Here is a 53,892-nt window from a genome sequence, read left to right on the forward strand (position 1 = left end):
TCCGTATAGTTTTCGGCGTACAGGACCGGATTCGCGCAGGACAGGAGCACGGTGAGCGACCTAGAGCATGTCGGTGACGAGGAGAGCGAGGAGAGCTCGGGCCGGTCCGCGTCTCCGTCCCGTCAGGGCATCCAGTCGGTCGAGATCGCGATGACGGTGCTGCTGGCCCTGGAGCAGAGCGCGGGGCCGGCGAGCCTGACGCAGATCGCGGCGCTCAGCGGCATGCAGCCGAGCAAGGTGCACCGATACCTGGTCAGCCTGGGCCGGGTCGGGCTGGTCGCCCAGTCGCCGAGCTCGGGCCTGTACGACCTGGGCCCCGCGATGCGGCGGCTCGGTGCGGAGGCCCTGCGCAGGATGGACGAGGTCGGACTGGCCTCGGAACAGCTGCCGGGCCTGCGTGACCGGACCAAGCACGCGGTCAACCTGGCCGTGTGGGGCGACCACGGACCCGTGATCGTCCGCTGGGACTACGGCTCCTACGCGCTGCCCATCACCGTACGGGTGGGCGCGACGCTCCCGATGCTGGCCTCCTCGGTCGGCCGCGTCTACCTCACCCACCTGCCCAAGACGCTGACCGACCCGGTCATCCGCGCCCAGGACGCGACGGCCGACCGGCGTTTCACCGACGAGGAGATCGAGCGCATCAAGGCCGACGTGCGCCGCGACGGCGTCGCCATCACCTCCGGCGGCGTGATCCCGGGAGTGACCTCGGTGGCCGCCCCCGTGTTCACCACCGGGCAGTCGCTCCCCCTGGCGGTCGCGATCGCCCTGCCGGCGCGGGTCGCGACAGAGGCGGTCCTCAGTACGGTGTCCACCGAGCTGCTCAAGACCACCAAGGCGATCTCCGCCGAACTGGGGCACCAGCCCGGCCCCGGGCGGGAGGCCCGGTCGCTCGCCTCCGCCGACCGCGCACCGGCGAAGACCGGCCGGCCCGCGAGAAACCGGCCCTGAGCCGTTCCCGGCGGGCATGATGATCGCGGCCGCATCACGGGCCGGGGCAACGAGATGCCCAAGCCGGCAAAGGAATACCCCGGGCCGGTACCATCGCCGCTTTCGGGGCAGGTACGCAAGAGTGAACGAAGCAGCGATGAGCGGCAACGGCGTCGGCGTGCATGTCATCGAGACCTCGTCGCTGGGTGACCGCAGTTATCTGGCCACCGACGGGCAGGCGGCGGTCGTGGTCGATCCGCAGCGCGACGTCGACCGCGTGCTGGCCCTGGCCGGCCGCCTCGGCGTCCGGATCATCCACGTCGTCGAAACGCACCTGCACAACGACTACGTGTCCGGCGGTCTGGAGCTGTCGCGGCTCACGGGAGCCGGCTACGGGATCGCGGCCGCCGACCAGGTGTCGTTCGCGCACACCCCGCTCGCCGACGGCGACACCGTCGAGGTCTCCCCGGCCCTGCGGTTGCGCGCCGTGGCCACGCCCGGGCACACGTACCACCACCTCTCCTACATCCTGGAGAGCCGGTCCACCATGGAGGGGGTCTTCACGGGCGGATCGCTGCTGATCGGCACGACCGGCCGCACCGACCTCCTCGGCTCCCAGCACACCGCGTCCCTGGCCCGCGAGCAGCACGCCTCCGTGCGCAGGCTCGCCGACCTGCTGCCCGGTGGCGCGGCCGTCTGGCCCACGCACGGCTTCGGCAGCTTCTGCTCGGCGACCCAGTCCTCGGGCGACGCCTCCACCCTCGACCGGGAACGCCGGATCAACCCGGCGCTGCGGCTCGCGGAGGACGACTTCGTCACCGAGACCCTGGCCGGCCTGGACGTCCATCCCGCCTACTACGCCCACATGGGGGCCGTCAACCTCGCCGGTCCGGACCCCGTCGATCTGCGCCGTCCCGCTCCGGCCGGCGCCCGCGACCTGCGGGCGCGCCTGGAGGCCGGCGAGTGGGTGGTCGACCTGCGCCACCGTACCGCGTACGCGACCTGCCACCTGGCCGGGACGATCGGGCTCGGCCTGGACGGGTCGATGGCCACGTGGCTGGGCTGGCTCATCGACTGGGGCGCGCCGGTCACGTTGCTCGGCGAGACGCCGGAGCAGGTCGCCGCCGCCCAGCGCGAGCTGGTGCGCATCGGCATCGACCGCGTCGCCGCGGCCGCGACGGGCCGCCCGGAGGACCTGGCCGCCGACCCGGCGCAGCTCCGCACCCTGCCCACCGCGACCTTCGCGGACCTGGCCGCGACGCCGGAGGCGGAGGTGATCCTTGACGTACGCCTGGCCGGCGAATGGCGGGCCGGCCACATCGACGGCGCCACCCACCTGCCGCTCCCCGACCTCGAGCGGCGTCTGGACGAGATCGGGGAGGGCACGATCTGGGTGCACTGCGGCAGCGGCTACCGCGCCACCGCCGCCGCCTCGCTCCTGGCCAGGAGGGGACGCGCCGTCGTGGTGATCGACGACGCGTTCGGCGAGGCAGCCGCCGCGGGCCTGCCCGTCGTCACCTGACCCCGGTCACGGCTGAGGCGACGAAGAGGGGATCGGTTCCCCACGGAGGGTGCAAATATGGGCACAAAGCGCATTTACGGCAGCTTTAGGCGTCTTGCGGCACTCTTATCCCATTGCACACCTATCGGGAGGAAGACAGATGACCCCTGGGCCGGACGGATTCAACACCATGGAGACACTGGCGAACGAGCCCCCCAGGCGCCGCTTCCCCCGTTCCATGCTGCTCGTCGCCACCACCGCGCTCGTCGTGGTGACAGGCGCCGGCGTCGCCGCCGCGTCGGCGTTGTCGCCCTCGCCGTCCCCCACCCCCACCGCCGGCGACACCACGTCGCCGTCGGCGAGCCCGTCCGGTACGCCGTCCGACAAGACGCCGGGGTTCGGCCGGGGCCGGGGCCACGGGATGGGCCTCGGCGGCCCCGCCCTCCACGGCGAGTTCGTCGTGCCCGACGGTGACGGCAAGTACGTGACCGTCGCCACCCAGTACGGCGACGTGACAGCCGTCGACCAGGACTCGATCACGGTCAAGAGCGAGGACGGCTACACCAAGGAGTACGCCGTCAACGGCGACACCCGGATCAACCGCGGCGACGAGGGCATCGCCGCGGTGAAGACCGGGCAGAAGGTCAGGGTCATGGCGAAGGTGGACGGCGGCACGGCCACCGCCGTCGCGATCCACGACACGACCTTGCGCGAGGGGCGGGGCTGGCGCGGCGGCAAGGGCGACCGCTGGCACCACGGCCGGGGGCCCGGCCAGCCGCCGGCCTCCTCCCCCGCCCCGTCCTCCTCTCCGACGACCTCCTGACCCCTTGAGGGACACCCGCGCATGAACGGCCCTGGCCCCCGTTCCAGGAGGAACGGGAGCCAGGACACGACGTACTCAAGAAGTCCGTACGGGCAGGCCGGTCAGCCCGTGCATGAGCAGGCCCGGACGCCAGGCGAGCCGCTCTTCGGGGACGGCGAGCCGGAGGCCTGGGAAACGCTGGAGCAGGTGGCCGAAGGCCACCGCGCCTTCGACCCTGGCCAGCGGGGCGCCGAGGCAGTAGTGGACGCCGTGGCCGAACGCGACGTGCTGGCCCGGAGCGCGGGTGACGTCGAAGCGGCCGGGATCGGCGAACTGCGCCGCGTCCCGGTTCGCGGACAGGAAGGACACGAGCACGAGCTGGCCCTCCGGGATCTCCACGCCGCCGAGGGTGACGGGCTCCTTGGTGAACCTGAGCGTGGACGTGCTGATCGGCCCGTCGAAGCGGAGAACCTCCTCGATCGCGGCCGGCAGCAACCCCGGCTCCTCGCGGAGCTTGGCGAACTGCTCGGGATGGCGCAACAGCGCGAGCATGCCGTTGCAGATCAGGTGCACGGTCGTCTCGTGGCCGGCGACCGTGAGCAGGAACGCGGTGTCGACGAGCTCTCTCCGGCTCAGCGCGCCTTCCTCGTCCTGGGCCTGCACCATGGCGCTGAGCAGGTCATCGGCCGGCTCGGCCCGCCTGGCATCGCAGAGCTCGGCGAGGTAGGCGGTGAAATCGGTGGCGGCCCGCACGACCTCCTGGGGGTCCAGCGCGGCGCCCTCGATGGTGGTGTTGGACCAGGTGATGAGTTGCGGCCAGTCGTGCTCCGGGATGCCGAGCAGCTCTCCGATCACCATGGCGGGCAGGGGCGCGGCGTAGTCGTGCAGCAGGTCGAACTCCGCGCCCACCTTGCCGAGGAGGCTGGAGCTGAGGTGCTCGATGCGGGGGCGTAACGCCTGCACGCGGCCGGCGGTGAACACCTTGCCGACCAGCCGGCGTAACCGCGCGTGGTCGGGCGGGTCGACGAAGAGCATGTTGTGCGGCACCACGGCTTCGTAGCCGCTGCTGTCGCCGCCTTCGAGCTCGTTCGCCTTGATGAGGTGCGGGTTGTTCGTGAAGTCCTTGCTGAGGCGCGGGTCGACGCAGGCCGCCTTGACGTCCTCGTAGCGGCTCACCACCCAGACCCGCACACCTTGCGGGGTGGCGGTGCGGTAGACGGGCCGTTCTGCGCGGAGTCGCGCGAAGACGGGATGCGGGTCACGCACGTAGTTGTGATCGAACAACGTCTCGATCATCATCGCCCCTTTCGCGTACCGAATGGCAGGACTGAATTCCCCGGCGTAGGGTCAACGACCGTGGACATCCGGACCTTCGTCTTCGCCGGACGGCCCGATCTGCACCGGCAGGCCGACACGATCTTCAGCGCCGATTGGCCCGAGTTCATCTTCCACGACCCGGTGGCCGATCGGCACATGGCGCGGGTGCGGGAGTTCTTCCAGAACCTGAGCCTGCTGCTCGTCGACGGGGACGACCAGATCGTGGCCGGGGGCTGGGGCGTCCCGGTGCGGTGGGACGGCGCCATCGGCACGTTGCCCGGCGGGTACGACGACGCGTTGCGGCAGGCGGTCGAGCTGCACGAGGAAGGCGGCCGAGCCGACACCCTGGTCATCGCCGCGGCCCAGGTCCGCCGGGACCGGCAGGGACAGGGGCTGGCCGCGCAGATGCTGCGGCGGCTCGCGGACTCGGGTGAGCACGCCGGGCTGACGCGGGTGATAGCGCCGGTCCGCCCGGCGCTGAAAGCGCGTTACCCGTTGACGCCGATGGGGCGATTCATGACCTGGACCCGGCCGGACGGCGCCCCGCTGGACCCATGGCTGCGCACCCACCACCGGCTGGGTGCCCGGATGTTGTGCCCTGCGGAGCGCTCCATGGTCATGACGGGTTCCGTCGCGGACTGGGAGAGGTGGGCCGGTATGGACTTTCCCGACTCCGGCTCTTATGTCGTGCCTGGAGCCCTCGCCCCGATGGTGCTCGATCGAGACCGTGACCTGGGGGAGCTGGTGGAGCCGAACGTCTGGGTCCAGCACCGCTGAGAGGCCTGCGCGGCGCCAGAACGTCCTGGCGATCTGACGCGCGCGTTCGTCGGCCTGCTTGCCTTCGTTGTCGTAGGAGCCGGTGAGGGTGGGGTGGTGGCGGATCTCCCGGATGTCGGTGATGCCGGTCCAGCGCAACCCCCGGGCGAGCCGCCCCCGAACACGGTCATCTTGGCGGCCGCGGCCGCGGGGCCGAATTCGGGGAGCGTCCCGTCCCACAGGTCGAAGTGATCGACGGTCGCGCCCGGATGGGCGGCGAGGTACTCGTCGGCGAACGTCTGCGCGATGCCCAGCGATGCCGTGGCCGCCGGCCTCCGCCGCTACCGCCCGTGGCCGAGCCCGGCGGCGTCGGGCACGCCGCTGAGGCGGATCGTGATCGGCTCCCCGCCGGGCGGCCGCAGGGTGATCTCGTCACCGTTCACCCGCACCTCCGGCGAGGGTGGCTCCTGCGCGGCTCCCGTGAGGAGGACCAGGCTGACGTAGACGGCGGTGCCGCCCGGATGGGCGTCGCAGATCAGGTACGGCGTGGCGGAGTGCGGGCCGAAGGCGTTCGCGCCGTGCGCGGTCGCCACGCCCGCCGCGGTGTAGCCGTGCAGCCCGCGCGTCAGGCTGGTCAGGCCGTCCGCGCGCCGTGCCAGCGCCCAGGTGTCCTCGGACCGGGTCGCGGGCGGTTCGGTCCCGGCCAGGGCGTGGCCGCCGTCGCGTACCTGGTGCCCGGCGGGTGCCGTGACCCGGTGGATCCGGATCTCCGCCGCGCCGTCGATCACGGAGGCGGTCACGACGCGGACGAGCCCGTCCTGGTAGGCCGAGGCGGCGAAACGTTCCCCCACGGCGAGCGGCTCGATGTGGCGCCGCCGGGAGACGGTTCCCTGCGGTGAGACGACGGCGAGTTCCCCGTCGATCGTCCCGTCGCCGATGTCGGGGCCGGTGTGGCTGGTGTAGGCGAGCCGGAGGTAGTGCGGGTCCGGCGGCCCCGCGGGATCTTGGACGCGGTCGCGGTCGCTGCCGTGGTTGACGAGCCGGACGACGCCGTCCTCGCGGGTGGCGTGCAGCAGCCAGCCGGGGGCGGGCATCGCCACCACCTGGTCGGCGAGGTCGATCGGCGCGGCCTCCTCCGGGTCCGTCCAGGCCGGGTGCTCCGGTGGCAGCAGCAGGCCGAGGAAGGCCTTGCTGGCCCAGTAGGGGGAGCCGGGGCCGGAGTAGTCCTGTTTGCCGGGCGGGAAGACGTCGTACCAGCCGCAGGTGAGCAGGCCCCGGCTGTCGGGAACGCCGCGACCGGCGAAGTGGCGCAGCACGCCGCTCGCGATCCGCCTGGTCCTCCCCGGCGGCAGGGGTGAGGCGCCGGTCAGCGCGCCCAGCCACAGCGGCGCGACCGTCGCGAACCGGTAGATCAGCGACCGTCCTTGGTGCACCGGCCCGCCGTCGGCGGCGAAGAAATGCTGGTACTGCTCCAGGAACCGGCGCAGGCGCTCGGCGTAGAGCTGTTGGCGGGCGGTGTCGCCGGACATTCTCGCCCAGAGCGACGGATACAGGTGCATCGCCCAGCCGGCGTAGTAGTCGAAGTTCTTGCCCTTGCCGTCGGAGTACCAGCCGTCGCCGACGTACCAGTCCTCGATCCGCTCCAGCCCGCCGGTGATCTCGCCCGGGTCGTGCGGCCCGCCGACCTCGGCCAGGAACTGCTCCACGACCACCTGGAAGAGCACCCAGTTGTTGTCCGGCGTGCGCCTCCCGACGAATCCGGCCAGCCACGCCACCACCTGTTCCTGCTGCGCCGATGACAGCCGGTCGTACAGCCAGGGGCGGGTCTCGTGCAGCGCGAGCGCCACGGAGGCGGCTTCCACCAGCGGCTGGGACATGTCGGCCAGGGCCGGCCAGGCGTACGGGTGCGCGGGGTCGGTGCCGGCGACGAGCCCTCCGGCGTAGCGTTCCAGCAGCGCGGGCGGCACGGCGCCGCCCGCCCCGGCGATGCGGAAGGCCGCGAGCAGGAACGTGCGGGCGAACCCTTCCAGCCCGTCGCTCACGGGTCCTGACCGGCTCGCCGCGCCGGGCAGGCGGAACTGGGCGAAGTCGTCCGTGGCGTACGGGACCACGGAGTCCAGCAGGTGGTCCGCCAGGCCCTCCCAGTGAGCGCGGGTCCAGCCGGTGTGACGGGACAGGCGGGGGTCGGGGGGTGGGAGGCGCAGGGGGGACGGCATGAAGCGGATATTACCCACCCTCTCTCGCCCTCCCCGGGGACAGGGGGGCGGAGTGGGGGCGGGGATCAGGGGCGCGTCCGGGCGCGGGTGCGGGGCTTCGGGAGCAGGAGTGGGTCCACGCCTTCGACGACGGTGTTGGAGACGGCGCCGATGCCTTCGACGGTCAGCTCGACCACGTCTCCTGGCCGCAGCGGCGGCGGGTCCTGCTCGCCGCGCAAGCCCCACAACTCGGCCAGGCAGCCGCCGTTGCCGCAGGTGCCTGAGCCGAGCACGTCGCCGGGGCGGACCCAGGCGCCGCGTGAGGCGTAGGCGACCAGGTCCTCGAACGGCCAGCCCATGTTGGACAGCAGGTCGCGGCCGATCTCCTTGGCGTTGACGGTGGCGGTGAGCGCCAGGCGCAGGAAGCCGTCGGCGTCCCGGTACGGCTCCAGCTCGTCGGCGGTGACCAGCCACGGGCCCAGCGTGGTCGCGGTGTCCTTGCCCTTGGCCGGGCCCAGGCCGACCTGCATCTCGCGGCTCTGGAGGTCGCGGGCCGACCAGTCGTTCATGATCAGGTAGCCCGCGATGTGCTCCTTCGCGGCCTCGGGCGTGAGGTCCCGCCCGGCCCGGCCGATCACGGCGGCGACTTCCAGCTCGAAGTCGAACGCCCGGCAGCCGGGCGGCACGGGCACGTCGTCGTGCGGGCCGATGACGGCGTAGGGGTTGGTGAAGTAGAAGGCGGGGGCGTCGTACCAGGCGTCGGGTACGCCGGCGCGGCCGTCCACACTTCTGCGCACGCCCTCGACGTGCTCCTCGAACGCGACGAAGTCCCGCACGGTCGGCGGCTGGAACGGCGCCGAGAGCCGGACGTCCTCCAGGGGAATGGGGTCGCCCGCCAGTGCGGCGGCCTGGTCGAGCCGGCCGTCCCTGAGCAGGTCGAGCAGGCCGATCCCGTCCGGGAGCGGGGCCACGGAGGCGGAGGCCACGACGCCGCAGCGGGTGCGGCCCTCGTGGGTGAAGGTGGCGATGCGCATCAGACCGGCCCCGTCAAACCGGCGGGGCGACGAACACGCCGCGGTCGACGTCGTTGAACGACTCCTTGGCGACCAGCTCGTTCATGGGGTTGGCGGTGCCCCATTGGTCGGTGACTTCGGGCTGGGAGAAGTCGTGGACGTGCGGGTGCCAGGAGTCCTCGTCCAGCTCTTCCAGCTCGGTGGTGTACTCGACGGTGTTGCCGTGCGGGTCGAGGAAGTAGGAGAAGGTGTTGTCGCCGGCCAGGTGGCGTCCCGGTCCCCAGATCATGCGGACCCCGGCGCGCAGCAGCCGGCCGGTGCCGTACATGTACTCGTCGAGGCCGCGCAGCTCGAAGCTGATGTGGTGCAGGGAGGCGTGCGGGCCGCGGGCGATGGCCATGCTGTGGTGCTGGGGGTTGCAGCGCATGAAGTGCATGACCTGGCCCATGCGGGGGTGGGCGAGGGTGTCGGACAGGGCGAAGCCGAGGTGGGTCTCGTACCAGGTGCGGGTGACGTCGATGTCGGGGGCGTTGAGCACGACGTGCGACAGGCGTACCGGCACTGATTCCTTCGGCTCCAGCCTGCGATGCCGCCTCACTTCGACGTCGGCGGAGACCTCGACGGTACGCCCGTCGACGTCGAAGAAGCGGAAGCCGTAGCCGCCGCCGGGGGTGTCGAGCTTGCCGGGCTCGGAGATCAGCCGGACCTCTGCGGCGCGCAGCCGCTCGGCCAGGGCGTCCACGTCGGCGGGGGTGGCGGCGCCGAAGGAGACCAGGTCGAGCCGCTTCTCGCCGGCCCGGCGCAGGCGGATGACGTACTGCTCGGGCGAGCCCTCGGCGGCCAGGAAGCTGATGCCGGTGTCGGTGGCGACCTCGGTCAGGCCCCAGGCGCCGGAGTAGAAGTCGCGCTGCTTGTCGTAGTCGGGCACGGCCAGGTCGACGTGCCGCAGGTGGGTGATCAGTCTCATCGGTCGTCCTTCACATCGAACAGGTGCATGGCGTTGCGGCCGCGTACGGCGTCGAATTCGGCCGGGAGGGGCAGTGCGGCGCGCAGCCGCTCCAGGGGGTCGTCGACGCCCATGTCGAAGGGGTGGTCGGAGCCGAGCACGACCTGGGAGATCCCGGCGGCGTCGATCAGGGCACGCAGGATCGCGGGCTCGTGGACGAGGGAGTCGAACCAGATGCGCCGCAGATAGCCGCTGGGCGGCCCGGCGCAGCCACGCGCTTCGGGCCGGACGTGCCAGCCGTGGTCGGCGCGGCCCAGGTAGTACGGCAGATAGCCGCCTCCGTGCGCGGCCAGCAGCCTCAGATCGGGGTGCCGGTCCAGCACGCCGGAGAAGATCAGGTGGGACAGGGCGACGGCGTTCTCCGTCGGCTGGCCGACGATGTTGGACAGGTACCAGCGGTCGAGCCTCTCGTCCAGAGTGCAGCCGAACGGGTGCAGGAACACCACCGCGCGCGTCTCGGCCGCCCGCGCCCAGAACGGCTCGTAGTCCGGGTCGGACAGCTCGCGGCCAGGTGCGTGGGAGGAGATCTCCACGCCCTTCAGTCCCAGGTCGAGCGCGTGTTCGAGGGCGCGGACCAGCAGCGACGGGTGCTGGAGCGGGGCCAGGCCCAGGCCGTGAAGCCTGCCGGGGGCCTGGGCGCAGTGCGCGGCCACCCCCTCGGCGGCCAGCTCGCAGACCTCGGCGGCGAGTGAGGGTTCGGCCCAGTAGTGGTAGTGGGAGGGTGACGGGCTGACGATCTGCATGTCCACGCCGGCGGCGTCCATGTCGTCCAGCCGCGCTCGCACGTCGGTCAGCCGGGGCAAGCGCGCCTGGATCATGCGTCCGCCGGCCTTCAGGGAGGCGGGGCCGTTGCGGCGGGCGTCCAGTTCCCGGTGCTCGGCGTGGCCGGGCCGGCCCGCCACGGCCCGCTCGATCTCGGGCAGCAACACGTGCGCGTGCACGTCGATAGTGATCATGGGCGCTCGGTCACCATCGCGGCGATGCGGCCCATCAGGCCGGGAACGTCGGCGTCCGGGGTTTGGTCGAGCTGCCAGCGGGCCAGTTGCAGCGACGCCTCGACGACGGCCTTGACGCGTCCGTGGCGGCGGTCCATGAAGGCGTCGAACAACGTCTGGTCCAGCCGGTCGGCGGTGAGCAGCAGCTCGGCCAGGACGGCGGCGTCCTCCAGGCACTGCGCCGCGCCCTGGGCGAGGGTGGGCGGGCAGGCGTGCGCGGCGTCGCCGATCAGGACGGTGCGGCCGCGGTTCCACGGGCGGTCCACGAGCAGGGATTCGAACCAGGTGTAGTTGATGTGGTCCGGGTCGGTGATGGCCGCGCTGATCCCGTTCCAGACGCCGCCGTAGCCCTCGGTGAGGGCCCGCATGTGCGCGACCTTGTCCCCGGCCGCGTCACGTGGCCGGGCTTTCTCGACCAGGTACGCGTACATGGTGTCCGGGCCGGTCGGGCAGTAGCCGGCGATGAAGCACGGGCCGCCGTAGATCAGGTCGGTGCGCTCCACCTCCTTGGGGCGGCGGGTGTGGATGCGCCAGATGCCCATGCCGGTCGGCTCCGGGGCGAGGTCGATGCCGAGCAGGCCGCGCGTCGCCGAGCGGATGCCGTCGGCTCCGACGACCAGGTCGTAGCCGGCCTCGGTGCCGTCGGACAGCCGCACGCGCACGCCGTCGCCGGTGTCGGTGAGCGCGTCGGCCGTCAGCCCGAACCTGATTCGCGCCCCGGCCCGGCGTACGGCGCCGGCGAGGATGGCGGCCAGCTCGGGGCGGTTCATGCCGATGGTCGCGGGCAGGCCGGGGCCGCCGGTGCGGGCGTCGGGGATCTCCGCGATCAGCCTCCCGCCGGGGGCGCGCAACCCCAGGGAGTCGAACGCGAAGCCGGCGGCGCTGACCCGGTCCCACACGCCGAGGTCGCGCAGCACCCGCAGCGCGTTGCCCTGGAGCGTGATGCCGGAGCCGAGCGTGGTGAGCTCCGGCTTGATCTCCGCGAGGTCCACGGCGACGCCGGCGCGGGCGAGCAGGATCGCCAGGGCCGACCCGGCGGTGCCGCCGCCGATGATGAGGACGTTGCTTACTGCCGGCATGAGGGTCTCACTTGATGGCCAGGGGGTTGACAGGGGATCCGACCGCGCCGGTGATGGGCAGCGGGGCGGCGGCCAGGAAGAACTCGTAGACGCCGTCGGCGGCGCAGTCCCCGGCGAGGGCGTCCAGGTCCCACATCTCGCCGATGAGCAGGCCGAGGTGCGGGATGGCGACCTGGTGCAGCGGCTGGAAGGCGCCCTCGAACTCGTTCGGCCGCACCTCGAAGCCCCAGGTGTCGGTGGCGATGGCGGCGATCTCGGTGCGGTGCAGCCAGCCCGCGCTCCAGAACGACAGGCCGGGCGCCGCTCCGCCCGCGTAGTCGCCCCAGCCTTCGCGCTTGGCCCTGGCGAGCCGGCCGGTGCGTACGCAGACGATGTCGCCGCGCCCGACCGCGACGCCGTGTGCCTCGGCCGTGGCCACCAGGTGTTCCTCGGTGATGGCGAAGCCGTCGGGCAGCTCCCCGTACACCGCGGCCACGTCCAGGAGCACGCCCCGGCCCGCCACCGGGGCGGCCAGGTGCTCGATGCCGGTGACCTGGTCCCCTTCGCTGGTGACGACCCGGTCGGCGGGGCGGCCGTTCCAGGCTCTGCCGTGGTCGAAGATGTGGCCCAGGCCGTCCCACTGGGTGGAGCACTGCAACGGCATGGCGATCATGTCGTCCGCGCCGCCGAATCCGTGCGGGAACCCCTGGTCGCCGTGAACCGCGTCCAGCCCGGTGTCGAGCATGGTGTGCACCGGGTTGGTCCGCCTGCGCCAGCCGTTCTGCGGGCCGTTCATGTCGAACCGCTGCGCCAGCGAGAAGCTCGCCCCGCGGCGGGCCAGCGCCGCGCCTTCGCGCCGCTTGGCCTCGTCGAGGAAGTTGACGGTGCCCAGCACGTCGTCCTCGCCCCAGCGGCCCCAGTTGGAGTACGTCGCGGCCGCCTCGGCGATGGCCTGCTCAGCGTTCATCGACGCACCTGTTCCGCTGGACGCCCAGCCCGGTGATCGTGCCCTCCATCACGTCGCCCGGCCGCAGCAGCCGGCCCCAGTGCAGGCCGTTCCCGGCCGGGCTGCCGGTCAGCACCAGGTCGCCGGGCAGCAGCCCGACGGTCTGCGAGACGTAGGACACCAGCCGCGCCACGTCGAAGATCATGTCCTTGGTGGACTCGTCCTGCATCGCCTCGCCGTTGAGCCGCAGCGTCACCCGCAGATCCGACGGGTCGGGGACGAAGGCGGACGGCACCAGGTACGGCCCCAGCGGGGTGAACGCCGGGGCGTTCTTGGCCCGCAGCCAGTCGGTCCCGATCTCCGGCATGTCGCGGCGGAACACCAGCTCGCGGGCGGTGATGTCGTTGGCGATGGTGTAGGCCGCCACGTGTTCCAGCGCCTGCTCCGGGTGCACCCGGAAGGCCGGGCGGCCGATCACCGCCGCCAGCTCCAGCTCCCAGTCCGGCTTCCCGCACCAGGACGGGATCACCACGTCGTCATGGGGCCCCGTCACGGAGGAGGGCAGGCCGATGAACACGTACGGCTGGTCCTCCGCCGCACGCCGGTCCATCATCGCGGCCGTCTCGGCCCGTACCTGCTCGGCCGGCCTGCCGTCCGCGGGCTCGTGCGCCACCGCCAGGTCGATGACGTGGGTGCGGTAGTTGGCGCCTGACTGGAAGATCTGCCGGGGCTCGACCGGGGCGTGCACCCGCAGTGCGGACAGCGGCAGCCACTCCCCCGCCGTCGCCGCGGCGGCGTCGTGCAGCAGGGGCAGGACCTCGTCCCAGCGCTCCAGCAACTCTCGGGTGGTCGAGGCGTGGCCACGCAGGTCGAGGACCTGATCTTGGGCGATCAGGCCGGGGAAGGCCGGGCCGGCGCCGGCGGAGAAGGTGCCGAGCGCGAAGGGCCCGGCGAGAGACGGGGGTGTTTCCACGAGGTTTCCTCCGGGTGTGGTGCCCTTAACCCTTGCTCACCTGCGAGAATCTGGGAAATCGATTCTTTGGATGCGCACCATTCACCGCGTCGATATAAGGGGCTGCTGTGAACCTCGCCGGCACCCACGACGCCGCCCACATCCGGCCCCGCGAGACCGCCGCCCGGGTGGCCGCCCAGCTGGGCGATGATCAGCAGGAGTCCTCCCCCGCGACTCGCCGATGAAGCACCCGTTCCGAGCCCTTTGACAGGCCTTCCTTTATCGATAAAGTAGCCGCCGTTGCCATTGATCGAAAGGGTTTCCTCCATGAACAACGACGTCTTGTCCGCCGTGATCAACGTGGATGTCAAAGGCCCCACGATCAGCAGGCACCTGTACGGCCATTTCGCCGAGCACCTGGGCCGATGCATCTACGGCGGCTTCTACGTGGGCGAGGACAGCGACATCCCGAACGCCGGCGGCATCCGCCTTGACGTCGTCGAAGCGCTGCGCGCCTTGAACATCCCCAACCTGCGCTGGCCCGGCGGCTGCTTCGCCGACGAATACCACTGGATGGACGGCATCGGCCCCAAGGACCGGCGCCCGGCGATGGTGAACACGCACTGGGGCAACGTCGAGGAGAACAACCACTTCGGAACGCATGAGTTCATGGCCCTGTGCGAGCTGCTGGGGGCCGAGCCGTACATCAACGGCAACGTGGGCTCCGGCACGGTCAAGGAGATGAGCGACTGGGTCGAATACCTCACCCGCGACGGCGACTCCCCGATGGTCCGGCTGCGCAAGGCCAACGGCCGGGACGAACCCTGGCGGGTGCGCTTCTGGGGCATCGGCAACGAGGCCTGGGGGTGCGGCGGCAACATGACGGCCCAGCACTACGCCGACGAGGCGCGCCGGTACGCCACGTTCTGCCGCGACCACGGCGGCAACCGGCTCCATCGCATCGCCGCCGGCGCGAATTCCGACGACTACGCCTGGACCGAGACGCTCATGAAGACGCTCGGCCACCTCGGCTGCGCACGCCGGCCCGGCGGGTTCTTCCAGGCCCTGTCGCTGCACTACTACACGATCCCCGGCACCTGGGACGACAAGGGCGACGCCACGGTGTTCGGCACCGACGACTACTACCGCACCATGGTCCAGGCCGCCCGCACCGACGAGCTCCTCACCGGCCACTCCAACGTGATGGACTGCTACGACCCGACCAAGACCGTCGGCCTGGTGATGGACGAGTGGGGGACGTGGTGGAACGTCGAGCCGGGCACCGACCCCGGCTTCCTCCACCAGCAGAACACCCTGAGGGACGCCCTGGTGGCGAGCCTGCACTTCGACATCTTCCACCGCCACGCCGCCCGGCTGGTGATGGCCAACATCGCCCAGACGGTGAACGTGCTCCAGGCCATGATCCTGACCGACCCCGACTCCGGGGCGCTGGTGCTCACGCCCACCTACCACGTGTTCGAGATGAACAAGGGACACCAGGACGCCGCCTCGCTGCGCGTCGACCTCCTCTCGGACGTGCCCGCCCGCGAGGTCGGCACGGACACTCTGGCGACCGTCTCGCTGTCGGCGAGCCGCAAGGACGACCGGATGCTCATCTCGCTGTCCAACCTGGACGCCGCCGACGCGGCCGACGTCGAGCTGGACCTGCGCGGGGGACGCGTGGAAGAGGTCACCTCGAGGATCCTCACCGCCGGGTCCCTGCAGACCTGCAACACGCCCGAGACGCCGGCCGCCGTCGCCCCCCGCCCCCACGATCAGGTCAAGTCCACCGGCACCGTGCTGCGGGTGCACCTGCCCGCTCACTCCTTCGTCACCGTGGAGGGCCGCCTCGCATGACACGAAGGGGGCAGGGCCCGAGGAGCGGCATGGTGACCATGGGCGACGTCGCCAAGCTGTCCGGGGTGTCGAAGATGACGGTCTCCAACGTCATCAACGGTCGCGCCGGAGTCGGCGACGAGGTCCGCCGCCGCGTGCTGGAGGCCATCCGTCAGTCGGGCTACCGCGTCAACGTCTCGGCCAGGACCCTCAGGTCCGGGCGGACCGGCGTCATCGGGCTGGCCGTGCCCGAGATCGACCGGCCGTACTTCGGCCTGCTCGCCGCCCACGTGGTCACCCAGGCGCGGGATCGCGGCTTTCACGTCGCGATCGAGGAGACCGGCGCCGCCGCGGCCGGGGAGATCGACGCGATCGCCCATTCGCACACCCTGCACTTCGACGGGCTGATCCTCAGCGCGGTCGGGCTCGACCCCCGGGATGAGCGGCTGGCCGGCGGCGGCTATCCGATCGTGATGCTCGGCGAGCAGGACTTCGCCGCGAGATTCGACCATGTCGCCATGCCCAACGAGGACGGCACGAAGGCGGCGACCACCCATCTGATCGACCGTGGGTGCCGCCGGATCGCGATCGTCACCGGCGACGCTCTCGGCGGTGTGAACGTGGTGACGCGCCGCTACCAGGGCTACCTCGCCGCGCTCGCCGAACGGGGACTCGACCCCGATCCGGCGGCGCTTGTCACCTGCGACGCGATGACGCTGGAATCAGGACGCCACGCGGCCCACCGCCTCGTCGACTCCGGTCACGAGATCGACGCCGTGGTCGCGGTGACCGACACCGTCGCCCAAGGAGTCCTCCGCGGCCTCGCCGACCGCGGCGTCCGTGTCCCCGGCGACGTCCGCCTCATCGGCTTCGACGACATCCCCGAGTCGGCGTTCATGGTCCCCTCACTGTCCACCGTGGCTCCGGACCACCGGTGGATGGCCGCCAAGGCCGTCGAACTCGTGACCGCTCGCATCCAGGACCCGTCGCACCCGGCCGGCGAGTACACCGCGCCTTTCGAGCTGATGGTCCGCGAGTCCACTCGCTGACCGCCGCTCTGGTCGTGGATCCTTCCGCCGTCCTGGACGACGTTCGGGTCGGCCGTCCGAACCGTCGCCCGTCGAGTACGAGCCGCGGGATCCACGATGCCCGCGATCAGTCGAGAACAGCGGTGGCTTCGACCTCGACCAGAAGATCAGGCTCCCCCAGTGCCGCGACGCCCAGCAGCGTGATCGGCTTGACCGGGTCGATCCCCAACCTCTCGGCCGCCCGGGCGACCCCCTGGCCCAGCAGCGGCATCTTGTCGGGCGTCCAGTCGACGACGTAAACGGTCAGCTTGGCCACATCATCGAAGGACCCGCCGATCCCGGCCAGGGCGGTGCCGATGTTGAGGTAGGCCTGCTCGACTTGAGCGGCCAGGTCTCCCTCCCCGACTCGCCGGCCCTCGGCGTCGCGGGCGACCTGGCCCGCCAGGAACACCAGCTTCGCCCCGGTGGCGATCGACAACTGCCGATAGACATCGGGTTTCGGCAGTCCGTCAGGGTTGACCAGCGTCACGGGCATGTCCACTCCTCGGCATCAGGCTGGCGGGGCTGACAATCCCGCAAACCATAACATTGCTATGTATTGTTGTGCCATGGTGAGGACGAAGGACCCCGCGGTCCGCTCCCTGCTGATCGACCGAGCCGCGCAGATGCTCGCCGCCCGGCAGCCGGTGACGCTCCGCTCACTGGTCACCGGAACCGGCGTCTCGACGATGGCCGTCTACACCTACTTCGGCGGCATGGACGGCCTGTGGAGAGCGATGCGGCAGGAAGGCTTCACGCGCCTGGCGGCCCGGCTCGGCGCGGTGTCACCGTCCGCGGACCCGGTGCGGGATCTGGCCGCACTCGGCGCCGCCTACCTGTCCAACGCCCTGGCCGGTCCCGATCTCTACCGGGTCATGTTCGACGCCGGGTTCGAGCTCGAGGACGCCGCGGCCGCCGACGAGACCTTGCACTGCCTGGTCCGCGCCGTCGAACGAGCCCAGGGCGCCGGCCGCTTTCGCGACGACCTCGACCCGCTGGAGCTGGCCACGCAGAGCTGGACCATCGGTCACGGCCTGGCGTCACTGGTCACCACGGGTCCCCTGCCCCGTCAAGCGCTCGCTCACGGGGTGCCGCTGCTGACCGCCCTGTTCACCTGGGCAGGGGACGACGCCGATCGATGCCGCCGGTCGGTCGAACGCGGCTGGCACCCCTGATCTCCGGGGTCGTGGGGGCCGATCACCACTGATGTGTTGCGTTGACGCCGGTGTCAAGGTTCTAGCGTGATCGGCGTACGGACAGCGGCCGATTGTGCGGAGGCATGACAGTGAGGTTCGGGATCAGCTACAACACGGCCCATTTCGGGACCGACCCCGACAGGATCGTGGACTTCGCCCGGCATGCGGAGGGGTGCGGCTTCGAGTCGCTGTACCTGCCCGAGCACATCGTGCTGTATCAGGGGGCGAAGGTGGGGCACTTCGAGTTGCCTCCGGCGCTGCCGTACGTCGATCCGCTCGACTGCCTGAGCTTCGTCGCCGCGGCGACGCGGCGGATCCTGCTGGGGACGGCGGTGCTGCTGCTGCCGTACCACCATCCGGTGATCCTGGCCAAGCGGCTGGCCACCGTCGATGTGCTGTCGAAGGGGCGGATGCGGCTGCTGACCGTGGGGATCGGCGCCCTGCCTGGCGAGGCCGCGGCGGTGGGGATCGATTTCGGGGCGCGCGGACGGCGTGCCGACGAGGCGATCGACGTGCTGCGGCTGCTGTGGGGCGGTGGCGAGGAGGGTGTGAGCTTCGCGGGAGAGTTCTTCGCCTTCGACGGCCTGTCCAGCTTTCCGAAGCCGCATGGGGTCACGCACCTGCCCATTCACGTCGGCGGATCGAGCCGGGCGGCCGCGCGGCGGGCCGGGCTGCGCGGGGACGGGTATTTCCCCGGCGGCGCGCTGGACGCGAAGGAGCGGGCCGCGCAACTCGCGACCGCCCGGGCGGCCGCGGCGGAGGCCGGGCGTGAGCCCGCGGCGCTGGAGTACACGCGGTGGGGGGCCATCGACATGACGGTGGAGGACGCGGAGACGATGGCCGCCCTGGGCGTGACGCGGATCGTCGTGAGCCCCGCCGCGGCCGAGCCGGAGGCGCAGCGCGATGAGCTGTCGGCCTTCGCCGATCGGTTCGGCCTGCTCACCGCCGCCGCGCCAGACGTCATCCGCGCCACCGGCCACGTCGGCTCCCCCGCCTGACCCCGCCATCCATCCGCCTACGGGTGCGAGCGGCCCCGTCCGGCCGGAGCTGCGCGGGTGGTGGGCGCTGGATCACCGGCGCGAGTTGCGGACGGTCAGGCGGCCGTAGGTGAGCTCGCCGGTGATCCGGACGTGCGGCGCGCCGGGACGTGCGTGGCCGGCCGCCTTGCAGGCCACGCGCCCCCATTCAGATCGCACCCCGTCGGCGTTCGCCGTCGCGCCCGGCGGCAGGATGACGGTTGCGGAACCGTACGTGAGCCAGAGCTCGATGTGGATCTCTGGATGGCCGATGGCGGCCCGGGACAGGTCGAGCCGCACCCTGCCGTACTCGGAGTCGATCCGCAGCAGGCGCGGGACCCGCCACTCGCCCGTCCTCTCGATGCGCCCGCCGGTGCTCTCGAGACGGACCGCCTCGTCCGGCAGGTCGGCGACGGCCGGCTCCAGCTCGCCGCGGGACGTGGCCGTGAGCGCCAGCTCCAGCCGCCGGTCCAGCTCGGCGGAGCTGAGACGCCCGTCCGCGTACGCCTGCTGGACCCGGTCCACGACACTGTCGCGATCCCCGTCGGAGACACGTGCCGCCGTGTGGTTCATCGGCTCGCGGCTCTCTTGTACAGCCGCGTGGCCAGCGGCACGAACACCACCAGCATCAGCGCCGACCAGAGCAGCGACGCCGTCACCGCGTGCTGGAGCGGCCAGGCGGTGGGCACGGGCATGGCCGGATTGGTGTTGCCGAACAGCTCGCGGGCGGCCTGGACGAACGTGGATACGGGGTTCCACTCGGCGATCGGCTGCAGCGGGCCGGGCAGGCGTGTGCTGTCGACGAAGGCGTTGGACAGGAAGACCAGCGGCAGCGACAGCATGGTGGCCGCGTTGTTGAACACCTCGGGCGTGCGCAGGGCCAGCGCGACCGTCGCCGTCACCCAGGAGAACGCGTACGCGAACAGCAGCAGCATCAGGAAGCCCAGCACGGCCTCGTGCGGCGCGGAGTGGATGCGCCAGCCGACGAGCAGTCCCACCAGCGCCATCACGACCATGCTGGTCACGTTCATGATCACGTCGCTGAGGGTCTGGCCGGTGAGCACGGCCGAAGGCGACATCGGCAGTGTGCGGAAGCGGTCGAAGATGCCCTTCTGCAGGTCCAGCGTCAGCGTGTAGCCGGTGAGCTGCGCGCCCATGACGATGGTCTGGACGAAGATCCCGGGAAGCAGGTATTCCCCGTACGACATGCCGGGCAGCTCGATCATGCTGCCGAAGACGTACGAGAACAGCAGCACGAACACGATCGGTAACATGATCACGGCACCCAGCTGGTCGGGTGCTCGCCTGATCTTCAACGCGTTGCGTTTGGCGATCGTCAGGCCGTCGGCGATCGCGATCGGGACAGCGCTCATCGGATGGTCTCCTTCGTCTTCTCGTCTGCCTGGTGTCCGGTGAGGGTCAGGAACACGTCGTCCAGGGTCGGCCGGCGCAGCCCCGCGTCGCGTACGGCGACGCGCTCGGCGGCCAGGTGGCCCAGGGCCGTGGTCAGCGCGCCCGCTCCGCCGCGGACCGGGATCGTCAGCCGGAGCGCGGCGGTGTCGGCCTGCATCTCCTCGACGGCCAGGCCGTTCAGGACGTGCCTGGCGGTCGACAGGTCGGCCGCGCTGGTCATGGTGAGCTCGATCCGGTCGCCGCCGACCTGGTCCTTGAGCTCGTCGGCGGTACCCAGTGCGATCACGTGCCCGTGGTCGACCACCGCGATGCGGTCGGCCAGCCGGTCGGCCTCCTCCATGTATTGAGTGGTGAGCAGCACCGTCGTGCCGTCCGCGACGAGCTCGCCGATGACCTCCCACAGGCTCGCGCGGGCTCGCGGGTCCAGGCCGGTGGTGGGTTCGTCGAGGAACAGCACGGGCGGATTGGCGACCAGCGCGCCGGCCAGGTCGAGCCGGCGGCGCATACCTCCGGAGTAGCCCTGCACCGGGCGGTCGCCCGCCTCGACCAGGTCGAAGCGCTCGAGCAACTCGCGGGAGCGCTGCCGGCTGCGCTTGACTCCCAGATGGTAGAGGCGGCCGACCATCTCCAGGTTCTCGGCTCCGGTGAGGTGGTCGTCGACCGCGGCGTACTGGCCGGACGCGCCGATGTGGGCGCGCAGCCGCTGGGCGTCGCGCACGACGTCGAACCCGGCGACCCTGGCGTGGCCCGCGTCCGGCGTCAGTAACGTGGTCAAGATCCGCACAGTGGTCGTCTTGCCCGCGCCGTTCGGGCCGAGCAGCCCGAACACCGTCCCTTCGGGAACGGTCAGCTCCATCCCGTCGAGGGCCACCACGTCGCCGTACTTCTTGGTCAAGCCCTCGGCGACTATCGCGTCTGGCATGAGATTCTCCTTGGTCGTCAGGAACGATGGATGATGATGTCGCCGTAGGCGGTGTGGGCACGCACCTCGACGGTCTTCTCCGACTGCGCGGGGCCGTCGAAGGAGTCCAGGTCGACCTCGACGGCGCCGTGCTGCGAGCTCACGTCCAGCCAGGCGGCGGTGCCCTCCCGGATCCCGAGCTCCAGCCCGCCGCCGGTGGTCTCCATGACGACCGAGCCGGACACGACCTCGGCGATCCGGACGCTGCCGTACGCGGTCTTGGCGGTGACGCCGGCCAGGGCGCGATCGACCTGGATGTCGCCGTACGCGGTGTTCAGCCGCAGCTCGCCGGTCACCTCGCCGAGGCTGAGATCGCCGTGGGACGTCTTGACCACCGCCGTGCCGTCGACCGCGCCGATACGGATGGTGCCGTGGGTCGTGGTGACGTCGGCGTGCCCGGTCGAGCGGGTCACCGAGATGTCGCCGGACCCGGTCTTCAGCCGCAGCCTGCCGGCCTCCTCGACCCGGATGTCGCCGTACGAGGTGGTGAACCTCACCTCTCCGAGGCGGCCACGACAGCGCAAGCCCGCCGCCGTGTTGGCGTCGACGCGGGAGCCCTCGGGAAGATCGACCGTCACGTCGACCGAGCCGCCCCAGCCGAGCAGCGAACGTGCCCAGCTCGCGGGTGCCTCCACGAGCTTGTCGAGCGACACGCCCCATCCGGACGTGGAGGCGGCCCGGTCCTTGGCCGCCTTCACCAGCAGCCTGCCGTTGGCGTACTCGACCTGGATCAGCTCGGCGGCGTGCAGGTCGGCGTCGTTGAACTCGTCGGCCGGGCGCACCTCGACGACGGTGTCGGCGCGCTCGCTCGCGTTGATCCGGACGTTCGCGGCCGCCACCTCGATGACGGCGAAAATGGGTTCGGGGGTGTCGAACGTCGGCATTGCAGTCCCCTCCTGATGGGTTCGGGCGGTCATCAGCGCACCCAGCCGGTGTAGCGCTTGCCGGTCTGCGGGGCCGCGCGCCCGCCGGAGCGGCGGCCCGCGTCTTCGGGATCGAGCGCGGCGGAGACGGCGCGCACGAGCCAGGCGTTGACGGAGAGCCCGTCACGGGCGGCCGCCTCCTCGATGCGCGGCTTGAGGTGCTCGGGGACGCGCAGCGAGATCCGCGACGTCCCGCCATCGTCGGCGTCCGGTGGTGGCGGTGGCGGGGCGGGCGGCCGCTCGGCCCGCCCCGTCTCCCTCGCCTCCTCGAACGGCTGGCCCACCGGCGGTGGCGTCACGACGAAGCCGGGGTCGCGCCCACGCAGGCGCACCTCGACCGATCCCGGGGCGAGGTCGCGGGTGATCTCGTCCGCGGCGGCGGACAGCGCCTCCAGCAGGGCGAGCCGGGCCGCCGGCTCGAGCGCCGCGGCGAGACGCTCGGCCAGCGCGCGAGCTTCCTCACCGCCTGCCCCGGCGGCGATCGCGAGTTCGCGGCGGAGGTTGTCGACATACGGCGCAAGGTCCATGACGCCATGATGGCACCACTATGGCGTCATGACAACCTCGCACATGCCGCCATATAGCGTCATCCAAGGCGTCAAGGGCGATCGGTGCGGCCGGGCGGCTCGAAAGCGCCCTCTGTCGTGCCGCCCTCCCAGGAGCCGAAGACGTACGAAGATCAACCCGCGCCGCTGTCGTCCAAAAATCCGGTGATGCTACAGACAGTAACGAGTCAGGTGCGTATCATGAACAGTGAGTGACAGACCTTCCCGGGGACGGCTGTCGCGTAAGGCGTGCGGTGTCTGGTTGCGAACACCCCCTCCTCGCGGCCAGACACCGCGCAGTATGCCTCCGGGTGGCGGCTCATGGCGTCGTGCCCGCGCGCTGCCCGGGCGCCCGATCAGGCCTGTGCCCGATGCCCAGACCCTCGTGGCCGGCATTTCGCCGGCCGCCTTCGCAACCGGCGGTGTCATGTCTCAGCGAACCTGACGCACTTGCCAGGTCATGGCCTGGAGTGCGTCAGGTCAGCTGAGACGGGACACAAAACCCGCCAACATCACCAAATGGCGCACATGGGTGGACCCGGACCTGGGCTACAGCTGCTCCCCGTTCTCGCTTACGTAGCCCATGCCGGGGTGGGGCAGTCGTCGTGGTGGCGTCCCGCCGCTTTCTGGGCGGTGCTCGAAGTGCCACCACTCGTTGTCGTACATGCGGTAGAGGTCGTAGCGGGCGCCGTGTTCCTCGAGCCAGCGCGCGCCTTCGTGAGGGCGTACGTCCAGCGCGATGCCTTTGACGTGGTTGGATTCCGCCGGTGGTAACACGAGCATGCGTGCCGAGGCCGGGGAGCCGGCGCGGCGCACCTCCTCGTCGAACATCCGTTGCTGGACAAGGGGATCGCGGTATCCCGAGGTGAGGCCGACGAGCTGGCCGTGACGCCAGAGCGCCTCGGTGCGCGCCGCGGTGAACGCCGCCTTGGCGCCGTCGGTGAGCCCGGTGAGGTCCTCGGCGGGGAATCGCATCCGCAACGCCCAGCGGCAGGCCAGTTCGCGGGCGCGGCCGGGACGGCGGGCGAACGCCGCGGGCAGCAGGAGCACGGCGAGCACCAGCGTGACCGCGGCGTACAGCCGGTCACGGGGCCGAGGTGGGATGATGCGTGGTTCGTCCATGACGAACTACGATTGGCGCCGAATATGCGTGCGTTGTCCGCCGCATGTCATCGTTTCTCGACGGCGGCCACCATCGGCGCGACCGTGACACAACCATGACATGGCGCGGACGAGGCGGGGACACGGCTGGCCGACAGTGGATGGGGTTTGACCCGGCGGGCGAGTTACGGAGCGTGCTGTGATACTCGGCGGCGTGTCGCGAGTGTTGTTGATCGAGGATGACCCGGCCGTGCGGGAGGGCCTTGAGCTGGCCCTGACCCGGCATGGGCACGGGGTGCGCGCGGTGGAGTCCGGCGAGCAGGGGCTGGAGCGGCTGCGTACGGACCTTCCCGACGTCGTCGTGCTCGATCTGATGTTGCCTGGCATGGACGGGTTCGAGGTCTGCCGTCGCATCCGGGCCGCCGGGGAGGTACCGATCATCATGCTGACCGCGCGCGGCGACGACATCGACGTGGTGGCCGGGTTGGAGGCGGGCGCCGACGACTACGTCGTCAAGCCGGTGCAGCCCAGGGTGCTCGATGCACGCATTCGCGCGGTGCTCCGGCGGATCGGCCGGGACCAGGCGGAGCTGGAGCGGCACGGGGACCTGACCATCGATCGGGCAGGGCTGACGGTCGTCAAACGCGGCGTGCCGGTGGGCCTCGCCCCGACCGAGCTGCGCCTGCTGCTCGAGCTCTCCGGCACGCCGGGCCGGGTGCACAGCCGCCAGCAGCTGCTGGAGTCGGTGTGGGAGCACGGGTATTTCGGCGACTCGCGTCTGGTGGACGCGTGCGTGCAGCGGTTGCGCGCGAAGATCGAGGACGACTCGGCGGTGCCCGTCTACGTCCAGACGGTGCGTGGGTTCGGCTACCGGTTCGGGCCGGTGTGAGCCGGGCGGTGGCATCTTGGCCGACCCTGGGGCTGCGGGCCCGGCTGTTGTTCGCGTTCGCACTGCTGTGTGTGGTCACCGCGGCGGCGGTGGCCGGCGGGACCTACCTCCAGGCCCGCAACGACATCCTGGAGAGGACCCAGGATGCCGCGCTGCAGGCGATGAGAAGCCGGCTGGAGGCGCTCTACCCGTTGCGGAGTGCGACACCGGGCCAGGCCGATCTCAACGAGATCGCCGGCACCATGACGGACGGGAACAGCCGCGCGGTCGCCGTCTACCAGGAGGCGCACTCGCTGCCGGACCCGGCGCCGGGCCCGCCGGGCCTGCCGCGGGGGTTGCCGCGGGGGCTCTGGAGGCCGGGCGGGAACGCGCCGAACTTGGATCCCGGGGTGCTTCCAAAGGGGCTGCGGCGGGCGGTGGCCGGCGGTGAGATCGCGTGGCAACGCGTGGTGTGGCGGGGCGAGCCCATCCTGATCATCGGCGCGCCGTTGCTGATCGTCGAGTCGGACGGCACGACGCGGGTGTCCGGCATCGAGGTCTACACCGCGCGGAGCCTGATGCCCGAGCAGCGCAGCATCGACGAGCTCGCCGCACGCGCCTGGCTCACCGGCGGGGCGGCCCTGGCGTTCGCGGTCGTCCTCGCGTTGCTGGCCGCCCGTGGCGTGCTGCGCCCGGTGCGCGAGCTCGGCCGGGCGGCACGCCTGCTGGGCGAGGGCGAGCTGCGGACCAGGATCGAGGTGCGCGGCTCCGACGAGCTGGCCGACGTGGCACGCACGTTCAACAACACCGCCGCGGAGCTGGAACGGCACGTCAAGCAGCTGCGCGCGATGGAGGCCGACGCCCGCCGGTTCGTGGCCGACGTGTCGCATGAGCTGCGCACGCCGCTGGCCGCGCTCGCCGCGGTCGCCGACGTCCTCGACGAGGAGGCGGCCGGGCTGCCCGAGCACGCCGGCAGGGCCGCCAGGCTGGTCAGCCAGGAGACGCTCAACCTCACCGCTCTGGTGAACGACCTCATCGAGATCAGCAGGTTCGACTCCGGCGTCGCGGCCCTCGCGCTGAACGAGGTCGACGTGGCCGAGCTGGTGCGCGCGACCCTGCGTACCCGGGGCTGGTCGGAGTCGGTGCACACCGAGCTGCCACCCGCGGTGACGGCACGGCTGGACCCGCGCCGAGTGGACGTCATCCTCGCGAACCTGGTCGGCAACGCCCTGCGGCACGGCGAGCCACCGGTGTCGGTACGGCTTTGCGCCGACCCGCACTGGATCGCTCTCGAGGTCCGCGACCGCGGACCGGGGCTGGACGAAGCGGTGCTGCCGCACGTGTTCGACCGGTTCTACAAGGCCAACGCGGCCAGGGCCAGGTCCGAGGGCAGCGGCCTGGGCCTGGCCATCGCGCGGGAGAACGCGCGCCTGCACCGAGGCGACCTCACCGTCACCAACGCCCCGGACGGCGGCGCCATCTTCACGCTGCGCCTGCCACGCCGTTCACCCGATCCGGACGGAGGCCCCGAGTGAGGACCGGACTCGCCCGCCGCGTGCTCGCCGCGGGCCTCGTGTCGCTCGTCGCCGCAGCCGGTTGCGGCGTGCGCCCCAGCGACGTCATCGAAGTCGGCGCCCCACCGAGCGGATCCGTCGCACCAACCACGACGATCACCCTCTACCTGGTGAAGAACGGCCGGCTCAGCGCGGTGAAGCGGCCCGGGCCCAGTCGGCCACTGTTCAAAGCGGACACGCTCGCGCTGCTGGCAGCCGGACCCACCGCGAGGGAACAGGCGCGCGGATTCACCACCGACGTCCCGCCCGAAGCCGGCCCGTTCTCGGTGACCGCCACGCCGGCCGGCGGCTTGGTGGTGACCCTGTCCACTGCGGCCGGCGAACTGTCCACACTGGCCGTCGAGCAGATCGTGTGCACGGCCGCCGCCACGGCGCCGGAAGGCCCTGCCCAGGTCACCGTCGTCGGTGCAGGGCAGAGCGTCGGCCCCCGGAACTGCCGGGGGTAACGTAGCGAACTATCCAGCATCACGCCAGAGCGTCTCAGTCCGGCTCAACCTGCCCAACAGCCAGAACTCGGGCCAGGAGACTTGGTGCGCAAGCCGTCAGAGGCAGGTCCACACGGTCGCCGCGGAGCGATGGTACTGGCCGTCATGGCTCCGCCCTGCGACGCGGCCGTCCTCCGTGACGGCGAGTGCGTCGGCATGGCGGTACCCCGGCAGCGGGGGCAGCACCATACGGGTATTGCCGTTCAGGACCACGGCCGAGGTGGGGACGCCGTTAGTCACCTCATAACCGACGACGACCCCGGAGCTGTTCACGTCCTGGAGTGTCGCCGTGGTCGGCAACAGGCTCGGCACGCCGTCACGCCACAGCACCCAGCCGGCACCCCGGCCCGGAACGGTCCCCTTGCCCAGAATGAACGAACCTGCGATATCGGTCGCCGTGCTGTCGGCGCCGGGCTCTACTCCGCCCAGCGGCCTCAGCCCGGCGTCAACGGTGCCGGTCACCGCGCGAGTCCGGGCGCCCGCCTGAACCGTGCCGACGATCTGACCGCTGTCGCTGATGTCCTTCAGTGCCCAGGGCCGGCCCGTGATGCCCAGGTCCCACGGATTCCGCGGGTTGCCGGCCGACCACGCCACAGCGTGTTCGGTGCCGTCGTCGAACTTGGCGCCACCGATGATCAGGCCGGCGTCGTTGATGGCGCTCGCCTGGGCGAAATACCGGGTGTTCCCGGGCGGCCGGCCCATCTTGCTCAGCTTGCCGTTGTGCAGCAGTAACGGCTCCAGTATTTCCGTCCCGCCGACGGCGGTTCCGGAACGGTTGACGTCGCTGACGGAGCTGAGGGAGCCGAAGTTGCCCACCACCTGGCCGTCCTTCCAAACCATGCCGATGTGGGACTCAGGTTCCTCCTCCGAACCCCAGTAGCCCATTCCGGCGAAATGACCCGCCCCGTCCGTCGACGTCACAAAGGCAAAATCGTTGGCGGCGCCTGGCATACCGGGAAGAGGCGTCGGACGGTAGGTACAGATCTCACGAGCGACGTCCGCCGTCGCCACCCCACTCACAGCGAGCGTGCTGGTCACGACTGTCATGGCCGCGATCGTTCGGATGACATCAGCGCCACCCTGCCATGAAGTGAACATGCCGGCTCCTTCCTGGGGATCTTGACTCTGTGATCGCACTTCAGAAAGGAGGCGTACACAACCCCTACACGTTCTGTACGCGAGACACCGCAATGCGATCCGCACGTAGGGCTGCGGCCGCCCAGGCGGTGACCGCGATCACCCCAAGAAGGGTGGCCCTTGATCGCGCCGCTTCCCGGGCGTGACGTCGAGGCGTTCCATTCTTTGGGGGTCAGTCCGCAGGCCGCGCGGGGATCAGGCCGGGGCATCCCGATTGCCGGCCGCCGTTTCCGGCGGCACAACGCCCTGACTCGTGCGCCTGGAGGTCAAGGACGTCCTGTGGTCGCGCGAGGGAGCGCCCCAGCCCGCGCCCTCGAACTGGAACTACAGCGCCATCGGCTCGATCTTCACCAACGCCCGGCCAGACAGGTCTCTCGCTTCGGGGGTAACTTGGGCGCCCGCGCCGAACCCGCAGCGGTCTCACCGTGCGGGGGCATGCCCACGCTGCTGAGCAACACCCTTGAGGCCCCCGAAGCCGCGTCTATCCATCGCAGGGAAATCGCTGCCCTTGTGGCGCTAGTCACCTGCTCCCTCATCGGGCTGCCTACCACCCACGCTGGTGTCGAGGAGGTAGGCCCCGGCATCGTGCAGGGTGATGCCATAGCCCGGCGCCTGGTCAGAAGGCGACCACTCGTTCGTCGCGCCGATCGCCTTGAAGCGGGTGTCGCGGGTCGGGCCGTCGCCGACGAGGTGGCCGCGCAGATGGCCGGCACGGTCGTACACGGCCCACCGGCCGGCGCCCACCTGCGGCATGGCGTCCGGGTTGTCCTTGAGCCACTGCGCGTTGGCCGCGTGATCGGGCCACTCGTCGGCCCCGTTCGTCTGGGAGGGGTCGCCTATGGCATGATCTTCGGTTTTGCGAGCACCACTCATGTTGCGTCTCGCTCTCTGATTGTGGCTGTTGCCCCCGAGACATCGGAGAAGCACTTTCAGCCTAGGAATACAAGGTATGGCACAGATCGCACGCAGCCCGACATCGTTGGATGCGCCTCCAGGAGCTTGATCCCACTCGAGCTGCCCTGTCGAGGGCATCAGACGCGAGGTAAGTGCCGGACAGAAGCTGGGACGGACAGCCGATCCGATGTTCGGTCGGCCAGCCCGCCGCGAGCGACGTTCACGTCCGCCTGCCCACCGCCCTGCCGATACCTGCGGTCCCATCGGCGACCAGCACTGTCCTGCCGGTCACGGTCCGTTGCAGATCCGCTCCATGGCCTGATCCCACCCGGCGCCGCACAACCTCACGCCCCGCGCCCAGGCGACGCGGGGCACCCTCCGCCCCCGGCCCCACCGGGCCGGCGGGTCAGCGTCCGGAGGGACACGCTCACACGGACCAGCGCGTGCTGCCCCGCGCGGCCCGCCGGCACCAGGGCGCGGGCTTCCACCTGCACGCCCACGCCACCCCACCACGGTGGGAACACATCCTCAGCCCGGAAACCACAACCGGACCAAGGAGTGCTTAGCTGATCAGAGACGCTCTCTGCTCGGGACGGCGCCGCCGCCTGGGTCGTCTCCGCCGGGATCGAGCCGGGACGAGCAGTGCGACCAGACCGCCGCCGCCCCAAGTCCATGTTTTCGCCGCCGGCCCGCCAGCTGAACCAGGCGCTGCCGCTGAACAGGATCCCGACAATCAGGAAGCGCGGGATGGCCGGGAGCCACTTCACCAGAAGAGACCACGGTGCAGTTGCGCTGGATACTCGACCTTCAGTCCGGCCGGATGGCCGGCAGTCTCCCGCAGCGCGAACGCGCGGCCGGGACTCGGCCAGACGAGCAGGCCTGCTCATTCTCCGAGCGGAGGAGCGCGCCCGGCGACGGACGTCCCGGATCCGCGCCGAGAGATCGGGCCGTGTCCGTCTTCATCGGAAGTCGGTGACCGCCGGGAACGGCAGCACGGCGGGGGCTCAGGTGGCGGCAGGCCGTGCGGGCACCAGATCGGTAACGCGGCCGCCCTCGTTCTCCCAGGCGGCTGAGCCGTCGCGGCCGGGTATGCCCTCGTCCGGGACCGCGGGGTGGAGGATGTCAGCAGGACGGACGCCGACCGTGCCTGCGGCGGCGAGCGTGAGGGCCGCCATGGCCGGGTCGTTCGCGGTCCCGGGGGGAATGACCAGCAGAGTGATGGGCGCGGTTCCCGCGATGCTCAGGGTGATCAGGCGCGGGTCCGCGCTGCGGAACCAGCCCACTCTGACCTGGCGACCGCGGGCCGGGAAACGGCGCGGAATGTGATCCCACGCGTCCTGATACAGGCCCACACGCAGGACGGCTCTGCCGAGCCGCTGGTCGACGGCGGAGATGAGGGCGGGCAGTTCGGCGGCGGCATTGCGGGTGCGGGGCCACCACGCCCCGTCGACGGTGCCTCTCCGGTCCAGGAGGGGGTTCAGGCTGAGCCTGGGCGCGGAATGGTCCGTGGGGACCGCAGCCGTAACGGAGTTTGACGGTCTGGACGGGGAGAGGAGTGTTGTCATCATCGCTGCCTGGCCTGTCAGGCCCTCACCATGGGCCGAAAGCGGTCTATCGCCGCGGGCGACGCCAACCTGAATGCCAACGCACGAAATGTCCTCGGTATTTTTTATTGTACTTCATTTCGCGAGGAAAGGAGAGGAATTAAGTTGCCACCGGCAGAATCGGTGCTGCTGTCGATTGCAGTGATAGCCAGGTCGGCGATTGCTTGTTTCCTGTTCTCGGCCCGGAAGAGCACCCTTGGACCAGGCCGCGTTGCGGCCGTAAACGCCGGCCGGACATGGCGCTCCGGCGACGGCGTATCCACGACTCTCCGGGACGGACGTCCGAGGCCGGCACATTACCGCTTCGAATGATGAGTAAATAGATGGCCCAAAATCTGGAGGAGCCATGAATCGTGTCATTGTCGTGGGCGCCGACGGTTCGGCCGCTGCGACCGCGGCCGTCGAGTGGGCGGCCGACGACACCGCACGCTCGGAGGCCCGGCTGCGCATCGTCCACGTCGTGGACCGTTCACCGTACGAGACCGCGAAGTTCTCCAACCCGGGTCCGGGCGATGCCGTCGCCCTCAGCGCGGAGAGCGTGCTGGCCGATGCCGAGGCGGTCGCGCGCAAGCGACAGCCCGGCATCGAGGTCGCCAGCGAGTTGTTTCAGGGCTCCGCTGCGGCGGTGTTACGGACTCACGCCGGCAAAGCCGCCGAGATCGTGATCGGTGGCAGAGGCATTGGCGGCTTCCCCGGGGCCGTTCTGGGCTCGGTGAGCACCCACGTAGCCGGACATGCGCACGGCCCGGTGGTCGTCGTCCGCTCCGATCCCGACACCGCCCACGGGGAGATCGTCATCGGGCTCGACGACTATCACGCCGGCGAACCAGCCCTCGCCTACGCTTTCGAGCAGGCGATACTCCGCGCGAGCACGCTGCGCGCCGTCTACGCGTGGCAACCACCGGCACACGCCCACATCCCCGAAAGCGCTCATGACCTGGACGAGATCCACGCCGCCCGGTGCTGGATCGCGGCAGGCGTCCTCCAGAGGCGGCGGCAGCAATATCCGCAGGTTCAGGTGATCGAGGACGTCCGGCGCGCCCACCCTGTCGACGCTCTCGCCAGCGTTTCCGCCAAGGCGGATCTGGTCGTCGTGGGCTCTCAGGGCCGAGGGGCGATCGGCACCGTGATGCTTGGATCCGTCACCCTCGGCGTTCTGTACCACGCGCGCAGCTCCGTCGCGGTGGTGCGGCCATAAGGCGTCCTGCTCGCCCTGGCCGGAGATGTGATACCCGACCCGGCGGCCGTCGGGGTGGATCAGTCGGCAGGATCGCTGTTGAGCAGCGGCTCGGACGGCACCGGCGGTGCGTCGGACTGGACCGCAAGGCCGAAAACGAGCTTGTCGGACGGTGGTGGCAGCCTGCTCTTGCCGTCCTTGCCGCGCCTCAGCACGGATTCAGGCGGGAGCGGTGGCAGGTCGGCGGTTTCGCCGAGACGTTCGTCGTCATTGTGCATTTTCATGCAGCGTCACCTTGTCTCGAGTCGTTTCGGGAGTCTCCCTGAGATGTCGGCTGGTCGTCGCGGGTGTGGTCGGCGAGTCGAGGGTGGTGTTCGCCAGTGTTGTCGAGCAGTTCCTGGAACAGGACGTGGTAATGCACCATGGCCTGCCGCAGGTCCTCGGTGGAAGCGCTGCCGTAGGCGACGCCCCCGCTGATCTCGTGAGCCTCCCGGTAGCGGTGCAACGTGCGCCCGTGAGCCGCCGGCAATACTGGTTGCCGCCGCTCGAAGTCTTCGGTGGGATATCCGCACTCGGCCATGGCGGCGGTGACCAGCCGATCGGCCGCACGTACCGCGAGGCCCGGCGCGATGGCGAACTGCTTCTGGATCGCCGTCCAGCGTTCGGCGCAGGCCTGCCGTGACTCGGAGGTGAGCGGCTTGATGGCCAAGGTGGCGCCCCGCCCTTGCCGGGTTCGCGGTACCTGCTCGGCCCCGCCGCGATTGTCTCCTTCGTTCGAAGTGGCTTGTTTTCCGCGGCCGACGCGCCGGCGAATGCCTTCCCAGCGCTGCTGCACCATGACGAAGCCGAGTGCCGCGACCAGGATCGCCACCACAGCGACGGCGACGATTGTGGTCATCGTGGGCATATCTGCCTCCAGGCGTTGTTTCTGCCCTAACCGCCTGCCGAAGGCTTAGCTCGGGTCGATCTTTCGCCGGCGAATCTAGTGATGTCAGCTCCCGCGTACGGGCGATGGCGGCGCGCCCAGCCTTGCGCGAGGAACGGTGTGACAATCGCAGCCGTTCGTCCGTCCCGCCTGACCAGCCGTCCGGCGCTGGTCAGGGCCGGCGATTGCCGGGAGGCTCTGCCGGGCTGTGCGGTGGCCGGTCATCGATGGCGTCCTGCCGGCTGCGAGCGGTCGACCGGCTCCAGCGTGACCTGGTGCGGAGCAGCAGGGGCAGCAGGAGCGCGAGGGCGCCGCCGAGCATCAGGATGATGCCCATGATGCGCAGGTTCAGGCCGCCCACCGAGCCCTCCGCCAGGGCGAAGGTGAGGATGGCGCCGAAGGCGATCACCGTGAGGATTCCGCCCATGGGCATCACTCAGCACCTTCGCCGCGGCAGGAGCGTGAACTCCCGAGGGTGCTGGGCCGGGGTCATCGGCGACCGACCCGGCGGTCCGGACGCCGACTGGTGATCAGGTGGTAGCCGCCCAGCAGGACTGCCGCGCCGACGATGGCGCACAGCCAGGTGGAGAGGTCGAAGAATCCCTGGATGCCCGAGACGTGCAACACCTGGGTGGCGACGAAGCCACCGAGCAGCGCCCCGGCGATGCCGAGCGCGAAGGTGATGCCCATACCTTGCGGGGCCTTGCCAGGGATCAGCATTCTGGCCACCGCCCCGGCGACCAGCCCGAGGATGATCCAAGCGATGATGCCCATGGCCGAACTCCTATGGCGGTGCATCGATGTCTGCACGGGATCGGTCTTCCGGACCGGTCGAAGCAGGGGCCGTGTGAGTGACGGCGCCGACGGTCGGACTCGTTCACCTCCAGCTGACACTCACGTGTGCCGTTCGGAAACAGGCGATCCAGGAAGGATCCATCTCCAGAACCGATCACAGGGCTTCGTGACGTGTCAGACAGGCTCATCGCTATGGCTGGTGGCTGTCGAAGCACCTTCGCCGGGCGCCGGGCCGGTGGCGGGGCTGATGGGTTCCAGCCAGCCGAGCCGCTCGGCGAGGTGCCGGGCGCTGTCGATGACGGTGGCGATGTAGGGAGAAGGGTTGGCGTCGTGCCACAACAGCGACCAGGGGTAGTGCGTGGCGGGTTCGATCAGGGGCCGCCAGGTGGTGCCCGGCCGGTTGGAGGTGCGGAAGGAGGAGGGGACGCAGTGCACGCAGCGGTGCTGGAGTACGAGGTCGGCCGCGGCACGGGTGCTCTCGACGGTGCCCTCGTAAATGGTGGGCGCGAACCCGGCCGAGCGGCACAGCGTGATGACGAACTGGTTGAGCTCCGGCGTCTGTGCCTCTTCGCCGAGCAGCAGGGGTTCGTCGGCGAGGGCGGCGACGGGTACGCCGTCGAGGTCGGCGAAGCGGTGGTCGTCGGGCACCAGAACGCCGAGCGGATCGAGCCTGATCAGCTTGGAGGTCACCTCGGCTGGAGCCTCGGAGGCGTGTCCGATGGCGATGTCCAGGCGGCCGTCGGCCAGTTGCCGGTACTGCTCGGGGGTGCCCGCTTCGACCTGGTGGATGGTGATATCGGGATGGTTGCGCTGGAGCTCGCGCAGGATCTGCGGCATGGAGTCGTAGCCGGCGTCGATGATGCCGGCACGCAGAGTGGGCGCTGAGGCGACGGCGTTGCGTGCGGCCTGCCCCGCCCGGCCCACGTGATCGAGGATCTGGCGCGCCTCGACGAGGAAGGCGGCGCCCGCCGGGGTCAGATGGACGTGGTGGGTGCTGCGATCCAGCAATCGCACTCCCAGCTCGCGCTCCAGCCGCTGGATCTGCTGGCTCAGCGCGGACTGCACGATGTGCTCGCGGGCCGCTGCCCGGCCGAAATGCAACTCTTCGGCCAGTGTCACGAAATAGCGCAGCTGACGTAACTCCATGCCCGCCACCCCTTCCCGCCCGGGCGGCACCCATCCGGGCCGTCTCCCCACTCTAGGTGCCATGTGGTGGTGTAGGGCCCGTGAAGGAGGCTTGGCGTCACCCGCTGAACTGAGGGTCCGGCAAACGATCTTCGCGTTCAAACCAAGATGGTAGAGGGTCTGCCAGGCTCGCTACCGTGGTGGTTCGGGGGCGTCCTTGACTCTCCCATCGGGCTGCCCAGATGGCCCACGACCCGATCGGGCTTGCCTGCAACCTGGTGATGCTGGTTGCGGCGGCGTCGCCTGGCCCAGCGCTTGAGAGCTCCTCCGTCCCGGGGAACGACGATGCGCCGTCATTGTCCAGCCGATCTTTCACCAGCCGTTCAGAAACAGACATGAAGTCTCTTTCGTCGTCTCTATACGGTCCGCCGGTGCACGTAGCACCAGCGCCAGGTCGAGCCTGGGTCTAGAGCGGCGACCACCGGGTGGTCGGTCTCCTGGTAGTGGGCGCGGGCATGCCCCCCGTGCGAATCGTCGCTGCAGGCCACCCACCCGCAGGTCAGACACACCAGCAACCGCGTCCAGGTCCGGCCGAGAGCCAGACATTCCTTGCATTCGGGCAACCCGGGCTCCACGGCCGGAAGCAGGTCGACATGGTCGCATCGCGGTGCCTGACCGTTCAGGCCGGCACGCGCGGTCACGTTCGTTCCTTCTGCGTCCAGGGTCATCACGACCCCCTCACGGTGACAGCGACGCAAGCTGCGCCGGCTGATCAGTGCTCAGTCAATGTGCTCAGCGAGCCGGCGGAAACGCCCAATCCCAGCTAGCCTCATCACCTGTGGCGATAGCGAGCCTGTCGGCGCGTCACCGACGGGCCGTGTACGGATTTCCCTCGCGACAGACCTTCAGTCAACCAGAATGACCCTGCAACCGTCCCTCCCCAGTGCGTCCAGCGCTTCCCCGCAATGCTGGGACGGCGAAGAACCGCGCACTCACGCCAGCGGCCGAAGCATGTCGCCCCGCTGGGCGGCGATCAGCCGCGACGATGAGTCTCGCTCGGCTTGCCCACGCTCCCGCCTATGAAGGGCCTTGACCTGCCAACGCGCTCGGCATGGCCACCCCATGCCGTGGCCGAAACCGTCCCGGCGACATCCTCATCGCCGCAGACCAGAACAGCTCCGCCGACGCCACCGTCGAGCAGGAGCTGAGCCTGGCCGGTTGGGACAACGAAGGCGGACAGACCCAGCAGCTCGCCCGCGGCGGCTTCGCGCCCTGATCACGCGTTTCGGTACGGACCGCACACTCGTTACGCATCCCTCCTGGCGAGCGCGTGGTCGGCCTCGGCGCTTAGCAACCGGGCGGCGGCGGCCACCTCATCTAGCTGACCAGGCGTCATCGACTCAAGACAGATGGCGAGCCGCTGGCGGTCACCGCGGCAGGCCATGCTCGTCGCGTTCTGAAAGGCGAGTGCACGTGAGGCTGTGCCAATCGCCTTCAAGACGTCGGCCAGGGCCTGATCCATGTCATCGTTCGGATCCGGTCGCGCCGGAGGTCGATCATTCAACACCATTCACCGTGCCGTCCTTGAGAGAGGATCACCAGCATTCCAAAGTCTGGTCTTGAACAGGCACTCAAAACCTTGTTGAGCGGACACTCAAGTCGAGGCTGACGGCCGGAACCTGCCGGGAGATCCGGGAAAACCCACCTCGGCCCGTACGCGAATTTGACGCGCTACAGGCGTTGCCGGACCGGCGAAACCTCTGCTTCAGGCCTGTGACCGCATCAGCAGAAGTGGCACCACTGTCAAAGGTGTGGTCGGGGACGCGTTCAGAGCGGTCAGAGGTCGATCTCGGCGAGGTGGTCGGCGGTCCCCCCGCACCATTCGACCAGGAAGAGGCTCGCGTCATCACTTGTCGTCCCCTTCCTCTGGCGCATCAGTGTGTGAGAGAGGCTTCGCACCATCTCCTGCACGCTTCTCGACATGGGCCCGACGTGCTCGATGCAGTTGATCAGACGTTCTTCGCCGAACTGCTCACCGCCGGTCTCGTGCTCTTCGACGAGACCATCGGTGTAGAACAGCACCCGATCGTGACGCACGAGCTGGCGCGTGTTGATCTGCGGGGCGGCACCGCCGAAGCCGACCGGGAGGGTGCCCGCACCCTCCAACACCTCGAAGACGCGGTTGCCGCGGATCAGCAACGGCGCCGGGTGCCCCGCGTTGACCCATTCCAAGTAACCAGACCCGATGTCCAGACGCACCATCTGTGCCGTGACGAACTGGTCGGGACCGAACTGTTCGTTGATGGCGGTATCCATGAATTCGTACAATTCGGCAAGCCCCACGTTGGCGCGCCTGGCGTGCCGGTAGGCGCCAATGGCCACGGTCGCCAGCACAGCGGCGTTCAAACCATGGCCCATCGCGTCGATGACGGCCATGTGCAGGACTTCGTCGTTGAGGGCGTAGTCCAAGCTATCCCCGGCGACGTCATAGGCGGGCTCCATCATTCCGGCAACCGCGACCTGCGGAATGGCCATGGACAACGGGGGCAACAGCGACCACTGGATCTCCGCGGACACACTCATCGGCTCGCGACGCCGTGCCAGGAAGAACTGGTCTGTATAACTGTTCTTGGTGACGAGCATATCGGCGACCAGGCCGGCCAGCCGTCGCAACAATCGACGGTCATCGTCGTCGACGCTGCTGAGGGTCAGTGCCATCACCCCGACCTCGTCACTGCCATCGAGCAGCGGCAGGAACATCCGGATGCCGTCGGCCACCGGATGCTCCACACTCGTCTCGCTGACAAAAGCCTCACCTGCCCGCGACCCGTCAATGGGCAAGGGATCGCCGCCCGTGAGCCCCCTGCCCGGCAGCGGCACCAACATCGCCTGGTCATAGTCCTGCAGCAGGATCGACACATCCCGGCCGCCGATCCCGCGTACCTCCTCCGCCACCAGCGGAGCGATGAGCTGTGGTGGCATGGCGTGAGCCCGGTCCAGCAACTGCCCCAGCAGCCGCTCGCCGAAGCCTTCCGACCGGTCCACCACAGCCTTGGGGCTCCGCGGCACACGTCCCGTCATGACTGATTCGATTCCCCCGTACTAGATTCCCTCTCTGCCGGTATCCGGCTTTGACCCAACACCGGCCTCCTTGTGCGTGGGTGGCCGAGGACATCGTCCGACTGGCCAATGTGAGGTCATGTCGGGGCCGCCCGCCCGCTACAGGTACTGGCCCGCCTCGGCGCTGTCCGTCTTCGACACACGCACCGACACCACGTTGGCGAGATTGATGACCACGCCGTGCACGTCGTCCTCACGCTCATATCTCGCCCGCATCAACACCAGGCTGCGCCGCTCGTCCACTGCACGAGCGACCGCCGTCACCGCCTCCGGCTCCCCCTCGAAGTCCCCGCTCATCACGGAGACGTCTTCACCGCCCACCAGGCGGAATCGAATGATCAGGGCGACATTCTCAGACACGGCCGGCTCCTTTCGCCATAATCCGCAAGGAGCACCTGCCCAGCGTTGAACGATGTAGGCTGCGGGGGTTCTGAGCCGCGGTCGCCTTGGCTTCGATCTGCAAGCGGACTCACGATAATCCGGTCTTCGCCGCCGGATGTGCTGGTGACGAAGGTGTGCCGGCCGGTCCGACCGGCTCAGTCGTCGGGATCGACCAGTCGGTGAAGGCGTTGGCCTTCACCGCATACCGCACCGAGCAGCGTGGCCTGCCCAACGTGTCGTTCGTCCACGACGACCTGCACACGGTCCCGATGACCGGGGAGTTCGACGCGGTGGTCGGCCGGCTGGTGTCGAGTCGTTCCGGCGCGCCGGCCTGGACGCGACCCTCGGCGCCCGCCTGGCACAGGTGATGCGGCACGGGCTTGGCCGTAGGACATCGCCGCGCGCGCCGCCCTTGTGAGCTGGGGCTGGGCTTCACTGACCATCGCACGCGCCTTTCGTACCGATATCAGGCTGTGGGCCCCAGCCCCGCGATCCTTTGCTCGCGCACGTCCTGCAGAGCCCGCAGGTAGCCGATCTCCAAGGCACGACAGACCACATTGTTCATCTCGGCAGAGCCGTCGAGTCGGCCCCAGCCGGAGAACTCGTCGGCCACCGCCTCATCGGCCAACCGCTCGTCGCCGGCATCACCAGGACGTGGACCGTCGTAACGGATCCGGCCGATGAACTCGCTCCAATCCTCCAGTTCGGCGCGCGCGTCATCATCGTCGCTCATACTGGCTATCGTGACCCACGATCGTTGTCTGCGCGAGCTCATCCGGCATGGCCTGGCACAACGCCTCGACCAGCGCACCACCGCCCACCTGAGCTCACGGTGATGCCTACGGGGATGTAACTCAGCGGGGTAGGACCCTGTCGATGACCCATCTCACCATGCCGGACTTCACGAGTTCAGTGAAACGATCAGGTTCTGCTCGTTCTCCACGCGGGTGAGCGTGCCCCGCAGCGAGCGTCCTGGATACGCGCCGAGGGCTCGGACCGTGTCCGCCACCCCTGGTAATGGCGACTCGGCGCAGGGTCAGGTAGCGGCGGGTCGCCCGGCCACCAGGTCGGCGACGATCACCACAGCCACCGCCACACCCGTGAGCAGCCATCCCAACGGTGACACCGCAAGAGACATCGGTCAGTCTCCGCCCAGGACGCGGCCCTGCTGGGGGTGGTCGGCTCGGCGGCGCTGGACGCGGCCGGCGTCGGGCCAGTGCACGTCGCTCGCCCAGCCCAGCCGCTCGAACAGGCGGATCAGCCCGGCGGACGGGTCGAGCTGGCCGCGTTCCATGCCGTGGCGGGCGCAGCTGGGCTGGCTGTGATGGCCGTTGTGCCAGCTTTCGCCGAACGACAGCAGGGCCAGCGGCCACACGTTGGTGGAGCGGTCGTGGCGGCGGGTCTTGAAGGGCCTGCTGCCGATGACGTGGCACAGGGAGTTGACGCTCCAGGTGACGTGCTGGAGCAGCGCGATGCGGATCAACCCCGCCCACAGGAAAGCGGTCAGGGCGCCGTACAGGGTGCCGGTGATCGCCCAGCCGGCCAGGAACGGCAGCGCCAGCGACAGCGCGCACAGCGCGGGGAAAGCGCGGGTCACCCGGACCATGGCCGGGTCGGCCAGCAGGTCCGGGGCGTAGCGTTCGGCCGGCGTTCGGTCATCGGCGAACATCCAGCCCAGATGGGCGTGGGCAAGCCCCCGAAGCTGCCCGCGCAGGCCGGTGCCGTACCGGTAGGGAGAGTGCGGATCACCCGGCCGGTCGGTGAAGGCGTGATGGCGGCGATGGACGGCGACCCAGTCGATGACGTTGCCCTGAAAGCCCATCGACCCGGCGATGGCCAGCGCCACGCGCAACCACGGCCGCGCAGTGAAAGAGGCATGAGTGAGCAGCCGGTGGAAGCCGACCGTCACGCCGAGCCCGGTCACCCCATACAAACCCGCCGCCAGCAGCAGATCGGTGAACGCGACTCCCTGCCCCCACGCCAGGACGATCGCGACGCCGAGCGCGAAGAACGGCAGGATCACGATCGCCGCGGTCAGCCCCATCTGAGCTCTGCCGGCCGGAGGGTGCTCCTCCGCCCCGGGGAACGGCGACGCGCCGTCATAGTCCAGCCGATCTTTCACCAGCCGTTCAGAAACAGGCATGAAGTCTCCTTCGTCTCCTCTGTTCGGTCCACCGGTGCACGTGGCACCAGCGCCACACCGGGTCGGAGGTTGCCCGGTGATGAATCCGGGCGTGGCCCGCCCCGCGCGCCTGCCTTCGTTCCTTCTGCGTCCGGGGCCATCACGGCCCCTCTCGACGGCAGCGACGCAAGATGCGCCGAGTGGTCACTGACCAGTCAATGTGCTCGGCGAGCCAGGGGAAACGTGCGATCCCAGCAAGGCTTATCACCAGTGGCGATAGCAGGCCTGGCGGTGTATCGCCGTTCCGGTCACCGCCCGCTTGATGTGACGCCAGGCGACGTAAGAGGCGAGGCCCCACTCCCCAGCACGAAGCCTTCGCCATGAGATCGCCTTGGTTATCCCAAAGCAGCGCCAGAGGCGTGTGGGCCACCATCTGCGCGGGAAGGCGGACTGGTTCCAAGGGGGCGAAAGACGCTGCATGCGCGACGGGAGGAACCTGGCATGGCTTCGACGGGTGCAGGCGTCGTCGATCGGGAGCAGGTCGGCACGGCGCCGATCATCGACGGGCGTAAACCGGCCGCGGCGATAGTCGCGTTGTGGGTGTTCGTGCTGGTGCCGTTCGGGGCGCTCGCCGCCGCAGTGCCGGTGGCCTGGGGGTGGGGACTGAGCTGGACCGACGTGGCGATCGCGGCCGGCGCCTACGTCCTCACCGGGCTCGGCGTCACCGTGGGCTTCCACCGCTACCTCACCCACGGCGCGTTCAAGGCGGGCCGGTGGCTGCGGATCGGCCTGGCCATGGCCGGGTCCCTGGCCGTGCAGGGCTCGGTCATCCAGTGGGTGGCCGACCACCGGCGCCACCACGCCTTCGCCGACCGCGACGGCGACCCGCACTCGCCCTGGCGCTACGGGCACAGCGTGCGCGGCCTGGCCAAGGGGCTGCTCTTCGCGCATGTCGGCTGGATGTTCCAGCGTGACCTCACCAATCGGCGGCGCTTCGCCAAGGATCTGCTCGCCGACGCCGACATCGGCCGGGTGGACCGGCTGTTCCTGCCGCTGGTCGCGGCCTCGCTGCTGTTGCCGCCCGCCATCGGGCTGCTGGCCACCGGCACCTGGTACGGCGCGCTGACCGCGTTCTTCTGGGGCGCCCTGGTACGGATCGCGATGCTGCACCACGTCACCTGGTCGATCAACTCCATCTGCCACGTCTTCGGCGAGCGGCCGCTGAAAACCCGCGCCGGCGACCGGGCCGCGAACTTCTGGCCGCTGGCGATCCTGTCGTTCGGCGAGAGCTGGCACAACGGCCACCACGCCGACCCCACCTGCGCCCGCCACGGCGTGCTGCCCGGCCAGATCGACATCTCCGCCCGGCTGATCCGGCTGATGGAAAGGCTCGGCTGGGCCCACGACGTACGCTGGCCGACCCCGGCACGCCTGGCCGCACGACGCCGCGCCCCTTCCCATGACCGAGCTTGAGACGGTGCGGCTAGCCTGGAGCCGGCACGTGCCATGGCGGAATTCACGCGCGTCGCGACGTCCGGCGGGACAGTCTCCGCCCATGTGTGGGACGACGCCGAGGGAATGGCGATGTTGCGGCATTTCTGGGATACGCCACCGCTCGCTACCTGCCAGGCAGCGACCTTTATCCCGTCTCGTCACCGAGGTCGCCGCGCGCAGCGGCGTCGAGCAGGTGACACGCCGCCGGACGGCGGCGCTTCGAAGGAAGCGCGGACCTCGAGCGCCCCAGGATCCGCATCATGCCGGCACCTCCTCCGCGTACACGATCATCGATTCCAGCAGCGGCGCGCCGAAGGTGGTGACCATGGCCACGTCGGATGCGTCCCGTCCACGTCCGATCACGATGCGGCCCTTGCGCCTGCGGTTGTTGCGCGGATCGAAGGTCCACCATCGGTCCCCCAGCCACACCTCCATCCAAGCAGCGAAGTCCATGGGCGCCAGGTCCGGCGGAACGTCTACATCCGGCAAGTAGCCGAAAACATAGCGAGCCGGGATGTTGAGTGCCCGGCACAACGAGATCGCCAGGTGAGTGAAGTCGCGGCAGACGCCGAACCCGGAGGTGTTGACATCAACTGCCGTCGACAACGGGCCACTGCTGCCATAGCGAAAGGTCAGGTGGCGATGGACGTGGTCGCAGATCGCCTGTACACGGGGAAATCCGGCGGGAACGGCGCCGAAGCGCGACCAGGCTTCGTCGCCCAGCATGTCGGGCAGGCAGTAGCGGCTGGGGAGAGTGTAGATGAGGACCTCGTCGGGTAATTCTTCCGGCGGCAGTTCCGGCGCCTGTTCATCGGCATCGTCGGTGGCGTCGGGCACGAGTGCCACGGCTTCATAGCGCAGCGAGGACCGCCCCATGGGGAGTACCGCTCGTGCGCACAGGTTGCCGTATAAGTCGCGGTAGCGGCGGATGCGCAGCTGCGGCTGCGACGACCACTGCTGCCCGACGAGACCGACCGGCCCCGCGTCCTCCGGTTCTATCTGGAAGACCGTCGAGGTGTCGACCGCGGCGACGTACACGAACTCGCACCCGACTCGTACGCGTCGCACATCCACGGGGCCTATCGTGCGCTCTCGATGTTTCGACCACGTTACCCGCCCACAGCCCTTCTCGGGCTTCACGGAACTCCATCGGCAACCGTTGTCCAGCACCATGTCCGCAGCCGGTGACGACGTCGACCATGGTGCTCCTAGATTGCCGGCCCTCACCCTGGTGGCCATGCGGGCGATGTCGGTGGCCCGGCCATGGCCGCTGTGGAGGTTGACCAGCCGACCGCGCGGATCCACACCATACTCGTTCTCATACGGCACGATCTTGGACACGGCTTGGCCGGGGTCGTCCGGGTACCGGCCCGGCCGGAGGCGCGCTCCACAGTCGCCGCAGGTTGTCGATGGCGGAGATGTCCGGCAGGTCCTTGGGCCGGCGAGCACACGCTTTCCACGCGAGGACATCGCCCAGCCGCATGAACGGGATGCCGTCGATCAGGTCGGCGGTTTCGATCAGGTAGTGCGTCGACCATCCGGGTGTCCAACAGTCGACGAACTCGATGGCGAACGCTGGGTGGTTGATCACTTGTCCGTGACCGGACGGGGCTGTACTCGGCGTGACTCCGAGAGCGAGGGCGATGCCCCATGCGGCGCCGCGGGCCAGCACGTCCAGGTCGCCCATGCAGGCCCGCAGGTTGCGCACGTACAGGGCGGCGGAGCCGCACACGACATAGTCGCCGTGCGGCAGGTTCAGCCGAGCGAGTTCAGCGAACAGGCCTGCCGGGTCCGTCACCAGGGTGCGCGGCTGCGCCGCAACTGGATGCCGTGATGGCACGTCGGCGGGGTGCTGATACATCATGGGTTCGTCCTTCGGGCTTATCGGGTCTGAGGGGTACGCCGGGCCCATGGGCACAGTCAGGACTTGGCGGTTTGAAGCCGCACCTTGGGCTGCGGTCTGTCGCTGCTTCTCCGCGCTCTGCTCCGACCTCGTACCGAAGCACTGGACGCTCTCGCTCCGCCCCGCCCTGCTCGCCGAACTGCGCGACTCGCTCGCCTTCCAAGCTCTGGACCGGGCGCTCACGGCCACCACCGTGCGGATCGGCGACGTCGGCGGCACCCGGCGACGGCCACCTCGCTGGGTAGATCACCGCAGCTCAGCCGCCTTGATCGAATTGACGGATCCACCCGCGAAAGAAGCCGGACGGCCTGTTCACACACGGCCGCCCGACCATTTCTTCGTCGTGGACAAGGGTCAGCTCACCGTGCGCTGTCAGTCCTCCCAGGCGCAGATGACGTACGCCGTGACGGTCCATTCGTTGTCGTCGCCATGCATTTCGGCTGTTTCGACCCGGGCCAACGTGTTGATCGAGTAGAAGGCGTCGAGGACGATCCCACCGCGGACGCCACCGTCGATATCGAACCCGCTCCCCAGGGCTACTTGCCTGTCACCAGCACCCCCACAGTCGGCTTCGACCGTCTTGGGCTCAGCGCTGCTGGGACTGGTCTCCGAGTAGATCCACAGTCCGGGTGGCGGCTCGTCGGCGCAGATCGCGAACACCCGCAGCGACCAATCGGCGTTGTAGGTCGTAGCTTGTTCGTTCGCTGACCCGTGAACGCTGTTCAGTGACGGGATGAGCGCGTTCATCCTGGCACCGCCGCGAGCGCCTTCGAGTTGGTATCCGGTGCCGAGCAGCCACTCGCCCGGGTCGCAGGTGACGGTCAGCGCGTGATACGGCGGCGAGGACCACGAAGTTTCCAGGGAGCGCGTGTGAATGGCTCCGTGCACGGTGCCGCAGACCGCCCACGCCGTGATCGTCCAGGAGCTCGCCGTGGAGTTCTCCTCGACTCCGAACACCTTGACCTTGTCAGCACTCGGGATGATCTCGTCGATGACGATGTCGCCGCTCACGCTCTCGGGGCTCACCCAGGCACCCCCGCTGAGCACGTGCGTCCCGGTGGGGCAGGTGGCCTCGGCGCCCTTGTCGCCGGAGGTCCAGTCGCTGGTGTCCATGGCATGCGTGTAGTTGGGGATGGCCGCGGATGACGCGCCGGCCGGGACGGTCATGACGGTGACAGCCAGTGCGGTGAGAAGTAATACGGCCGCCCAGCTGTGTCTTGCTGCTGTGGGCATAGTGCCCTTTCTGGTGGGGCGGGATCGCGGGTTCTTCCCGATCTTCGGGGAGCACGATCCCTGTCTCCCTACCATCGCCTCTGGCCTTCGACCACGCTGCGCACATCTACCCGCTGGCCTGGTGCCCGTGCGCACAGCGCAGCCGCTCCGGCAGTGGCAGGATTGTTGCCACGCCAGGGAGGTCCCGGCTCAACGTCGTGAGGTCCATCCAGGCGCGGGCCCCCCGGGGCGCGCTCGCCCAGACCGTCGCCACACTCGCCCGTCCCTGTCCACAGCCGCGAAAGACCGAGTGCTCATATGCGTCCCCACCCCCGGCGTGGTGGTGACGCTGCGCTCCAGCAGGAAGTCGGCAGCGCAGAGGCTACGGCCAGCGGTAACGCTTCGCGGCCTTGCAGGATCGTCCGCTAAACTCCTGCGCCTTCGCAGGGCAAGGGATGGGAGCGCTCTCATGGGCGTAGAGATCAAGATCCTGGGGCCGTGGGAGGTCACGGCGGATGGTGCCGTACTGAAGCTGGCGGGAGCGCGGCGGGTGGGGGTGCTGGCCCGGCTGGCGCTGAACGTCGGGCAGGTGGTCACCACCGAGCGGATCGTGGCCGATGTGTGGGCCGACAGCTCGGCATCCACCGCGGGCAAGCAGCTCCACATCGTGGACCTACCACGATCTGGGCCGGCGCGACGAGGCATGGACGTGGTGGCGCCGATCGCTCAACATCCTTCGCGACGTCGAGCTGCTGACCCAGGAAGAGGCAGATCACTTCCTGAGTCAGGATGTGCCTGACATGCCCAGCCCGATCATGAACATCCAATGAATCGCACTTGAGCATGTTGAAGGTGGGAGTTACGTTACGCAGGTCTCCTGCTGGTTGCGTGACGACTGTTTGCGGCGCGTCCATGCCAGAAGGATGAGATATCCCGAAGGCGGTGGGTTAACCGCCGCAGCACGGCCGCGCCGGGAACAGGTGTGGATATGGGGCGGCGGCGGCGTGGAGCTGCCGGGCTGGTGGGTCGCCCCATGACCCGGACCGGCTTCTGCCGACCCCTGGTGGGCACGCCGATCTCGGCCTCGCGCACGGCGCGGCCGGGCTGCTCGCCCCGTTCTCCGTCGCCATCCTGCGTGGCTGCACGGTGCCCGGCGGCTCAACCTGGCCGTAGAGGGCGGCGACTCGTGGACAAGCACTGGCGTCGCCCTATGGCTCGTAGATGGCGACGAGCTGAGGACCCGCGGTTCCTCACGTACATCGCGAGTCAGAGTTTGGGACTACTCGCCCCTGACAGGCTTGCGGGCCGCGAGGCGCTCGACTATGCCGATCTTGAAGCGGTCATGGCGTTCGATGGCGAGGCCCAGCTCGCGGACGTGCGTGACGGGGCGGCGCAGGAAGTGTTCCTCGCCCAGAGGGACGGTGACGAGTTCGAGCAGGCGTTGTAGGGCGCGGGCGGGCCAGGCCGAGGCGGCGACGTGGTCGGCGAGCAGCAGAAGTCCGCCGGGCCGTAGCACGCGCACCATCTCGGCGATCGCCCGCCGGTAGTCGAAGATGGAGCACAGGGAGAACGTGCACACGACGGTGTCGAAGGCGTCCTCGGCGAAGTCGAGCGCTTGAGCGTCACCTTCGCGCAAGTCAGCCTGCAGGCCGAGGTCGGCGGCCCGCTGCCGGGCGCGATCGAGCATGGCCGGGCTCCACTCGATCGCGGACAATCGGACGCCCTTCGGGTAGTGCGGGAGGTTGAGCCCGGTGCCGATGGCCACCTCGAGCACGTCTCCGGTGGCCTGGGAGCAGATCCAAGCGCGGGTGTCGCCGAAGAAGTGCCGGTCGAAGAAGCCCATCTCCTTGTCATAGGAGCGAGCGTGCTTGTCCCAATAGCGACGAAGGCGTTCAGTGCGCTCGTAGGAGCTCATGGGTTGCTCCTACCCCACTGCAAGGCGAATGTCCGTGGGATCTGGCGGTACGGGTGCGAGCTCCGTCCGCACTCTCCGCGGAACAGGAATCGTCGGCCTCATCCGGCGCCGCCCCTATCGTCCGTAGCGGACTCCCTCGCCGTACCGGCGGTGGCGTTCTTGGCCTTCGCGGCGACGATGTCTCGTTCACGGATGAAGAACACTGCGACGACCACGCTGATCACCGAAAGAGCAGCGGTGGTCAGCGTCACCAAGGACGTTCCCGAAGAGATCGCTTTCTCCATCGTCTGCTGTACCACGACCTCGAACCCGGGCGGCGTCGCCGCCTTCAACCGCTCCAGGTCGACCTGTGCGGCAGCATCCGCAACCGCCTGCCGGCTTCCCTCCGGCAAGGCGGAATCGGCGATGACCACCTCTCCGATTCGCTCCTTGAACACCACACCGAGACCGGCGGAGCCCACCCCGGCGCCGATCATGAACATGCTCATGATGGTGCCCGACGCCATGCCGGCCTTGTCCTTCGCCACCACATTCATCGAAGTGGACAGGATCGGCACGCCCGCCACGCCACCCCCGAGGCCCCAGAACGCCATCGGCAGCACCAGGGACCATGCGCCCGCTCCCGATTCGAAGGTCTGGGCCATCCAGACGGCCGACAATCCCTTGACGACATACCCGGCCACGATGATCTGCGAAGCGGTGATCCTCGCCTGCAATTTGGCCACGCCGATGCCACCTGCGATCTGCGCGACGAAGACCGGCACCAGGAGTAAGCCGCTTTCCATCGGGGACATGCCGAGAGCGGCCTGGAAATAGAAGATGAAGTAGACGGCGCCGCCGATGGTGATGAGCCTGGAGACGAACGCGATGACGTTGATGGCCGTGAACGTGGGTATCCGGAACAGGGACAGGTCGATGATCGGCGCGGTCACCCGCTTTTCCACCGCCAAGAAGACCGTCAGCAGCACAACGCCCCCGGCGAGCTGAAGGAGTGTGGCGGCGCTCCCCCATCCCTGGTCCTCGCCCCTGATCAGGGCGAAATTGAGCAGGCCGAGCGAGAGCATCAGCAGAGCCGCGCCGGACCAGTCGATACGCCCGGACCTGGCCGAGTCCGGGCGGTACGCCGGCATGAAACCCAGCGCGATGACGAACGCCACGACGCCGATCGGGACATTGATCAGGAACATCCAGCGCCAATCGAGCGTGACCAGCAGCCCGCCGAGCACGGGGGCGATCGCGCCGGCCACCTGCAGCACCGTCCCGAAGATCGCGATGGCCATATTGCGTTTCTGGCCCTCGTAGGCCGTGGCGATGAGCGGAAGCGAGTTGGCCATCACCATCGCCGCACCGACGCCCTGGAGTCCCCTCGCCACATCGAGAAACGCCACGCTTGGCGCGAGGCCGCAGAGCACCGACGCCACTGTGAACACGGTGATGCCGAGGACGTAGATCAATCTCCGTCCCAGCCGGTCGGACAGCGTGCCGGCCGTCTGCGTGCACGCGGCCAAGGTCAGCGCGTAGGCCGCGACAATCCACTGCACGCCGGCCAGGGAACCGCCGAGGTCCCGCTGCACCTGGGGTAGTCCCACAGTGACAATCGTGATGTCGATGATGAGGAGCGCTTGTGCGACGATGACCGCCGCCAGCGTCATCCGCGCGCGACCGGCCGCTGTCAGATTCATGCCGTTCCTATCCCTTGTATCTGCCATGACCTTGCTGGTCAGTGCCCGTTCAACGCCCCGGAGTCATGCACGACGGCCAGTAGCGGAGGCTGCAACGGGCAACACCCGTGAACGTCCACTGCGGGGCGCCGTGGAGCAGCGCGAAGGCGACCAGGCCGCACGCGGCGACCAGCGGCGCCCTGCCGCCCCGGTCGAGTGGAAGTTAGGTATGCCTAAGTCAGGCTGGCACCCAGGCACCTAAAAGTCAACACATCCTGAAGTTTAAGCGTGGCCAGTGAAGCGCGTCATGGCGACTCACATGGTTACGCTGACCGCGATGACCGAGAAACAAAGCAAGTCACGCCGCCGACCGGCCACCCGCAAGGGCCGACCCACCCTGACCCGCGAGCTGATCGCCGAGCGGGCGCTGCGCCTGGCCGGCGTCGAGGGCTTCCCCGCGGTCACCATGCGCCGGCTGGCAGAGGAACTCGGCGTCACGGTGCGGGCGCTGTACAACTACGTCGCCGACCGGCAGGAAGTGGTCGACCTCGCCGCCCGGTTGCTGCTGGCCCAGTGGGAACTGCCCGAACTCGACGCCGACCGCTGGGAGGACAGCGTCCACGCCTACTGCGCGCAGCTCCGCGCCGTGTACCGCCGCTACCCCAGAGCCCTCCTGGTCTCCCTAGACGAGCAGGTCCGCTCGCTCGGGATCCATCCCAACCGGCTCGCCAACCCCGACGCGTTCCTCGGCATGCTCCGCCGCATCGGGCTCGCCCCACACGACGCGTTCCGCGTACACAGCGAGCTAGGGCTCAAGCTGTTCAGCTTCACCCTGCTCATCGACTACCCTGCCGACCACGCCCCGGACGGACCCGGCCCCCTCGACGCCGCCCCCGTGCCCGCGGCGTGGCTGGCCGCGCACCCAGAGCTGCCCCTTCCACACCTGGCCGAGGCGGTGCGCCTCACCAAACCGACCCCGGACGAGTTGTTCGGCTACCTCGTCGACACCCTCATCCTCAGCATCCGCGAGCAGCTACCACCGTCGTGACTTCGGGAGCGCCTGTTCGTCCGGGCCCAGGGCTGACAGGCTTGCCGCGCTGGTTGGCTACGGGTTCCTGCTCCATCCGTCCGGTCCTGATCCAGGCCTGGGCGCCGGTGACGCCCAATACCTGCGTTTTCAACTCCCGGGCCCTTGAGCTGCTCGACATCACGGCCGAGACACCGGACCGCGTGGGCAACGTCTGGATCGAAAAAGACGCCGGCGGAACCCCGACCGGCAGGATGCACGGCTCCGTCACCAACTACTACAACGGCGATCCCTTCATGGAAGGGCTGCTGCGACGGATCCCGCTGATCTCCATGGACACGATCCTGCCCGCCGCCCGCCTGATCAAAGCGGCCGAGATGACCGACCTCAGCGACGACATGCTCCGCGTCGACGGGTTGTCCATCGCTCGTGGCGGTCCCTGCGCGCCAGGATTGCTGCTCATGCGCCAGCCGTACACCGGCCCCTACGGCGAACCCACGACCGGCAGATCATTCGTACGGCCGGAAGGCGTCGAGCAGGCAATGCGGCACTGCCTGGAGCGCGGGCTGCGGCTGAGCATCATGGCCGCCGGTACCGGTGAGCAGGACATCTACCTCGATCAGCTGGAGGGCCTCGGCCGGCCGCCTCGCACGGCGGACGGTCGGCCATGGCTGATGGAGCACCTGGCCCTGGTGGAGGAGGATCAGATTCGGCGTTTCGCAGCGCTGGGCGTCGATGTCACCACGACGATGTCGTTCTCCTGGGGCAAGGGTGAGCTCATCCGGGGACGCCTGGGCGAGCAGTACCTGCAGCACCTCGTACCGCTGCGCCGTCTGCTCGATGGCGGCCTACGTGTCGCCGCGGGCACCTACTGGGGTCCCAAGAACGTCTTCGAGCAGATCGCGCTCGCGGTGGAGCCCACGTACGCCGCGAGCGGACGCCGGGCCGTGACGCCCGGAATCAGCCGGACGGAGGCGCTGGGGATGTGGACAAGGCAAGCCGCACAGGTGCTCGGATGGAAGGGCATCGGCTCGCTGGTCTCCGGCAATCATGCCGACCTGGTCGTGATCGACCGGGATCCCCTTACGGCACCTCTGGAGGAGGTGCCTGCCACCGCGGTGATCAGCACCGTGGTGGCAGGAGTCACCGTGAGCGGCACCCCTCTGGAGGACCTCTAAGGGCGTTGAAGGATGTGAGATACCCAGAGCAGAGGCGCGGCGGGGGGATCCCACCTTGGGCGGCCACCACGTCCTGACAGAGCAAGCGTCACTCGAAACACAGCACCTCATGGCGCAACCGATCAAGTTCGAAGAGCCCCTATCACGCCGTGCACGCGATTCTCGCCCTGCAACTCGACGGAGAGGTCAGTTCCCTTTCCCGAGCCAGCTTTACCGAGCAACACCAGCTTGGTTAAATTGAGCGATCAACACAATGCCTAGCAAATGGCCGGCCACACAGCCTTCCAACAGGCCCGGATCCGCCACTAAACTGGCCGGATTTGAACCGGCGGGAAATTCGCGTCGCAGACGGCATCTCTGGAAATGTGAGCGACAGGATCTCCGATGACCGTATCGCCCCTGCCAACAACTTTCCCCCGTGGATCCAGGAGCTTCACCGACAGTTTCACGCCGATACAGTCCGCAACGGTCCCGTGCAAACGGATCCACGGAAGAGCGGCCGGATCATATACCGGGCTTGGAGAAACTATCCGGCGATCATATACAGCCACTCCTTCCGCCTGACAACGTGTGGACGCGTCCGCACTCGCCGCGAGAGTATAGTCGGCATTCGCCGTCCCCGACGTCACGACGATATTCATGCCGTGACCCGCACATGGCGCTGATGAATTCACCTTGCCTCCGCATCCTGCGGCCAGCAGAAGCGCCATCCAAATCACCGGAACACCTTTCATCGACGCCTCCCTGAGAGGTCATGCTGAGCTGAGCAAGCGGCGACGAAACCCAAGATCTCCTGCAGGTGCCCCGTGCGCGATGTCGTTCCCGGGGCACCTGCAGGACCTCAATTTCGTCCGGTCTTGGATACGTTCAATGTGTCTCCGGCCGTTGGCTGCGGCAACCCGAGCGCTGGCTCGGGCAGGCGCTTGAGCAGCCATCCCGCTTCCGCTGCCTGCCTGCGGTAGTCATCCAACTGCTTTCTGTCAGGGCGTTCGCGGCACTGAGCCGAACTCTGACTCTCATCGCGTCGGACGGCGCCGCCTCCAGACCGCCGTTCGCTGCCACGATGCGGTAGCTGTAGTTCGTCGGCCCTTCGGCCATGCGGCACAGGTCCACCACGCGGCGCTGCACGACGCGCCCGCGTCCAGCCTGGCCAGCATCAGCAGCTCGTCGATGATGCCGGTGAGACGGTCGGCAGCGGCCAGGGCGCGGGCGCCGGTGGCCGGCCAGTCCGTCTCGTCTGGATAGGCGTTGGCGACCTCTGGCTGGGCGCGCATCGCCGAGATGGGGCTGCGAAGCTCGTGCGAGGCGTCGGCGACGAAGCGGCGCTGGGTTTCCGCGGACCGCTCAAGGCGGTCGAGGATGTGGTTCGTGGTGGCGGCGAGGTTGCTGATCTCGTCGCCGGTGTCCGGTACGGGTACACGTCTGCTGAGGTCCTGGCCGGTGATCTCAGCCAGTTCGGCCCATATCCGTACGACGGGCCGCAAGGCGAGCCCGACCACCGCCCAGGTCGTGCCCCCGACGGCCACCAGCACCAGCGGGGTGCCGAAGAACACCAGCATGTAAAGCCACGCGACCTCGGCGAGCGAGGCTGCGGCGCCGTGGCCGCACTGACCATCGGCATGCTGGCCGGAGGAGCGGGAGCGCCCGCACCACGGGGGTGCGGGCGCCCTTCGGGCTAGCTCACCGAGTCGGCGGGCTTGTGCGTGTGCTCGGCGTCGCCGTGCTTGGCGGCCGCGGTGGGTGCCGGGGCGGTCGGGATCGTCCCGGTGTCGAAGGCGTACTTCGCGGTCAGGGCCGCGATCGCGTCGGAGTTGACGTCCAGCGCCTTGTCGTTGATGTTCTTGATCGTGTCACAGACGCTGTGGTAGCAGGGGTCGAGCGGGATGCCCGCGGTGCCGCCGAAGATCGCGGCCTCTTCCTCGGTCTTGAGCTCCTCGGCCCCGGTGAACAGGCCGCCCGACGGGATCCCTACGGCGATGAACGGCCCGTAGTCGGAGCGACCGGTGAACGCCGTCGCCTTGTACGGCTGCCCGTGTCCGGCGAAGAACTTCTCGAAGTCCTCCTCGATCACGTCCGATCCAGGGGGACCCACGGTGCCGAACGCGTCACCGTCGCCGTCGTAGATCCCGAACGTGTAGTTCGGCGAGGCGATCATGTCGAAGTTGAGATAGAGGGTGATCTTGGCCCGCTCCTCGGCCGTCAGCGCGTTGACGTAGTGCTCCGAGCCGAGCAGACCGAACTCCTCGGCGCCCCAGAAGGCAAAGCGCAGCTGGTTCTTCGGCTTGAGCTTGGCGGCCTGGAGCGCTACCTCCAGGACGCCGGCAGTGCCCGAGCCGTTGTCGTTGATGCCGGGCCCCTCCTGAACGCTGTCGAGGTGGGCGCCCATCATCACGACGTTGTCCGGATTGCCCTTCTTGCTCTGGGCGATCACGTTGTAGGTGGTCCTGGTCTCCACGATCGGGTCCCAGTTCATCTGCACCGTGGTGCCCGCGGCGGCGGCCAGATCCTGGCCGACCGAGAAGCGGGTGAAGAACGACGGGATCGTGATGCCAGGCCCGCTGAGCACCGGGTTGAGGTCCACCTCGGTGCGGCCCTCCTGGCCCTCGTTGAACACGATCGCCGCACTCGCGCCCGCCGCCATGGCGTTCTCGACCTTGATGCGGAAGTTGCACGTGCCGCGCTGCATGAGCGCGATGTTGCCGGCGACGAATCCGGCGAAGTCGCTCGCCTCACAACCGGAGGTCGAGGTGTTGGCGGTCGGGCCGGGCGGTAGGACCAGGTCCACGGGTTGGATCGTGCCGGTGACCGCGCCCGAGGGCGAGTCACCCATCGCCACGTAGTCCTGGAAGAACCCGTACGTGTACGTCTTCGGGTCCGGGCTGGTCCGCTTGAGCACGGGCGGCGTCTTATAGCCGTCGAAGGTGAACTCGAACGGCTGGATCGTCACGTCATATCCCGCGGCACGCAGCCTGGCCGCTACGTAGTCGCGGGACATGTCGAAGCCCCGCGTGCCGGACACACGGGTGTTGTCGTTGAGCTTCGCGATCACCTGCAGAGCCCACAGATGCGTCTTGACGTTCTTGCCGGACACGGCCTTGACCAGCTTCCGCACGGCGGCGTCGTCGCCGTGGTAGGCGCTGGCCGGGCCGGCGAAGGCCACCGGGGACATGACGACGGCAGCGGCGGTTAAGGCGCCGAGCACGCCCTTGCGTAGTCGGGAACGCATGCTTGCTCCTCGGAACGTTGAGGGATTACCCGGGTCAAAAAATGCGCGTTTCCCGAACGTATTAATTAATCCGCCCAATAGGGAAGATTTGGGAAGTATCTGTTAGATCACGGACTTGGAACGTGCCGAGCCGGGATGAAAACAGGGATTCCACAGACCATGAGCTACGGCGTTCCAGCACGTCTCACTCCGCACCCACGTGATCACAAACGTGGTGCCACACTCGGCGGCACCCACGTGGACGCATTCCCGCTTCGTCGGCAACGTGACGGCGTACACGCTGGAAGCCTGTCGAAGGACAACTTCCAGGTTGACGTGCGCGCCGTGGACGCGCAGGGCCACCGCAGCCCGGTCAGCTTCCCACTCCTGCCGGCTGATTCCACGTGCGACGGCCGGCAGGCGGAGAACACCACCTGCCCAGCCGTGTGCCTCACTCCGTGCGTGCCGTCAGCTGACCGCCGCCGACGCAACGGCCGCTGCCTTGGCGGCCGTACGAGCTGGTATGGAGCGGAGGTTGAACGCGTACCGGGCGACGGAGTC

Annotated in this window: 55 protein-coding genes (1 of these 55 only partly in view); 19 read left to right on the top strand and 36 right to left on the bottom strand. The window is 69.3% G+C overall.

Annotation, left to right across the window (positions count from 1 at the left end):
• The 4 genes from ACIBX3_RS48055 to ACIBX3_RS48070 all read left to right on the top strand — a co-directional run.
• Nucleotides 1-9, top strand: partial view of an intradiol ring-cleavage dioxygenase gene (locus ACIBX3_RS48055; protein WP_397127408.1) — the end only. It extends 888 nt beyond the left edge of the window; the window shows 9 of its 897 coding nt (coding positions 889-897); its start codon lies beyond the left edge, outside the window; the stop codon is at nucleotides 7-9.
• A 42-nt stretch (nucleotides 10-51) separates the two neighbouring features.
• Nucleotides 52-951: an IclR family transcriptional regulator gene (locus ACIBX3_RS48060; protein WP_397127409.1), complete on the top strand. Its 900-nt coding sequence runs from the start codon at nucleotides 52-54 to the stop codon at nucleotides 949-951.
• Nucleotides 952-1,072: 121 nt separating this feature from the next.
• On the top strand, nucleotides 1,073-2,452 hold the full coding sequence (locus tag ACIBX3_RS48065; protein WP_397127410.1) for a rhodanese-like domain-containing protein: 1,380 nt from the start codon (nucleotides 1,073-1,075) through the stop codon (nucleotides 2,450-2,452).
• Between the two features lie 139 nt (nucleotides 2,453-2,591).
• On the top strand, nucleotides 2,592-3,254 hold the full coding sequence (locus tag ACIBX3_RS48070) for a hypothetical protein (protein ID WP_397127411.1): 663 nt from the start codon (nucleotides 2,592-2,594) through the stop codon (nucleotides 3,252-3,254).
• 75 nt (nucleotides 3,255-3,329) lie between these two features.
• On the opposite strand, the gene ACIBX3_RS48075 is transcribed toward ACIBX3_RS48070, so the two are convergent.
• Entirely contained in the window at nucleotides 3,330-4,529 is a 1,200-nt protein-coding gene (locus tag ACIBX3_RS48075; RefSeq protein ID WP_397127412.1) for a cytochrome P450, read from the bottom strand.
• 60 nt (nucleotides 4,530-4,589) lie between these two features.
• Here ACIBX3_RS48075 and ACIBX3_RS48080 point away from each other — a divergent pair, with 60 nt between their 5' ends.
• Entirely contained in the window at nucleotides 4,590-5,327 is a 738-nt protein-coding gene (locus ACIBX3_RS48080) for a GNAT family N-acetyltransferase (protein WP_397127413.1), read from the top strand.
• A 320-nt stretch (nucleotides 5,328-5,647) separates the two neighbouring features.
• Here the strand turns inward: ACIBX3_RS48080 and ACIBX3_RS48085 are convergent, their stop codons facing one another.
• From ACIBX3_RS48085 to ACIBX3_RS48115, 7 genes are all read right to left on the bottom strand, one after another.
• Nucleotides 5,648-7,522, bottom strand: a complete 1,875-nt coding sequence (locus tag ACIBX3_RS48085; protein ID WP_397127414.1) for a DUF2264 domain-containing protein — start codon at nucleotides 7,520-7,522, stop codon at nucleotides 5,648-5,650.
• Nucleotides 7,523-7,587: 65 nt separating this feature from the next.
• Complete coding sequence (locus ACIBX3_RS48090) at nucleotides 7,588-8,535, bottom strand: fumarylacetoacetate hydrolase family protein (protein ID WP_397127415.1); 948 nt, start codon at nucleotides 8,533-8,535, stop codon at nucleotides 7,588-7,590.
• A gap of 13 nt (nucleotides 8,536-8,548) precedes the next feature.
• Entirely contained in the window at nucleotides 8,549-9,481 is a 933-nt protein-coding gene (locus ACIBX3_RS48095) for a VOC family protein (protein WP_397127416.1), read from the bottom strand.
• Nucleotides 9,478-10,476, bottom strand: coding sequence for an amidohydrolase family protein (locus tag ACIBX3_RS48100; protein WP_397127417.1), 999 nt, complete (start codon nucleotides 10,474-10,476; stop codon nucleotides 9,478-9,480). Before ACIBX3_RS48100 ends, ACIBX3_RS48095 begins: the two co-directional genes overlap by 4 nt.
• Nucleotides 10,473-11,594, bottom strand: coding sequence for an FAD-dependent oxidoreductase (locus tag ACIBX3_RS48105; RefSeq protein WP_397127418.1), 1,122 nt, complete (start codon nucleotides 11,592-11,594; stop codon nucleotides 10,473-10,475). Before ACIBX3_RS48105 ends, ACIBX3_RS48100 begins: the two co-directional genes overlap by 4 nt.
• A gap of 7 nt (nucleotides 11,595-11,601) precedes the next feature.
• The gene (locus ACIBX3_RS48110; protein WP_397127419.1) at nucleotides 11,602-12,540 is read right to left on the bottom strand and encodes a cyclase family protein; all 939 of its coding nucleotides are present in this window, start codon (nucleotides 12,538-12,540) and stop codon (nucleotides 11,602-11,604) included.
• Complete coding sequence (locus tag ACIBX3_RS48115) at nucleotides 12,530-13,492, bottom strand: fumarylacetoacetate hydrolase family protein (RefSeq protein ID WP_397127420.1); 963 nt, start codon at nucleotides 13,490-13,492, stop codon at nucleotides 12,530-12,532. The genes ACIBX3_RS48110 and ACIBX3_RS48115 overlap by 11 nt, the downstream gene beginning before the upstream one ends.
• Before the next feature lie 306 nt (nucleotides 13,493-13,798).
• Here ACIBX3_RS48115 and ACIBX3_RS48120 point away from each other — a divergent pair, with 306 nt between their 5' ends.
• Nucleotides 13,799-15,328, top strand: coding sequence for an alpha-N-arabinofuranosidase (locus ACIBX3_RS48120; RefSeq protein WP_397127421.1), 1,530 nt, complete (start codon nucleotides 13,799-13,801; stop codon nucleotides 15,326-15,328).
• A 29-nt stretch (nucleotides 15,329-15,357) separates the two neighbouring features.
• Complete coding sequence (locus ACIBX3_RS48125; RefSeq protein ID WP_397127422.1) at nucleotides 15,358-16,356, top strand: LacI family DNA-binding transcriptional regulator; 999 nt, start codon at nucleotides 15,358-15,360, stop codon at nucleotides 16,354-16,356.
• A gap of 106 nt (nucleotides 16,357-16,462) precedes the next feature.
• On the opposite strand, the gene ACIBX3_RS48130 is transcribed toward ACIBX3_RS48125, so the two are convergent.
• The gene (locus ACIBX3_RS48130; RefSeq protein WP_397127423.1) at nucleotides 16,463-16,870 is read right to left on the bottom strand and encodes a RidA family protein; all 408 of its coding nucleotides are present in this window, start codon (nucleotides 16,868-16,870) and stop codon (nucleotides 16,463-16,465) included.
• Between the two features lie 73 nt (nucleotides 16,871-16,943).
• Here ACIBX3_RS48130 and ACIBX3_RS48135 point away from each other — a divergent pair, with 73 nt between their 5' ends.
• Together ACIBX3_RS48135 and ACIBX3_RS48140 are read left to right on the top strand one after the other, a co-directional pair.
• A complete protein-coding gene (locus tag ACIBX3_RS48135) occupies nucleotides 16,944-17,549 on the top strand; it encodes a TetR/AcrR family transcriptional regulator (protein ID WP_397127424.1) in 606 nt (201 codons plus the stop codon).
• A 104-nt stretch (nucleotides 17,550-17,653) separates the two neighbouring features.
• Nucleotides 17,654-18,568 carry a TIGR03619 family F420-dependent LLM class oxidoreductase gene (locus ACIBX3_RS48140; protein WP_397127425.1) on the top strand — a complete coding sequence of 305 codons (915 nt, stop codon included), beginning with the start codon at nucleotides 17,654-17,656 and terminating at the stop codon, nucleotides 18,566-18,568.
• A 72-nt stretch (nucleotides 18,569-18,640) separates the two neighbouring features.
• Here ACIBX3_RS48140 and ACIBX3_RS48145 read toward each other — a convergent pair whose 3' ends face one another.
• From ACIBX3_RS48145 to vanY-N, 6 genes are all read right to left on the bottom strand, one after another.
• Nucleotides 18,641-19,159, bottom strand: a complete 519-nt coding sequence (locus tag ACIBX3_RS48145) for a DUF1707 domain-containing protein (protein WP_397127426.1) — start codon at nucleotides 19,157-19,159, stop codon at nucleotides 18,641-18,643.
• Entirely contained in the window at nucleotides 19,156-19,959 is an 804-nt protein-coding gene (locus ACIBX3_RS48150) for an ABC transporter permease (RefSeq protein WP_397127427.1), read from the bottom strand. The genes ACIBX3_RS48145 and ACIBX3_RS48150 overlap by 4 nt, the downstream gene beginning before the upstream one ends.
• The gene (locus tag ACIBX3_RS48155) at nucleotides 19,956-20,921 is read right to left on the bottom strand and encodes an ATP-binding cassette domain-containing protein (protein WP_397127428.1); all 966 of its coding nucleotides are present in this window, start codon (nucleotides 20,919-20,921) and stop codon (nucleotides 19,956-19,958) included. Before ACIBX3_RS48155 ends, ACIBX3_RS48150 begins: the two co-directional genes overlap by 4 nt.
• Nucleotides 20,922-20,938: 17 nt before the next feature.
• Nucleotides 20,939-21,844 carry a DUF4097 family beta strand repeat-containing protein gene (locus ACIBX3_RS48160; protein WP_397127429.1) on the bottom strand — a complete coding sequence of 302 codons (906 nt, stop codon included), beginning with the start codon at nucleotides 21,842-21,844 and terminating at the stop codon, nucleotides 20,939-20,941.
• Between the two features lie 32 nt (nucleotides 21,845-21,876).
• On the bottom strand, nucleotides 21,877-22,410 hold the full coding sequence (locus ACIBX3_RS48165; protein ID WP_397127430.1) for a hypothetical protein: 534 nt from the start codon (nucleotides 22,408-22,410) through the stop codon (nucleotides 21,877-21,879).
• Nucleotides 22,411-22,977: 567 nt separating this feature from the next.
• The gene (vanY-N, locus tag ACIBX3_RS48170; protein WP_397127431.1) at nucleotides 22,978-23,550 is read right to left on the bottom strand and encodes a D,D-peptidase/D,D-carboxypeptidase VanY-N; all 573 of its coding nucleotides are present in this window, start codon (nucleotides 23,548-23,550) and stop codon (nucleotides 22,978-22,980) included.
• Between the two features lie 193 nt (nucleotides 23,551-23,743).
• Here vanY-N and ACIBX3_RS48175 point away from each other — a divergent pair, with 193 nt between their 5' ends.
• From ACIBX3_RS48175 to ACIBX3_RS48185, 3 genes are read left to right on the top strand one after another with little or no spacing between them, the layout of a single operon-like run.
• Complete coding sequence (locus ACIBX3_RS48175; protein ID WP_397127432.1) at nucleotides 23,744-24,418, top strand: response regulator; 675 nt, start codon at nucleotides 23,744-23,746, stop codon at nucleotides 24,416-24,418.
• 8 nt (nucleotides 24,419-24,426) lie between these two features.
• The gene (locus ACIBX3_RS48180) at nucleotides 24,427-25,932 is read left to right on the top strand and encodes an ATP-binding protein (protein WP_397127433.1); all 1,506 of its coding nucleotides are present in this window, start codon (nucleotides 24,427-24,429) and stop codon (nucleotides 25,930-25,932) included.
• Nucleotides 25,929-26,417, top strand: a complete 489-nt coding sequence (locus ACIBX3_RS48185) for a hypothetical protein (protein WP_397127434.1) — start codon at nucleotides 25,929-25,931, stop codon at nucleotides 26,415-26,417. The genes ACIBX3_RS48180 and ACIBX3_RS48185 overlap by 4 nt, the downstream gene beginning before the upstream one ends.
• A 96-nt stretch (nucleotides 26,418-26,513) precedes the next feature.
• Here the strand turns inward: ACIBX3_RS48185 and ACIBX3_RS48190 are convergent, their stop codons facing one another.
• From ACIBX3_RS48190 to ACIBX3_RS48200, 3 genes are all read right to left on the bottom strand, one after another.
• Nucleotides 26,514-27,554, bottom strand: a complete 1,041-nt coding sequence (locus tag ACIBX3_RS48190) for a hypothetical protein (RefSeq protein ID WP_397127435.1) — start codon at nucleotides 27,552-27,554, stop codon at nucleotides 26,514-26,516.
• Nucleotides 27,555-28,109: 555 nt separating this feature from the next.
• Nucleotides 28,110-28,466: a hypothetical protein gene (locus ACIBX3_RS48195; protein WP_397127436.1), complete on the bottom strand. Its 357-nt coding sequence runs from the start codon at nucleotides 28,464-28,466 to the stop codon at nucleotides 28,110-28,112.
• Between the two features lie 1,025 nt (nucleotides 28,467-29,491).
• The gene (locus ACIBX3_RS48200; RefSeq protein WP_397127437.1) at nucleotides 29,492-30,052 is read right to left on the bottom strand and encodes a DUF5994 family protein; all 561 of its coding nucleotides are present in this window, start codon (nucleotides 30,050-30,052) and stop codon (nucleotides 29,492-29,494) included.
• Between the two features lie 385 nt (nucleotides 30,053-30,437).
• Between ACIBX3_RS48200 and ACIBX3_RS48205 the strand changes: the two genes are divergently transcribed.
• On the top strand, nucleotides 30,438-31,289 hold the full coding sequence (locus ACIBX3_RS48205) for a universal stress protein (protein ID WP_397127438.1): 852 nt from the start codon (nucleotides 30,438-30,440) through the stop codon (nucleotides 31,287-31,289).
• 59 nt (nucleotides 31,290-31,348) lie between these two features.
• Here the strand turns inward: ACIBX3_RS48205 and ACIBX3_RS48210 are convergent, their stop codons facing one another.
• The 6 genes from ACIBX3_RS48210 to ACIBX3_RS48235 all read right to left on the bottom strand — a co-directional run bounded on the left by ACIBX3_RS48210 (nucleotide 31,349) and on the right by ACIBX3_RS48235 (nucleotide 34,814).
• Nucleotides 31,349-31,552: a hypothetical protein gene (locus ACIBX3_RS48210; RefSeq protein ID WP_397127439.1), complete on the bottom strand. Its 204-nt coding sequence runs from the start codon at nucleotides 31,550-31,552 to the stop codon at nucleotides 31,349-31,351.
• Nucleotides 31,549-32,175: a hypothetical protein gene (locus ACIBX3_RS48215; protein ID WP_397127440.1), complete on the bottom strand. Its 627-nt coding sequence runs from the start codon at nucleotides 32,173-32,175 to the stop codon at nucleotides 31,549-31,551. The genes ACIBX3_RS48210 and ACIBX3_RS48215 overlap by 4 nt, the downstream gene beginning before the upstream one ends.
• 190 nt (nucleotides 32,176-32,365) lie before the next feature.
• Complete coding sequence (locus ACIBX3_RS48220) at nucleotides 32,366-32,626, bottom strand: hypothetical protein (RefSeq protein WP_397127441.1); 261 nt, start codon at nucleotides 32,624-32,626, stop codon at nucleotides 32,366-32,368.
• Nucleotides 32,627-32,682: 56 nt separating this feature from the next.
• Entirely contained in the window at nucleotides 32,683-32,967 is a 285-nt protein-coding gene (locus ACIBX3_RS48225) for a GlsB/YeaQ/YmgE family stress response membrane protein (RefSeq protein ID WP_397127442.1), read from the bottom strand.
• 195 nt (nucleotides 32,968-33,162) lie between these two features.
• Nucleotides 33,163-34,134 (bottom strand): LysR family transcriptional regulator, encoded by a 972-nt coding sequence (locus ACIBX3_RS48230; RefSeq protein ID WP_397127443.1) that lies wholly within the window; start codon nucleotides 34,132-34,134, stop codon nucleotides 33,163-33,165.
• 395 nt (nucleotides 34,135-34,529) lie between these two features.
• Entirely contained in the window at nucleotides 34,530-34,814 is a 285-nt protein-coding gene (locus ACIBX3_RS48235) for a UBP-type zinc finger domain-containing protein (RefSeq protein WP_397127444.1), read from the bottom strand.
• 410 nt (nucleotides 34,815-35,224) lie between these two features.
• Here ACIBX3_RS48235 and ACIBX3_RS48240 point away from each other — a divergent pair, with 410 nt between their 5' ends.
• Nucleotides 35,225-35,389, top strand: a complete 165-nt coding sequence (locus tag ACIBX3_RS48240; protein ID WP_397127445.1) for a hypothetical protein — start codon at nucleotides 35,225-35,227, stop codon at nucleotides 35,387-35,389.
• 30 nt (nucleotides 35,390-35,419) lie between these two features.
• Here ACIBX3_RS48240 and ACIBX3_RS48245 read toward each other — a convergent pair whose 3' ends face one another.
• From ACIBX3_RS48245 to ACIBX3_RS48255, 3 genes are all read right to left on the bottom strand, one after another.
• Nucleotides 35,420-35,683: a hypothetical protein gene (locus ACIBX3_RS48245; protein ID WP_397127446.1), complete on the bottom strand. Its 264-nt coding sequence runs from the start codon at nucleotides 35,681-35,683 to the stop codon at nucleotides 35,420-35,422.
• Between the two features lie 266 nt (nucleotides 35,684-35,949).
• Nucleotides 35,950-37,194: a PP2C family protein-serine/threonine phosphatase gene (locus ACIBX3_RS48250; protein ID WP_397127447.1), complete on the bottom strand. Its 1,245-nt coding sequence runs from the start codon at nucleotides 37,192-37,194 to the stop codon at nucleotides 35,950-35,952.
• Nucleotides 37,195-37,332: 138 nt separating this feature from the next.
• Nucleotides 37,333-37,593, bottom strand: coding sequence for a hypothetical protein (locus ACIBX3_RS48255; RefSeq protein ID WP_397127448.1), 261 nt, complete (start codon nucleotides 37,591-37,593; stop codon nucleotides 37,333-37,335).
• Nucleotides 37,594-37,748: 155 nt separating this feature from the next.
• Here ACIBX3_RS48255 and ACIBX3_RS48260 point away from each other — a divergent pair, with 155 nt between their 5' ends.
• Nucleotides 37,749-37,982: a class I SAM-dependent methyltransferase gene (locus ACIBX3_RS48260; RefSeq protein ID WP_397127449.1), complete on the top strand. Its 234-nt coding sequence runs from the start codon at nucleotides 37,749-37,751 to the stop codon at nucleotides 37,980-37,982.
• A 98-nt stretch (nucleotides 37,983-38,080) separates the two neighbouring features.
• On the opposite strand, the gene ACIBX3_RS48265 is transcribed toward ACIBX3_RS48260, so the two are convergent.
• The gene (locus tag ACIBX3_RS48265) at nucleotides 38,081-38,347 is read right to left on the bottom strand and encodes a hypothetical protein (RefSeq protein ID WP_397127450.1); all 267 of its coding nucleotides are present in this window, start codon (nucleotides 38,345-38,347) and stop codon (nucleotides 38,081-38,083) included.
• 408 nt (nucleotides 38,348-38,755) lie between these two features.
• Nucleotides 38,756-39,757, bottom strand: coding sequence for an acyl-CoA desaturase (locus ACIBX3_RS48270; protein WP_397127451.1), 1,002 nt, complete (start codon nucleotides 39,755-39,757; stop codon nucleotides 38,756-38,758).
• A 480-nt stretch (nucleotides 39,758-40,237) separates the two neighbouring features.
• Between ACIBX3_RS48270 and ACIBX3_RS48275 the strand changes: the two genes are divergently transcribed.
• Complete coding sequence (locus ACIBX3_RS48275; protein WP_397127452.1) at nucleotides 40,238-41,209, top strand: acyl-CoA desaturase; 972 nt, start codon at nucleotides 40,238-40,240, stop codon at nucleotides 41,207-41,209.
• A 279-nt stretch (nucleotides 41,210-41,488) separates the two neighbouring features.
• Here the strand turns inward: ACIBX3_RS48275 and ACIBX3_RS48280 are convergent, their stop codons facing one another.
• The 3 genes from ACIBX3_RS48280 to ACIBX3_RS48290 form a co-directional block, all read right to left on the bottom strand.
• Nucleotides 41,489-42,268, bottom strand: a complete 780-nt coding sequence (locus tag ACIBX3_RS48280; RefSeq protein ID WP_397127453.1) for a transglutaminase family protein — start codon at nucleotides 42,266-42,268, stop codon at nucleotides 41,489-41,491.
• 280 nt (nucleotides 42,269-42,548) lie between these two features.
• Complete coding sequence (locus ACIBX3_RS48285; RefSeq protein WP_397127454.1) at nucleotides 42,549-43,094, bottom strand: hypothetical protein; 546 nt, start codon at nucleotides 43,092-43,094, stop codon at nucleotides 42,549-42,551.
• A 411-nt stretch (nucleotides 43,095-43,505) separates the two neighbouring features.
• Nucleotides 43,506-44,300, bottom strand: a complete 795-nt coding sequence (locus ACIBX3_RS48290) for a hypothetical protein (protein ID WP_397127455.1) — start codon at nucleotides 44,298-44,300, stop codon at nucleotides 43,506-43,508.
• A 514-nt stretch (nucleotides 44,301-44,814) separates the two neighbouring features.
• Here ACIBX3_RS48290 and ACIBX3_RS48295 point away from each other — a divergent pair.
• Nucleotides 44,815-45,144, top strand: a complete 330-nt coding sequence (locus ACIBX3_RS48295; protein WP_397127456.1) for a hypothetical protein — start codon at nucleotides 44,815-44,817, stop codon at nucleotides 45,142-45,144.
• 480 nt (nucleotides 45,145-45,624) lie between these two features.
• Here ACIBX3_RS48295 and ACIBX3_RS48300 read toward each other — a convergent pair whose 3' ends face one another.
• Entirely contained in the window at nucleotides 45,625-46,260 is a 636-nt protein-coding gene (locus ACIBX3_RS48300) for a class I SAM-dependent methyltransferase (protein WP_397127457.1), read from the bottom strand.
• Between the two features lie 98 nt (nucleotides 46,261-46,358).
• A complete protein-coding gene (locus tag ACIBX3_RS48305) occupies nucleotides 46,359-47,942 on the bottom strand; it encodes an MFS transporter (protein WP_397127458.1) in 1,584 nt (527 codons plus the stop codon).
• A gap of 316 nt (nucleotides 47,943-48,258) precedes the next feature.
• Here ACIBX3_RS48305 and ACIBX3_RS48310 point away from each other — a divergent pair, with 316 nt between their 5' ends.
• Together ACIBX3_RS48310 and ACIBX3_RS48315 are read left to right on the top strand one after the other, a co-directional pair.
• Nucleotides 48,259-48,969: a TetR/AcrR family transcriptional regulator gene (locus ACIBX3_RS48310; protein ID WP_397127459.1), complete on the top strand. Its 711-nt coding sequence runs from the start codon at nucleotides 48,259-48,261 to the stop codon at nucleotides 48,967-48,969.
• Between the two features lie 107 nt (nucleotides 48,970-49,076).
• Entirely contained in the window at nucleotides 49,077-50,126 is a 1,050-nt protein-coding gene (locus ACIBX3_RS48315; protein WP_397127460.1) for an amidohydrolase family protein, read from the top strand.
• Between the two features lie 1,016 nt (nucleotides 50,127-51,142).
• Here the strand turns inward: ACIBX3_RS48315 and ACIBX3_RS48320 are convergent.
• Entirely contained in the window at nucleotides 51,143-51,685 is a 543-nt protein-coding gene (locus ACIBX3_RS48320; RefSeq protein WP_397127461.1) for a histidine kinase dimerization/phospho-acceptor domain-containing protein, read from the bottom strand.
• A gap of 116 nt (nucleotides 51,686-51,801) precedes the next feature.
• Nucleotides 51,802-53,352 carry a M28 family metallopeptidase gene (locus ACIBX3_RS48325; protein ID WP_397127462.1) on the bottom strand — a complete coding sequence of 517 codons (1,551 nt, stop codon included), beginning with the start codon at nucleotides 53,350-53,352 and terminating at the stop codon, nucleotides 51,802-51,804.
• Nucleotides 53,353-53,892 lie beyond the last annotated feature (540 nt).

It is taken from the genome of Nonomuraea sp. NPDC049480 (assembly GCF_044465905.1).
Taxonomy (GTDB): Bacteria; Actinomycetota; Actinomycetes; order Streptosporangiales; family Streptosporangiaceae; genus Nonomuraea.

Excerpts from the sequence above, each read along its gene's own strand:
- ACIBX3_RS48070 (WP_397127411.1), top strand. The coding sequence starts at position 2,592 with ATGACCCCTGGGCCGGACGGATTCAACACCATGGAGACACTGGCGAAC.
- ACIBX3_RS48075 (WP_397127412.1), bottom strand. The coding sequence starts at position 4,529 with ATGATCGAGACGTTGTTCGATCACAACTACGTGCGTGACCCGCATCCC.
- ACIBX3_RS48085 (WP_397127414.1), bottom strand. The coding sequence starts at position 7,522 with ATGCCGTCCCCCCTGCGCCTCCCACCCCCCGACCCCCGCCTGTCCCGT.
- ACIBX3_RS48090 (WP_397127415.1), bottom strand. The coding sequence starts at position 8,535 with ATGCGCATCGCCACCTTCACCCACGAGGGCCGCACCCGCTGCGGCGTC.
- ACIBX3_RS48095 (WP_397127416.1), bottom strand. The coding sequence starts at position 9,481 with ATGAGACTGATCACCCACCTGCGGCACGTCGACCTGGCCGTGCCCGAC.
- ACIBX3_RS48100 (WP_397127417.1), bottom strand. The coding sequence starts at position 10,476 with ATGATCACTATCGACGTGCACGCGCACGTGTTGCTGCCCGAGATCGAG.
- ACIBX3_RS48105 (WP_397127418.1), bottom strand. The coding sequence starts at position 11,594 with ATGCCGGCAGTAAGCAACGTCCTCATCATCGGCGGCGGCACCGCCGGG.
- ACIBX3_RS48110 (WP_397127419.1), bottom strand. The coding sequence starts at position 12,540 with ATGAACGCTGAGCAGGCCATCGCCGAGGCGGCCGCGACGTACTCCAAC.
- ACIBX3_RS48120 (WP_397127421.1), top strand. The coding sequence starts at position 13,799 with ATGAACAACGACGTCTTGTCCGCCGTGATCAACGTGGATGTCAAAGGC.
- ACIBX3_RS48125 (WP_397127422.1), top strand. The coding sequence starts at position 15,358 with ATGGTGACCATGGGCGACGTCGCCAAGCTGTCCGGGGTGTCGAAGATG.
- ACIBX3_RS48130 (WP_397127423.1), bottom strand. The coding sequence starts at position 16,870 with ATGCCCGTGACGCTGGTCAACCCTGACGGACTGCCGAAACCCGATGTC.
- ACIBX3_RS48135 (WP_397127424.1), top strand. The coding sequence starts at position 16,944 with ATGGTGAGGACGAAGGACCCCGCGGTCCGCTCCCTGCTGATCGACCGA.
- ACIBX3_RS48140 (WP_397127425.1), top strand. The coding sequence starts at position 17,654 with ATGACAGTGAGGTTCGGGATCAGCTACAACACGGCCCATTTCGGGACC.
- ACIBX3_RS48145 (WP_397127426.1), bottom strand. The coding sequence starts at position 19,159 with ATGAACCACACGGCGGCACGTGTCTCCGACGGGGATCGCGACAGTGTC.
- ACIBX3_RS48150 (WP_397127427.1), bottom strand. The coding sequence starts at position 19,959 with ATGAGCGCTGTCCCGATCGCGATCGCCGACGGCCTGACGATCGCCAAA.
- ACIBX3_RS48155 (WP_397127428.1), bottom strand. The coding sequence starts at position 20,921 with ATGCCAGACGCGATAGTCGCCGAGGGCTTGACCAAGAAGTACGGCGAC.
- ACIBX3_RS48160 (WP_397127429.1), bottom strand. The coding sequence starts at position 21,844 with ATGCCGACGTTCGACACCCCCGAACCCATTTTCGCCGTCATCGAGGTG.
- ACIBX3_RS48165 (WP_397127430.1), bottom strand. The coding sequence starts at position 22,410 with ATGGACCTTGCGCCGTATGTCGACAACCTCCGCCGCGAACTCGCGATC.
- vanY-N (WP_397127431.1), bottom strand. The coding sequence starts at position 23,550 with ATGGACGAACCACGCATCATCCCACCTCGGCCCCGTGACCGGCTGTAC.
- ACIBX3_RS48190 (WP_397127435.1), bottom strand. The coding sequence starts at position 27,554 with ATGTTCACTTCATGGCAGGGTGGCGCTGATGTCATCCGAACGATCGCG.
- ACIBX3_RS48195 (WP_397127436.1), bottom strand. The coding sequence starts at position 28,466 with ATGAGTGGTGCTCGCAAAACCGAAGATCATGCCATAGGCGACCCCTCC.
- ACIBX3_RS48200 (WP_397127437.1), bottom strand. The coding sequence starts at position 30,052 with ATGACAACACTCCTCTCCCCGTCCAGACCGTCAAACTCCGTTACGGCT.
- ACIBX3_RS48205 (WP_397127438.1), top strand. The coding sequence starts at position 30,438 with ATGAATCGTGTCATTGTCGTGGGCGCCGACGGTTCGGCCGCTGCGACC.
- ACIBX3_RS48210 (WP_397127439.1), bottom strand. The coding sequence starts at position 31,552 with ATGAAAATGCACAATGACGACGAACGTCTCGGCGAAACCGCCGACCTG.
- ACIBX3_RS48215 (WP_397127440.1), bottom strand. The coding sequence starts at position 32,175 with ATGCCCACGATGACCACAATCGTCGCCGTCGCTGTGGTGGCGATCCTG.
- ACIBX3_RS48220 (WP_397127441.1), bottom strand. The coding sequence starts at position 32,626 with ATGCCCATGGGCGGAATCCTCACGGTGATCGCCTTCGGCGCCATCCTC.
- ACIBX3_RS48225 (WP_397127442.1), bottom strand. The coding sequence starts at position 32,967 with ATGGGCATCATCGCTTGGATCATCCTCGGGCTGGTCGCCGGGGCGGTG.
- ACIBX3_RS48230 (WP_397127443.1), bottom strand. The coding sequence starts at position 34,134 with ATGGAGTTACGTCAGCTGCGCTATTTCGTGACACTGGCCGAAGAGTTG.
- ACIBX3_RS48240 (WP_397127445.1), top strand. The coding sequence starts at position 35,225 with ATGGCCACCCCATGCCGTGGCCGAAACCGTCCCGGCGACATCCTCATC.
- ACIBX3_RS48245 (WP_397127446.1), bottom strand. The coding sequence starts at position 35,683 with ATGGTGTTGAATGATCGACCTCCGGCGCGACCGGATCCGAACGATGAC.
- ACIBX3_RS48250 (WP_397127447.1), bottom strand. The coding sequence starts at position 37,194 with ATGACGGGACGTGTGCCGCGGAGCCCCAAGGCTGTGGTGGACCGGTCG.
- ACIBX3_RS48265 (WP_397127450.1), bottom strand. The coding sequence starts at position 38,347 with ATGAGCGACGATGATGACGCGCGCGCCGAACTGGAGGATTGGAGCGAG.
- ACIBX3_RS48270 (WP_397127451.1), bottom strand. The coding sequence starts at position 39,757 with ATGCCTGTTTCTGAACGGCTGGTGAAAGATCGGCTGGACTATGACGGC.
- ACIBX3_RS48275 (WP_397127452.1), top strand. The coding sequence starts at position 40,238 with ATGGCTTCGACGGGTGCAGGCGTCGTCGATCGGGAGCAGGTCGGCACG.
- ACIBX3_RS48285 (WP_397127454.1), bottom strand. The coding sequence starts at position 43,094 with ATGATGTATCAGCACCCCGCCGACGTGCCATCACGGCATCCAGTTGCG.
- ACIBX3_RS48290 (WP_397127455.1), bottom strand. The coding sequence starts at position 44,300 with ATGACCGTCCCGGCCGGCGCGTCATCCGCGGCCATCCCCAACTACACG.
- ACIBX3_RS48295 (WP_397127456.1), top strand. The coding sequence starts at position 44,815 with ATGGGCGTAGAGATCAAGATCCTGGGGCCGTGGGAGGTCACGGCGGAT.
- ACIBX3_RS48300 (WP_397127457.1), bottom strand. The coding sequence starts at position 46,260 with ATGAGCTCCTACGAGCGCACTGAACGCCTTCGTCGCTATTGGGACAAG.
- ACIBX3_RS48305 (WP_397127458.1), bottom strand. The coding sequence starts at position 47,942 with ATGAATCTGACAGCGGCCGGTCGCGCGCGGATGACGCTGGCGGCGGTC.
- ACIBX3_RS48310 (WP_397127459.1), top strand. The coding sequence starts at position 48,259 with ATGACCGAGAAACAAAGCAAGTCACGCCGCCGACCGGCCACCCGCAAG.
- ACIBX3_RS48320 (WP_397127461.1), bottom strand. The coding sequence starts at position 51,685 with ATGCTGGTGTTCTTCGGCACCCCGCTGGTGCTGGTGGCCGTCGGGGGC.
- ACIBX3_RS48325 (WP_397127462.1), bottom strand. The coding sequence starts at position 53,352 with ATGCGTTCCCGACTACGCAAGGGCGTGCTCGGCGCCTTAACCGCCGCT.